Source organism: Bacillus sp. V5-8f (assembly GCF_002863565.1).
GTDB lineage: Bacteria > Bacillota > Bacilli > Bacillales > DSM-1321 > Peribacillus.
Genome location: NZ_PGUW01000006.1, coordinates 1 through 57671, shown reverse-complemented (window position 1 = coordinate 57671; position 57671 = coordinate 1). Strand labels below are relative to the sequence as shown.

Annotated in this window: 59 protein-coding genes and 3 riboswitches (1 of these 62 running past the window's edge); of the genes, 15 read left to right on the top strand and 44 right to left on the bottom strand. The window is 41.9% G+C overall.

What is annotated here, in order from left to right; genetic code table 11:
• On the bottom strand, positions 1-153 hold the start of the coding sequence (locus tag CUU64_RS10280; RefSeq protein ID WP_101633637.1) for a DUF86 domain-containing protein. It extends 285 nt beyond the left edge of the window; the window shows 153 of its 438 coding nt (coding positions 1-153); it begins with the start codon at positions 151-153; its stop codon lies off the left edge, out of view.
• A 221-nt stretch (positions 154-374) separates the two neighbouring features.
• Between CUU64_RS10280 and CUU64_RS10275 the strand changes: the two genes are divergently transcribed.
• On the top strand, positions 375-641 hold the full coding sequence (locus CUU64_RS10275; RefSeq protein WP_101633537.1) for a DUF3055 domain-containing protein: 267 nt from the start codon (positions 375-377) through the stop codon (positions 639-641).
• Positions 642-707: 66 nt separating this feature from the next.
• A complete protein-coding gene (locus CUU64_RS10270) occupies positions 708-1001 on the top strand; it encodes a cytosolic protein (protein ID WP_101633536.1) in 294 nt (97 codons plus the stop codon).
• A 33-nt stretch (positions 1002-1034) separates the two neighbouring features.
• Here CUU64_RS10270 and CUU64_RS10265 read toward each other — a convergent pair whose 3' ends face one another.
• The gene (locus CUU64_RS10265; protein WP_101633535.1) at positions 1035-1340 is read right to left on the bottom strand and encodes a YutD family protein; all 306 of its coding nucleotides are present in this window, start codon (positions 1338-1340) and stop codon (positions 1035-1037) included.
• A gap of 87 nt (positions 1341-1427) precedes the next feature.
• On the opposite strand from CUU64_RS10265, the gene CUU64_RS22555 reads away from it, so the two are divergent.
• Together CUU64_RS22555 and CUU64_RS23115 are read left to right on the top strand one after the other, a co-directional pair.
• On the top strand, positions 1428-1772 hold the full coding sequence (locus CUU64_RS22555; protein WP_142383614.1) for a YhcN/YlaJ family sporulation lipoprotein: 345 nt from the start codon (positions 1428-1430) through the stop codon (positions 1770-1772).
• The gene (locus CUU64_RS23115; protein WP_142383616.1) at positions 1762-2019 is read left to right on the top strand and encodes a YhcN/YlaJ family sporulation lipoprotein; all 258 of its coding nucleotides are present in this window, start codon (positions 1762-1764) and stop codon (positions 2017-2019) included. The genes CUU64_RS22555 and CUU64_RS23115 overlap by 11 nt, the downstream gene beginning before the upstream one ends.
• 117 nt (positions 2020-2136) lie before the next feature.
• Here the strand turns inward: CUU64_RS23115 and lipA are convergent, their stop codons facing one another.
• On the bottom strand, positions 2137-3054 hold the full coding sequence (gene lipA, locus CUU64_RS10255) for a lipoyl synthase (protein WP_101633534.1): 918 nt from the start codon (positions 3052-3054) through the stop codon (positions 2137-2139).
• Between the two features lie 210 nt (positions 3055-3264).
• Here lipA and CUU64_RS10250 point away from each other — a divergent pair, with 210 nt between their 5' ends.
• Positions 3265-4266, top strand: a complete 1002-nt coding sequence (locus CUU64_RS10250; RefSeq protein ID WP_101633636.1) for a M23 family metallopeptidase — start codon at positions 3265-3267, stop codon at positions 4264-4266.
• Positions 4267-4308: 42 nt separating this feature from the next.
• Here the strand turns inward: CUU64_RS10250 and yunB are convergent, their stop codons facing one another.
• The 23 genes from yunB to CUU64_RS10140 all read right to left on the bottom strand — a co-directional run bounded on the left by yunB (position 4309) and on the right by CUU64_RS10140 (position 28171).
• The gene (gene yunB / locus CUU64_RS10245) at positions 4309-5067 is read right to left on the bottom strand and encodes a sporulation protein YunB (protein ID WP_257985479.1); all 759 of its coding nucleotides are present in this window, start codon (positions 5065-5067) and stop codon (positions 4309-4311) included.
• 87 nt (positions 5068-5154) lie between these two features.
• Positions 5155-6258 (bottom strand): HD-GYP domain-containing protein, encoded by a 1104-nt coding sequence (locus CUU64_RS10240; protein ID WP_101633532.1) that lies wholly within the window; start codon positions 6256-6258, stop codon positions 5155-5157.
• Positions 6259-6430: 172 nt separating this feature from the next.
• Positions 6431-6733: a YunC family protein gene (locus CUU64_RS10235; RefSeq protein ID WP_101633531.1), complete on the bottom strand. Its 303-nt coding sequence runs from the start codon at positions 6731-6733 to the stop codon at positions 6431-6433.
• A gap of 63 nt (positions 6734-6796) precedes the next feature.
• Positions 6797-8176: a bifunctional metallophosphatase/5'-nucleotidase gene (locus CUU64_RS10230; RefSeq protein WP_101633530.1), complete on the bottom strand. Its 1380-nt coding sequence runs from the start codon at positions 8174-8176 to the stop codon at positions 6797-6799.
• Positions 8177-8242: 66 nt separating this feature from the next.
• Positions 8243-9088 (bottom strand): DUF72 domain-containing protein, encoded by an 846-nt coding sequence (locus tag CUU64_RS10225; RefSeq protein WP_101633529.1) that lies wholly within the window; start codon positions 9086-9088, stop codon positions 8243-8245.
• A gap of 290 nt (positions 9089-9378) precedes the next feature.
• Positions 9379-10776, bottom strand: coding sequence for a Fe-S cluster assembly protein SufB (sufB, locus tag CUU64_RS10220; protein ID WP_101633528.1), 1398 nt, complete (start codon positions 10774-10776; stop codon positions 9379-9381).
• Positions 10777-10830: 54 nt separating this feature from the next.
• Positions 10831-11268, bottom strand: coding sequence for a Fe-S cluster assembly sulfur transfer protein SufU (sufU, locus tag CUU64_RS10215; RefSeq protein ID WP_101633527.1), 438 nt, complete (start codon positions 11266-11268; stop codon positions 10831-10833).
• The gene (locus CUU64_RS10210) at positions 11258-12487 is read right to left on the bottom strand and encodes a cysteine desulfurase (RefSeq protein ID WP_101633526.1); all 1230 of its coding nucleotides are present in this window, start codon (positions 12485-12487) and stop codon (positions 11258-11260) included. The genes sufU and CUU64_RS10210 overlap by 11 nt, the downstream gene beginning before the upstream one ends.
• On the bottom strand, positions 12487-13794 hold the full coding sequence (gene sufD / locus CUU64_RS10205; RefSeq protein ID WP_101633525.1) for a Fe-S cluster assembly protein SufD: 1308 nt from the start codon (positions 13792-13794) through the stop codon (positions 12487-12489). The genes CUU64_RS10210 and sufD overlap by 1 nt, the downstream gene beginning before the upstream one ends.
• 15 nt (positions 13795-13809) lie before the next feature.
• On the bottom strand, positions 13810-14595 hold the full coding sequence (sufC, locus tag CUU64_RS10200; RefSeq protein WP_101633524.1) for a Fe-S cluster assembly ATPase SufC: 786 nt from the start codon (positions 14593-14595) through the stop codon (positions 13810-13812).
• 583 nt (positions 14596-15178) lie between these two features.
• Positions 15179-15319, bottom strand: coding sequence for a YuzK family famiily protein (locus tag CUU64_RS23340; RefSeq protein WP_483861835.1), 141 nt, complete (start codon positions 15317-15319; stop codon positions 15179-15181).
• Between the two features lie 347 nt (positions 15320-15666).
• Positions 15667-16029 (bottom strand): carboxymuconolactone decarboxylase family protein, encoded by a 363-nt coding sequence (locus CUU64_RS10195; RefSeq protein WP_257985478.1) that lies wholly within the window; start codon positions 16027-16029, stop codon positions 15667-15669.
• 171 nt (positions 16030-16200) lie between these two features.
• On the bottom strand, positions 16201-17040 hold the full coding sequence (locus tag CUU64_RS10190) for a MetQ/NlpA family ABC transporter substrate-binding protein (RefSeq protein WP_101633523.1): 840 nt from the start codon (positions 17038-17040) through the stop codon (positions 16201-16203).
• Between the two features lie 20 nt (positions 17041-17060).
• Positions 17061-17729, bottom strand: coding sequence for a methionine ABC transporter permease (locus CUU64_RS10185; protein WP_101633522.1), 669 nt, complete (start codon positions 17727-17729; stop codon positions 17061-17063).
• Positions 17722-18756, bottom strand: coding sequence for a methionine ABC transporter ATP-binding protein (locus CUU64_RS10180; RefSeq protein ID WP_101633521.1), 1035 nt, complete (start codon positions 18754-18756; stop codon positions 17722-17724). The genes CUU64_RS10185 and CUU64_RS10180 overlap by 8 nt, the downstream gene beginning before the upstream one ends.
• Before the next feature lie 141 nt (positions 18757-18897).
• A riboswitch (SAM riboswitch) is annotated at positions 18898-19010 on the bottom strand.
• Between the two features lie 147 nt (positions 19011-19157).
• Positions 19158-20477 carry an O-acetylhomoserine aminocarboxypropyltransferase/cysteine synthase family protein gene (locus CUU64_RS10175; protein WP_101633520.1) on the bottom strand — a complete coding sequence of 440 codons (1320 nt, stop codon included), beginning with the start codon at positions 20475-20477 and terminating at the stop codon, positions 19158-19160.
• Between the two features lie 108 nt (positions 20478-20585).
• Positions 20586-20689, bottom strand: a riboswitch (SAM riboswitch).
• Between the two features lie 104 nt (positions 20690-20793).
• Positions 20794-21102, bottom strand: coding sequence for a thioredoxin family protein (locus CUU64_RS10170; RefSeq protein WP_101633519.1), 309 nt, complete (start codon positions 21100-21102; stop codon positions 20794-20796).
• Between the two features lie 6 nt (positions 21103-21108).
• Positions 21109-21477: a toprim domain-containing protein gene (locus CUU64_RS10165; protein WP_483861834.1), complete on the bottom strand. Its 369-nt coding sequence runs from the start codon at positions 21475-21477 to the stop codon at positions 21109-21111.
• A gap of 189 nt (positions 21478-21666) precedes the next feature.
• Positions 21667-22050 (bottom strand): glycine cleavage system protein GcvH, encoded by a 384-nt coding sequence (gcvH, locus tag CUU64_RS10160; RefSeq protein ID WP_101633518.1) that lies wholly within the window; start codon positions 22048-22050, stop codon positions 21667-21669.
• Between the two features lie 73 nt (positions 22051-22123).
• On the bottom strand, positions 22124-22483 hold the full coding sequence (locus tag CUU64_RS10155) for an arsenate reductase family protein (RefSeq protein ID WP_101633517.1): 360 nt from the start codon (positions 22481-22483) through the stop codon (positions 22124-22126).
• Positions 22484-22656: 173 nt separating this feature from the next.
• Positions 22657-24441 (bottom strand): acyl-CoA dehydrogenase family protein, encoded by a 1785-nt coding sequence (locus tag CUU64_RS10150; protein ID WP_101633516.1) that lies wholly within the window; start codon positions 24439-24441, stop codon positions 22657-22659.
• A 96-nt stretch (positions 24442-24537) separates the two neighbouring features.
• Positions 24538-25716, bottom strand: coding sequence for an acetyl-CoA C-acetyltransferase (locus tag CUU64_RS10145; protein WP_101633515.1), 1179 nt, complete (start codon positions 25714-25716; stop codon positions 24538-24540).
• Between the two features lie 61 nt (positions 25717-25777).
• Positions 25778-28171 carry a 3-hydroxyacyl-CoA dehydrogenase/enoyl-CoA hydratase family protein gene (locus tag CUU64_RS10140; RefSeq protein ID WP_374702714.1) on the bottom strand — a complete coding sequence of 798 codons (2394 nt, stop codon included), beginning with the start codon at positions 28169-28171 and terminating at the stop codon, positions 25778-25780.
• 283 nt (positions 28172-28454) lie between these two features.
• On the opposite strand from CUU64_RS10140, the gene CUU64_RS10135 reads away from it, so the two are divergent.
• A complete protein-coding gene (locus CUU64_RS10135) occupies positions 28455-28586 on the top strand; it encodes a YuzL family protein (RefSeq protein WP_101633513.1) in 132 nt (43 codons plus the stop codon).
• Positions 28587-28731: 145 nt separating this feature from the next.
• Here the strand turns inward: CUU64_RS10135 and CUU64_RS10130 are convergent, their stop codons facing one another.
• The 7 genes from CUU64_RS10130 to CUU64_RS10100 form a co-directional block, all read right to left on the bottom strand.
• A complete protein-coding gene (locus CUU64_RS10130; RefSeq protein ID WP_101633512.1) occupies positions 28732-29646 on the bottom strand; it encodes a proline dehydrogenase family protein in 915 nt (304 codons plus the stop codon).
• 217 nt (positions 29647-29863) lie between these two features.
• On the bottom strand, positions 29864-30052 hold the full coding sequence (locus CUU64_RS10125; RefSeq protein WP_101633511.1) for a hypothetical protein: 189 nt from the start codon (positions 30050-30052) through the stop codon (positions 29864-29866).
• A gap of 128 nt (positions 30053-30180) precedes the next feature.
• Positions 30181-30435 carry a DUF2573 family protein gene (locus CUU64_RS10120; RefSeq protein ID WP_101633510.1) on the bottom strand — a complete coding sequence of 85 codons (255 nt, stop codon included), beginning with the start codon at positions 30433-30435 and terminating at the stop codon, positions 30181-30183.
• Positions 30432-31202, bottom strand: coding sequence for an IucA/IucC family C-terminal-domain containing protein (locus CUU64_RS10115; protein ID WP_101633509.1), 771 nt, complete (start codon positions 31200-31202; stop codon positions 30432-30434). The genes CUU64_RS10120 and CUU64_RS10115 overlap by 4 nt, the downstream gene beginning before the upstream one ends.
• Positions 31195-32013: an ABC transporter ATP-binding protein gene (locus CUU64_RS10110; RefSeq protein ID WP_101633508.1), complete on the bottom strand. Its 819-nt coding sequence runs from the start codon at positions 32011-32013 to the stop codon at positions 31195-31197. The genes CUU64_RS10115 and CUU64_RS10110 overlap by 8 nt, the downstream gene beginning before the upstream one ends.
• A gap of 33 nt (positions 32014-32046) precedes the next feature.
• Positions 32047-33102: a FecCD family ABC transporter permease gene (locus CUU64_RS10105; RefSeq protein ID WP_101633507.1), complete on the bottom strand. Its 1056-nt coding sequence runs from the start codon at positions 33100-33102 to the stop codon at positions 32047-32049.
• Positions 33099-34103: a FecCD family ABC transporter permease gene (locus CUU64_RS10100; protein WP_101633506.1), complete on the bottom strand. Its 1005-nt coding sequence runs from the start codon at positions 34101-34103 to the stop codon at positions 33099-33101. Before CUU64_RS10100 ends, CUU64_RS10105 begins: the two co-directional genes overlap by 4 nt.
• 257 nt (positions 34104-34360) lie before the next feature.
• Between CUU64_RS10100 and CUU64_RS10095 the strand changes: the two genes are divergently transcribed.
• Positions 34361-35350 (top strand): ABC transporter substrate-binding protein, encoded by a 990-nt coding sequence (locus CUU64_RS10095; protein ID WP_180954547.1) that lies wholly within the window; start codon positions 34361-34363, stop codon positions 35348-35350.
• Positions 35351-35558: 208 nt separating this feature from the next.
• Here CUU64_RS10095 and CUU64_RS10090 read toward each other — a convergent pair whose 3' ends face one another.
• Positions 35559-36731: an FtsW/RodA/SpoVE family cell cycle protein gene (locus tag CUU64_RS10090; RefSeq protein WP_101633505.1), complete on the bottom strand. Its 1173-nt coding sequence runs from the start codon at positions 36729-36731 to the stop codon at positions 35559-35561.
• 426 nt (positions 36732-37157) lie between these two features.
• On the opposite strand from CUU64_RS10090, the gene CUU64_RS10085 reads away from it, so the two are divergent.
• Both CUU64_RS10085 and CUU64_RS10080 read left to right on the top strand, forming a co-directional pair.
• Positions 37158-38120 (top strand): LacI family DNA-binding transcriptional regulator, encoded by a 963-nt coding sequence (locus tag CUU64_RS10085; RefSeq protein ID WP_101633504.1) that lies wholly within the window; start codon positions 37158-37160, stop codon positions 38118-38120.
• A gap of 162 nt (positions 38121-38282) precedes the next feature.
• Positions 38283-38470, top strand: a riboswitch (Lysine riboswitch).
• Between the two features lie 212 nt (positions 38471-38682).
• The gene (locus CUU64_RS10080) at positions 38683-40131 is read left to right on the top strand and encodes an amino acid permease (RefSeq protein WP_101633503.1); all 1449 of its coding nucleotides are present in this window, start codon (positions 38683-38685) and stop codon (positions 40129-40131) included.
• 242 nt (positions 40132-40373) lie between these two features.
• Here the strand turns inward: CUU64_RS10080 and CUU64_RS10075 are convergent, their stop codons facing one another.
• From CUU64_RS10075 to CUU64_RS10040, 9 genes are all read right to left on the bottom strand, one after another.
• Positions 40374-40721, bottom strand: coding sequence for a DUF948 domain-containing protein (locus CUU64_RS10075; protein ID WP_101633502.1), 348 nt, complete (start codon positions 40719-40721; stop codon positions 40374-40376).
• Between the two features lie 83 nt (positions 40722-40804).
• Positions 40805-40966 (bottom strand): hypothetical protein, encoded by a 162-nt coding sequence (locus CUU64_RS21975; protein WP_180954554.1) that lies wholly within the window; start codon positions 40964-40966, stop codon positions 40805-40807.
• Between the two features lie 162 nt (positions 40967-41128).
• A complete protein-coding gene (locus CUU64_RS10070) occupies positions 41129-41968 on the bottom strand; it encodes a manganese catalase (protein ID WP_101633501.1) in 840 nt (279 codons plus the stop codon).
• Between the two features lie 182 nt (positions 41969-42150).
• Complete coding sequence (gene ltaS / locus CUU64_RS10065; protein ID WP_101633632.1) at positions 42151-44112, bottom strand: lipoteichoic acid synthase; 1962 nt, start codon at positions 44110-44112, stop codon at positions 42151-42153.
• A 709-nt stretch (positions 44113-44821) separates the two neighbouring features.
• Positions 44822-45649, bottom strand: a complete 828-nt coding sequence (locus CUU64_RS10060; RefSeq protein WP_374702715.1) for a siderophore ABC transporter substrate-binding protein — start codon at positions 45647-45649, stop codon at positions 44822-44824.
• A gap of 326 nt (positions 45650-45975) precedes the next feature.
• Complete coding sequence (locus CUU64_RS10055) at positions 45976-46734, bottom strand: iron ABC transporter ATP-binding protein (RefSeq protein WP_101633499.1); 759 nt, start codon at positions 46732-46734, stop codon at positions 45976-45978.
• Positions 46728-47678 (bottom strand): iron chelate uptake ABC transporter family permease subunit, encoded by a 951-nt coding sequence (locus tag CUU64_RS10050; RefSeq protein WP_101633498.1) that lies wholly within the window; start codon positions 47676-47678, stop codon positions 46728-46730. The genes CUU64_RS10055 and CUU64_RS10050 overlap by 7 nt, the downstream gene beginning before the upstream one ends.
• Entirely contained in the window at positions 47671-48621 is a 951-nt protein-coding gene (locus CUU64_RS10045) for an ABC transporter permease (protein ID WP_101633497.1), read from the bottom strand. Before CUU64_RS10045 ends, CUU64_RS10050 begins: the two co-directional genes overlap by 8 nt.
• 380 nt (positions 48622-49001) lie before the next feature.
• A complete protein-coding gene (locus CUU64_RS10040) occupies positions 49002-49529 on the bottom strand; it encodes an NADPH-dependent FMN reductase (protein ID WP_308302366.1) in 528 nt (175 codons plus the stop codon).
• A 294-nt stretch (positions 49530-49823) separates the two neighbouring features.
• Between CUU64_RS10040 and CUU64_RS10035 the strand changes: the two genes are divergently transcribed.
• From CUU64_RS10035 to CUU64_RS10025, 3 genes are all read left to right on the top strand, one after another.
• Positions 49824-50108, top strand: coding sequence for a DUF1450 domain-containing protein (locus CUU64_RS10035; RefSeq protein WP_101633495.1), 285 nt, complete (start codon positions 49824-49826; stop codon positions 50106-50108).
• A 188-nt stretch (positions 50109-50296) separates the two neighbouring features.
• Positions 50297-50830 (top strand): YceI family protein, encoded by a 534-nt coding sequence (locus CUU64_RS10030; protein ID WP_101633494.1) that lies wholly within the window; start codon positions 50297-50299, stop codon positions 50828-50830.
• Positions 50831-51064: 234 nt separating this feature from the next.
• The gene (locus tag CUU64_RS10025; RefSeq protein WP_101633493.1) at positions 51065-51571 is read left to right on the top strand and encodes a cupin domain-containing protein; all 507 of its coding nucleotides are present in this window, start codon (positions 51065-51067) and stop codon (positions 51569-51571) included.
• Between the two features lie 105 nt (positions 51572-51676).
• Here CUU64_RS10025 and CUU64_RS10020 read toward each other — a convergent pair whose 3' ends face one another.
• Positions 51677-53824: an ATP-dependent Clp protease ATP-binding subunit gene (locus CUU64_RS10020; protein WP_101633492.1), complete on the bottom strand. Its 2148-nt coding sequence runs from the start codon at positions 53822-53824 to the stop codon at positions 51677-51679.
• Positions 53825-54293: 469 nt separating this feature from the next.
• Between CUU64_RS10020 and CUU64_RS10015 the strand changes: the two genes are divergently transcribed.
• The 3 genes from CUU64_RS10015 (at position 54294) to CUU64_RS10005 (ending at position 57647) form a co-directional block, all read left to right on the top strand.
• On the top strand, positions 54294-55745 hold the full coding sequence (locus tag CUU64_RS10015) for an alanine/glycine:cation symporter family protein (RefSeq protein WP_101633491.1): 1452 nt from the start codon (positions 54294-54296) through the stop codon (positions 55743-55745).
• A 156-nt stretch (positions 55746-55901) separates the two neighbouring features.
• Positions 55902-56519 (top strand): RraA family protein, encoded by a 618-nt coding sequence (locus CUU64_RS10010; RefSeq protein ID WP_101633490.1) that lies wholly within the window; start codon positions 55902-55904, stop codon positions 56517-56519.
• A gap of 228 nt (positions 56520-56747) precedes the next feature.
• Positions 56748-57647 carry a YitT family protein gene (locus tag CUU64_RS10005; protein WP_101633489.1) on the top strand — a complete coding sequence of 300 codons (900 nt, stop codon included), beginning with the start codon at positions 56748-56750 and terminating at the stop codon, positions 57645-57647.
• Positions 57648-57671 lie beyond the last annotated feature (24 nt).

Sequence of the window (57671 nt, the reverse complement as noted above, 5' to 3'; positions counted from 1 at the left end):
ATCAAGAACCGAGTCGATGGAAGTCTGGATGATTCTCTCCAAAGCTGCCTTGGCGATGTCTGTATCCCAAGTAGTTGTGCTTTCAAAGAGGCTAATTTGCTTTTCAAGAAAAAGTAGAATATGTTCTATCCTTTGTCGGTCTACAAAATACATGGTCCCCAGATCCTTTCTGTTTGACGCCATTTTAAAATAACTGAATTTATTTTCCCGTGTCATCACATATGTTAAAACACAATATAATTCGATCATAACATAGTTTCCCCTACATTCTCAATGACGCCCATGTTGAATTCTTTTTCCTCCGTTTTCTCTTTTTTGTTATGATTAGAACAGGTGATACGTTAATTCAGGGATTAAAGGAGAGGGGAATTAAGTTGGAAGAACGTTTTTTTTTATATAATGATATCGTCGATTCAAAAACACGTTTTGTAAGTTTTATGGGAGAAAAATCACGGTTCGATTTGGCAGTAGTTGCTACTGACCGATTTTACGGAAAAAAGCTGGTACTCGATATGCAGAGCAATCGTTTTGCCATCATTGGCCATGATGATCTGGAAGAGGAAGGATACATCGAGTATGCCTTTCAGCTTTCAGACGAGGAAGCGGATGAACTACGGTCTTTTTTGTATGAAGTAGTGTAATTTTACTGCGACCGGGTACCCTTTAAAAAAGGACGCTCTCACCGTTCAAACAAAAGGGTGATACCAATGGAAGGGAAAGAACATTATAACGATTTTGGGAATGTGGAAAAACAGAGGAATTATTTAATTCCGGAAGAGTTTCCGGAGGGGCCTTATGGTGCTCCTAGAGGAGAAACCCAGCCGGTGGAAAATAAAAGCGGGACTTGGAGAAAAGGACAGAGGCAATATAGTGCTTTTAATTATGAAAATAAATCCCTGCATGAAAATACGCCACGAATATACGTCGGGGCACATCCTGTACACGACGATCCCGCCTCTGATGAGCAGCCGCCCTATACGCAGACGGATAATCAAAGCTAAGACAACCAAGGGCCGGAAACCACCGGCTCTTGATTATTTTTTTACCTTTTTCACAACAAAATAAGGACACCCAAAATTACAGTATTCATACAAATACTCACTTAACGTGCTTATTTTTGTATCAAAGGTAGCTTTTTGGTTATTGTCGTCAAAAAAACCCCGCAGCCTTAGCTGGCCATATCCCCAATCACCAACTATATAATCGTATTTCGTTAATATCTCACTGTACCGCGCACGAAATGCATCTTCTTTAAAGCCGTCCCTGTAATCCTTTGATAGTTCATAGGAAATATTATTAATGTTTATCAATGTTTTCACCTCACAACATGCAATAGCCATTATCTTAAATTATAACTCATTCCCCATGAATTTCTAAGCCGGAAATTTTTATTATTGGTTCATCATAGATAATGGGGGTGTAATATATTGCAAAAATCATTATTGACACTAGCAGTTGCTTCTTTAGTGGTTCTAAGCGGGTGTGGTGCGGACGGCAAGGATCGGGGCAGCGGATTGAATAATAACACCAACCCCAGGATGAATGTTTCTACGCAGTATTATAATGAGGATGATCGCAGCGAACAGGATAGAGATGATTTTGGCTTTACCAGGGTAAATAATACGACAGGCGAAAATGACAATACAGACATTACTCCAAGCATTGACCGAGAGCAGTTGGCCGACATCATTTCACGACTGAGTCAGCAAATCCCGGATGTAAATGATGTTTCCACTCTTGTAACAGACGAAGAAGTTTTTAATTGTATATGATACAGACTCTAAAAACCGAAATTACACTGCAGAACAGGTAAAACGAACAGCCTTGTCCACCGTACCACGGTATTATCACGTATATGTCAGCGACAATATGGCGTTGAGACAAAACATTGAAAATTATGCCACCCTTGACACTCGCAGCCGCGACATCGAATATGCCCTTGATAAAACAATAAAGCAAATGCAAAAATCCCCTCAGGGAAACCAGGAAGACAGTTTCCAAAATGAAAGTCAAAGGTAACTCGGATGTTAGTTATGGAGCACAAGCCCTTCGAGCGGGTGCACCATAATAAATGAATACTAAGACAAAAAGAAAGTGCCGTAAATCGGCACTTTTTTGACTTCACCTAGTTTCCGGTTAATTGGCTTCCAGAACTTTTTCCCCTTGATGGTGCAATTGCTTTGCAGCTGCATTTACCTGCTCGTCAGCATGATAAGAAGAACGTACCAGAGGTCCAGCCTCGCAGTGGCTGAATCCTTTTGAAAGCGCAATCTCTTTCAGCTCTGCGAATTCCTCAGGGCTGTAATATTTCTGTACTTTCAAATGTTTTTTAGTGGGCTGTAGATACTGGCCAATTGTCATAATATCAACCTTATGGGTACGCAGATCTTCCATGGTTTCGATGATTTCTTCCTTTGTTTCCCCTAGGCCGATCATTAAGCTCGATTTTGTGGGAATTTCAGGATACATTTCTTTTGCACGCAATAATAACTCCAATGAACGGTTGTATTTTGCTCTAGCACGCACCCGGTCCGACAATCGCCTTACGGTCTCGATGTTATGGTTGAGAATATCCGGCTTTGCATCCATAAGCGTTTTCAGGTTTTCGTATACTCCACCCATATCAGATGGAAGCACTTCAATGGTAGTGAAAGGATTTTTCCTGCGAATGGCCCTGACTGTTTCAGCAAAGACTCCACTTCCGCCATCCTTTAAGTCATCTCGGGCTACCGCTGTAATAACCGCATGTTTCAGATTCATTGCAAATACAGAGTCAGCTACGCGTTCCGGCTCTGCCAAGTCTAATTCAGTTGGAAGGCCTGTCTTGACGGCACAAAAACGGCATGCACGCGTACAAATATCACCAAGAATCATGAAAGTGGCTGTTCTTCTCACAGCCCAGCATTCGTGAATGTTTGGGCATTTTGCTTCCTCACATACAGTATGTAAATTCTGCTCGCGCATCATTTTTTTTAAACCAGTATAATTTTCATTAGTATTTAATTTTATTTTTAACCATTCCGGTTTCCGAACATGCTCTTCTTTTGTACTCATGGAAGCAGTCACTCCATTTCTGTATTTTAAACTCAGGTATGTATTCGGTTTCTGTAGTCACTTTATCATAATAAATTATATCCAGACAAGTTTCAGGGCTTATTACCATTATTTAATTTCATTATTTTGTCTCTATCTTAGCAAACTAATTCCATCACAATACGCAAGAAAGGAGGACCTCACGTGTTATTAAAATGGATCCTCTCATTAATGATATTCTTTTTAATATGCGGATCCTGCCAAATCGCAGCAGCCGCCGTAAATGGCCAACCGGAAATGACGGAAGAAGCTCGTTTAGCCAAAAGGATGATCTTGTATAAAAATATAGAAACAGCCATGCAAATTCCTTGGTATTATATGGCTGCCATCGACCAGTATGAACATAGCCTCAGAAACTCCCGAAGAGATTTAGAAAAAGCCAAAGGCGCTATTGGAATTTATGTCCCGCCCGAATTATGGAGCGGAATCATGAATCCAAACAAAAGCGACAATAATCCTCTATCTATCAGCTTCTTCGAAGGAATTGGACAGGATGGGAACGGTGACGGCAAAGCAGATGTAAATAATGATGAAGATGTCCTTTACTCAGTGGCCAACCATATCTTAGCTTACGGGGCTGATGAAGATAATTTCCGGATTGCCTTATGGAAATATTATAAACGGGATAAAGCGGTCGGAATCATCATGGGAAATGCCGTGCTATTTAAAAAGTATGGCCGCATTGACCTCCAGGAAAAGGCCTTCCCTGTCCCGGTACGTACACATTACAGCTACCGAAGTACATGGGGTGCAGGCAGAGGCTGGGGTGGAAGACGCATCCACGAGGGCACAGATATTTTTGCTGATTACGGCTTGCCGGTCAGATCCACATGCTATGGAATCATTGAAATGAAAGGATGGAATAAATACGGTGGCTGGAGAGTCGGTATCCGTGATATCAACAATACGTACCATTATTTTGCCCATCTTAGCGGGTTTAAAGGCGGCCTGAAAGTTGGGCAGATTGTTGAGCCCGGTATGGTAATTGGCGGTGTGGGCAGTACAGGATACGGTCCACCCGGAACCTCGGGCAAATTCCCTCCTCATTTACATTATGGAATGTATAAAGATAACGGCTTCATAGAATGGAGCTTTGACCCTACCCCCCATTTACGGGTGTGGGAACGAAAAGATTTAGCCAAGAGAAGACAAGCAAATCATGCAAATCGGTAAATTGTATAGAAGGGGTTTGCCCCCCTTCTACACAATTCCTCCTTATTTTTTGCTTTTCGGAAGCTCAATGGCCGGAGTAGAATTTGCTCCGTTGTTATAATACTGCGGCACATCTCCCGGTATTAATGCCCCACCAAGAGGAATGTTGTGCTCCACGGTAGTTACCTTGGTTGCAATAGGAAGGATCACCTGGATATTAACTACCACATGGATATGGAAATCAACCGTTGTATTGTTAATTCCAGAAGGTACCGTTTTCCATTTCACCATGGCCTTTGCATCTCCCAATGCCTGAAATTTCACCGGTATCTTTGGCCCGACATTACCCAGCAAGGCAATGTTTGTTGCCTGCCCTAGTGGAACATGGAAGACCAAGCCTGAAGATGCCGCATTTTCATCCATTTCTACATCTATATCCGTCAGCGATTCTAACCCGGAAAAATTCCCCTTTTCTGCTTCTTTTAAATTCATAAGGATTAAATTTTGTGTTTCACCCTGAATACGGTTGATCAATGCCGTGTTCCAACCAAGAGAGGGCCGTCCGTTGCTTTCCCTTGTTGGTATCTCCTGAATTAATGCACTCGTATCTGTAGCATCTACAATTTTTTTATTAATCGCCTTATTAATAACAAGAACAGCTATCTTTCTTGATTGGGCTTCGGCATAACTCATTAATGCCGGCTCTATCCCTTTATTGATGAAGAAAATCCCGCCCGCTGTAGAAAAGATAAAGAACACAATTGATAGTAGAAACACATAACGACGCGGTAAAGGGCCTTTCTTTTTACGTCTGAAAGCCAAAAAAATCCCCCCTTACAAGCTATGTGTATGCTTGCTCGGGAGACCATCATGTCTGATTTTCCGGCTAATCCTCATTTTATTTGAGATTTAACTGTTTATTTTGGCCTGAGTCGTATCACAGCTAGTGATAACCATATGATTATGAGTATTTAAATCCAGTTCATATGGAGTTTCAAGATTTTGTCCCTTTTCTTCAAGAATCGAAATCACAGGCCTGTCACTGCAGCCCACATTCTGGCGGGATACAATACCCTTACGACCGTCATTTAGAGTCACACCCAAACCATTCGGGTAAACGGCGACAGCGCGTCTAAACGCCTCAACTATTTTCTTCTCGAATTGGATTCCCGAGCCAGCATATAATATCTCAAGTCCTTCATGCGGAAGCATGGCAGAACGGTACACCCTATTTGATGTAACAGCATCAAATACATCTGCAACAGCAATAATTTTGCCAAAGAAATGGATATCATCACCGATTAGCCCGCGTGGATACCCTGAGCCATCAAGCCTCTCATGGTGCTGATAAGCGCAGTGGGCCACAAGCAGAGGAATGGTCGGAACGTTTCTAAGAAGATGAAAGCCAGTCTCGGAATGCTTTTTTATTTCTTCAAATTCTTCCTTTGTGAGACGGCCGGGCTTCATTAGAATTTCAATCGGAATGAGCATTTTCCCGACATCATGGAGTATGGCCCCAAGCCCGAGTATTTCCATTTGCTTTGGTTTTAACTTTAACTCCATCCCGATCGCCAGGGAATATAGGGTTACATTCAATGAATGGGTGAAGATATAATTATCGTATATAAAGACGTCCGCAAGCAATGTTAACAATTCCTGGTTGCCGCGTATTTCATTCATAATATCGCGAATTAAGTTCGATAAATGCCTGTAGGCTTTTTCAATAACAAATGAACTAGATAGCGAATCGTGTTTCTGTAGGTCTACAAACGTATTTTCAATCGTACCGATTGCTTCTCTTCTTAACGTTTCAGAAATGCTCTTACCAGGCTTAATATGTTCTGTTCTCGGTTCTTGTATGTAGACAAAAGGGATACCAAGCTCCTTCAACCGCCGAATCAATTTCTCATTTAGTTGGATGCCTTCGTTTAATAGGATTTGACCGCGTTCATTTCTAATACTTTTTCCAAGCCTCATCCCTTGCGTGAGTGATTCAGTAGTTATTAATCTCATGTCCGGCACTCCTGTTTACCTTCAAATTGACTATGTCGGGCATCTGCTATTACGACAAAGCCTTTATTAGTTTTATCGGTCACAGTGTGTTAAGTATGAAGTTAATTTCTTAAAAACAAAAAAAGATGGAATACCAAACCTTAAAGCTCTGGCAGTCCATCCATTTACCGAATTAATGCATTTTTAATAAAGCTTTCTTTCCTTGCATTCCAATTGTTATCCCGAGTTTTACCGCTTCATGCGTGACAGATTCTAAAGGGGCATCCATCAATTCCTCCAGCGTTTTCACTCCCACGGCTCTTCCAGCAATGATCTTTCGGTCCTTTAACCGGTCGTTTAGGAGTCCAATATCTAACGCGCCGCACATGATGTACCCTTTTTCAGATGAGATCGCGATTAAGTTTGTTTTTGGCAGCAAAACGGAAATGCCCAGGAATGTTTTTCCTTCAATTACAATGGGGGTTACATTTATCATTTGCACCGCTCCCTCCCTCTTCATCTCTATTTTATGAAATGAATAAACGAAGGGTGCCAGATGTCAGGAATATGTCCTCTTAAGCTTCCACGCCATAATGTCCCTCAAGAATTCAGGCATGAAGTATTCCTTGTGCTTAGACCGCTGAATTTGCGGGAAGAACGAACCAAACGTATACATATCTGGAATGGCTAGTTTATAACGGCGATCCTGGGTGAGTTCCTTTCCATCTATCAGTACATCACGTATCTTTCCGTTTTCCGTTTTTATAAACTCAACGTGGTCATACACAATGATTCCCATAATCTTTCCCCTGAAACCAAATCCTTTCAACTGAATGTGCGGCCATTCTTCGTTTAATGACTGAATCAGAATTTCCTTCAACTCACTTCCACTTAACTCGACAACGCACGGATTAATAGGATGTGGGAGTATTTGATGAATATCCCCATTTGTTACTTCTCCTGCAGGAAGCCCTTCCAACAAAAGACCTGCATTTAAAAACGCACAATCAGCTCTACACCATTCCCTTACGGCTTCACAAAGCATTTTAGATAGGCGGGAAGGCTTAAACCATTCAGATTCCAGGTTTTCCGGAAGCGAGACGCATGTCTCCTGCAATTGTTCACGGCCTTTTACATATAGATTATCAATCCATGCTCTTTCGCCAGGAAGCTCCGGAAGTTCATTGGTATCATATAAGCGGGCAGTTTTCTGAACCACTCTGTTCCTATCATCAACCCTGATTTCAACATGCCCTACATACATCCCAAATTTCCCTGCACAGCATAGAAGAGAATTTCCCTCCTGCCTGCCGTTATGGAGGATATGGTGTGTATGGCCGCCCAGAATAATATCAATTTCCGGGAAATCTCTAGCCATCCTTTCATCGTTGGGCAGGCCAAGATGTGAGAGGACGACGATAAAATCGCACTGATCCTTTAATATATGCAACTGCCTGCTTAGCTCCTCAAAGGGCTCGGAAAGACTCCATCCTAAATTCTCATAGAACTTTTTGAAAAAAGCGGTCAAGCCTATCATACCAATCCTAGTTCCCTTTAGGGTTATATGTATTGTATAAGGAAGAGCCCACCCGGGCCTTTCCCCCCCAGGTTGATAGATATTGGCGGCAAGAACTTTAAATTCGGCAGCATTATATAAGGAATCCAAGTCTTCATGGGCCAGGGTGATCCCTTCATTATTTCCGATTGCGGCATAATGGTAGCCCGCTTCGTTTAACAGACCCACATTTACTTTTCCTAACGTTCCTTCGGTAAATGGGTGCCAGCGATCCACATGATCGCCGATGTCAAGGCATATCGTTTCTTCTCCAACTTCTTTGTGCAGCTCTTTCCTTTCAGAGAGTAGCTGTTTAATTCTTGGCCAATTTTCAAAATGGCTGTGAAGGTCATTAGTATGATATAAATGGATAGTTTCAGACATATTTACTCCCTCTATTCACTAAAACCCCATCTAAGACGACAGTCTTAGCCAGGGAATCCTTTTCAATTAAAACAAACCAAGCTGCCTTGGGGCTAGCCCTTCATATTTTATATCAAGAAGGCGGATCATTTCCTTTGCATTATCTGCCGCGTCTCCGCCTGAATTATTATTAAATAAAACATAGATATTTTTAGACTGTTTTTCAAGCTTTCTTAACATTTCTGCCCAATCTTCAAGTTCTTTTCTGTTATACCTATATAAATAACGCACATCGCGCCAGTTGCCTGCGGCTGGCGCTTTCCAGCCGCTCGTATTGCGTCCATGAAAGCGGACAAGTGTTTTTTCTTGATCTGTGGCTTTCAACACGATTGGTACAGAGCCTTCACCAATTTGCGGTTCATCACAAATTGTATGAATCCAGCCTTCTTCTTCAATAAATGTAAGTGTCTGATCATAGAACCTGGTTTGGTACCAAGTATTATTACGAAACTCGAGCGCAACTGGTATATCTCCCATCTCATGCTTACACCAGCGCAGATAATCAACGTTTTCTTTTTTGCAATCAAACCATGGAGGAAACTGGAACAGTACCATCGATAGTTTCCCAGCGTCTTTCAATGGTTGAAGAGAGTCGGTAAACGAAGAAAACATCTCCTGTTTATTCGAGAATGGTATTTCCCCACGCTCATGCCCAGTCATTCCTTGGTAAGCCTTAACAATGAACTGAAATGATTGAGGCGTGTCCAAAACCCACTTTTCAGTATTCCTTTTTGGCTGAATTGCGTAAAAAGAAGCATCAAGTTCGACAATTGGAAAGTGCACAGCATATTCCTTTAGTTTATCCCTCGGAGAAATCTTATCCGGATACAAGCTATCTTGGTCGCCCCATCCTGTAACCCCGATATATATCATCTCATATCACATCTGCTTTCAAAAATTTTACACCTTATCTTAACATAGGAAACTCTAGAGTCTGCTAATACAAGGTTTGGCCCACACGACAAGGAAGGCTTCGGCAGCTTTACATCACACAAGTCAAAGCGGAAGCTCTGTGAGGATGTTGCCAAAGAGGCATTTCCACAGGATGTAGCCCACTTAGCCAGCGTTCTGCCATATAAACAAACATTTATAGTTTCTATATCATACTACAATAAAACCCGCTGAAGGTACTCCAGCGGGTTTGTATAACGTAAATTATTTTATTAACCGATAGATCCTTCCATTTCAAACTTGATCAAGCGGTTCATTTCGACTGCATATTCCATTGGAAGCTCTTTAGTGAATGGTTCGATAAAGCCCATTACAATCATTTCCGTAGCTTCCTGCTCTGAAATTCCACGGCTCATTAGGTAGAACAATTGTTCCTCGGATACCTTGGAAACCTTCGCTTCATGCTCTAACGAAATGTTATCGTTCAGGATCTCATTATATGGAATTGTATCGGATGTAGACTGATTATCCATGATCAATGTGTCGCATTCGATATTGGCACGGGCGCCTTCAGCTTTGCGTCCGAAGTGGACAATACCGCGATACGTAACTTTACCACCTTGTTTGGAGATGGATTTAGATACAATCGTTGAAGATGTATTTGGTGCAAGGTGAGTCATTTTGGCACCCGCATCCTGGTGCTGGCCTTTACCTGCAATTGCAATGGATAATGTCATACCGCGAGCACCTTCACCTTTAAGGATAACCGCAGGATACTTCATTGTCAGCTTGGAACCGATATTGCCATCAATCCACTCCATTGTGGCATTTGCTTCACAAACTGCACGCTTAGTAACAAGATTGTAAACATTGTTTGCCCAGTTTTGGATTGTAGTGTAGCGGCAGTATGCATCTTTCTTGATGATGATTTCAACTACCGCACTATGAAGTGAGTTTGTTGTGTATACCGGTGCTGTACAGCCCTCTACATAATGCACGTGCGCGCCTTCATCAACGATGATCAGCGTCCGTTCGAATTGACCCATGTTTTCTGAATTGATACGGAAGTACGCTTGAAGAGGCGTATCAACCTTTACACCTTTTGGTACGTAGATGAAAGATCCGCCAGACCAAACAGCAGAATTCAGGGCAGCAAATTTGTTGTCAGTGGGAGGGATAACCTTTGCCCAGTGTTCGCGGAAGATGTCCTCATTTTCCTTCAATGCAGAATCAGTATCCTTAAACACGATCCCAAGTGCTTCAAGGTCTTCCTTCATGTTGTGATATACAACTTCGGACTCGTACTGTGCAGATACCCCTGCCAAATACTTTTGTTCAGCTTCTGGAATTCCAAGCTTATCAAATGTCTGCTTAATTTCTTCCGGAACCTCATCCCATGATTTTTCCGATTTCTCGGAAGGTTTTACATAGTAAGTGATTTCATCGAAGTTTAAGCTGGCTAAATCTCCGCCCCATTGCGGCATTGGCATGTTGTAGAAATGCTCTAATGATTTCAAACGGAAATCAAGCATCCATTGTGGTTCTTCTTTCATACGGGAAATTTCTTCAACGATTTCCCTGGTTAAGCCACGCTTTGAGCGGAAAATAGAAACATCTCTATCCGCAAAGCCATATTTATAATCACCGATCTCAGGCATTTTCTTTGCCATAGCTCGTTTCCTCCATTTCTCGAAAGCAGCCGCCTAATGCGACATGCTGCTTTCTTATTTATTCTCCTGCAGGCCTTTTTCCATTGCCTTCCATGCAAGTGTTGCACATTTAATGCGCGCAGGGAATTTAGAAACCCCTTGAAGGGCTTCAATATCTCCAAGGTCCAAACCATCGTTATCAAAATCTTTGCCCTGGATCATTTCAGAGAAAATCCTTGACAGTTTCAACGCTGTTTCCGTATCTTTCCCTTTTATCGCTTGTGTCATCATCGAAGCTGAGCTCATGGAGATTGAACAGCCTTCGCCATCGAACTTCGTGTCGGCCACTTTTCCGTCTTCCACTTTCATCGTTAACCGTATCCTATCGCCGCATGTAGGGTTGTTCATATCGACTACAAGGCTTCCATCCTGTAATGCACCCTTGTTACGGGGATTCTTGTAATGGTCCATGATGACTTGACGGTATAGGGCATCCAGATTATTAAAAGACATTGCTGAAATACTCCTTTGTTTTGACAAGCCCTTCGACAAGCTTATCAATGTCTTCTTCCGTATTGTACAGATAAAAGCTCGCTCTTGCCGTTGCTGAAACATCAAGCCATTTCATAAGAGGCTGCGCACAATGATGGCCTGCCCGCACAGCTATTCCTTCAGCATCCAATACGGTTGCCACATCATGCGGATGGACATCTTCTATATTAAATGTCACAACCCCTGCACGCTGGCTCGCATCGTTAGGTCCATAAATCGTTAGGCCTTCGATTGCTGACATCTTTTCCAGTGCGTATGCTGCCAGTTTATGCTCATGGGCTTCGATGTTATCCAAACCAACCTCTTCCAGGAAGTCAATCGCTGCTCCGAGCCCGATTGCACCTGCAATGATTGGTGTACCACCTTCGAATTTCCACGGCAGCTCTTTCCAAGTAGATTCGTACAAACCTACAAAATCAATCATTTCTCCGCCGAATTCGATCGGCTCCATTTTTTCAAGATGTTCTTTCTTTCCATATAATACCCCTATGCCTGTAGGGCCAACCATCTTATGGCCTGAGAAGGCATAGAAATCACAATTCAAATCACGCACATCAATTTTAAGATGCGGAGCACTTTGCGCACCGTCAACAACCATTATAGCCCCATTTCGATGGGCGATCGCCGCAATTTCTTTAATGGGATTAATCACACCAAGAACATTGGAAACATGCATGATTGATACAATTTTGGTACGTTCCGTAACGGTTTGTTCCATATTGTCAAGAGAAATCGTGCCATCCTCCTGAAGAGGCACATACTTCAGGCTGGCACCTGTTTCCTTGGCAATCTGCTGCCAAGGGATAATATTGCTGTGGTGCTCCATGTAGGAGATGACAATTTCATCCCCTTCTGAGAGATTGGCCCCGCCATAGCTTCTTGCTACTGTGTTGAGGGAGGTGGTTGTTCCTCTAGTAAAAATAATTTCTTCCGTAGAAGCTGCGTTGATGAATTTCCTGGCCTTTTCACGTGATCCTTCATACGCATCCGTAGCTTTCGTGCCAAGTGTATGCACCCCACGATGCACGTTTGAATTGTAAGTGCGGTAATATTCCTCGACTGCCTTAATGACAGATACAGGCTTTTGCGATGTTGCGGCGCTATCAAGATAAACTAGCGGCTGGCCATTCACTTCCTGATCCAATATAGGGAAAAGCTTACGAATTTCGTATGGGTTCATTATCTGACTTTCCTTTCAATTACCTCTGTCAGCTGCTTTTTAACTCCTTCGATAGGAAGTTGATTAACAACCGGTGCAAGGAAACCATGGATGACAAGCCTTTCAGCCTCTTGCTTTGGTATTCCACGGCTCATTAAATAATAAAGCTGGACTGGGTCCACTCGGCCGACAGAAGCGGCATGTCCCGCTGTTACATCGTCTTCATCAATAAGAAGGATTGGGTTAGCATCCCCTCGTGCTTTTTCGCTTAACATCAGGACACGTGATTCCTGTTCAGCATTTGATTTAGACGCGCCATGCTCAATTTTGCCAATTCCGTTAAAAATAGAGGATGCACTGTCCTTCATTACACCGTGCTTCAAAATATATCCCTCTGAACGCTTGCCGAAGTGAATTACTTTTGTTGTAAAGTTTTGCTTTTGTTCTCCACGTCCGACAACTACGGTTTTCGTGTCACCGAATGAACCGTCTCCGATCAGATAGGTTGTATTGTCAGAAATGGTATCGCCGTCATTCATTAGGCCAAGCGCCCATTCAATGCGAGCGTCGCGGCCGGCAACACCACGGCGGTTTACATAAGTGGTATATCCTTTGGATAAGGTATCCACCGCACCGTATGCAACCTTTGCATTATCGCCAGCGATTACTTCAGTGATGATATTGGCTACACCGTTCTCTGCTTCAACTGTAGAGATATAGTTCTCTACATAAGTTACAGAGCTATTGGTATCTGCCACTACCAGTACGTGATTAAACAATGCAGCATCTGCATTATCCGCAATAAATACAGATTGGATTGGCTCGCTTACTTCCACGTTTTTAGGAACATAAAGGAAAGCTCCGCCATTCATCAAGGCAGCATGGAGCGCAGCAAGACGATGCTCATTTACTTTTACTCCGTCCTTCATGAAATACTTTTGGACAAGGTCACTATGTTCACGTGCTGCCGTTAAAATATCAGTGAAAATTACACCTTGATTCTTTAAATCTTCATTCAGGCTGATGAAGGCTGCTGTATTATTACGTTGAATGTAAAGGTTGCCCGCTTCTTCTATATTAATCAATGACTTCACTTCTTCCGGAAGCTCTTCCAATGAAGAGAACGTCTGGCTCTCGACTGTATGGGATTTAAAAGAAGTGAAATTCCATTTGTCTATTTTTGTTTTATCCGGTTTTGGCATCGGAAGATTTTCAAATTCAGCCAGTGACTGAACTCGAAGCTCCGTAAGCCAGGATGGTTCATTGTTTTGCTGTGAATAGGAGCTGATAGTCTCCTGTTCGATCGGTAGTTTCGTTTCCGTAGTCATTTCTGGTCCTCCTGTTTACGCTTCTTGGCCAACTGTTTCGTCTTCGATCCCTAATTCTTGTTTAATCCAATCGTACCCTTCCGCTTCCAGGCGTTGCGCAAGCTCAGGTCCGCCGGATTTTACTACTCGGCCTTGCATCATTACGTGTACGTAATCAGGAGTAATATAATTTAATAGACGCTGATAGTGAGTAATAATCAAGCAACCGAAATCTTCCCCACGCATTTCATTGATCCCTTTTGAAACTACTTTAAGGGCATCGATGTCCAGACCTGAATCAATTTCGTCCAGAATTGCAATTTTCGGCTCGATCATCATAAGCTGCAGGATTTCATTCCGTTTCTTTTCACCGCCGGAAAAACCTTCATTTAGGTAGCGCTGCGCCATATCTTCGCTCATTTCAAGGAATTCCATCTTTTCGTCCATTTTACGGATGAACTTCATTAATGAAATTTCATCGCCTTCCTCACGGCGGCTGTTAATCGCTGAACGAAGGAAATCTGCATTGGTAACACCATTAATTTCGCTTGGGTATTGCATTGCAAGGAAGAGACCTACACGAGCGCGCTCATCAACTTCCATTTCAAGCACATCTTCACCGTCGAAAGTAATGCTTCCGCTTGTTACTTCATATTTTGGGTGTCCCATGATTGCAGAAGACAACGTGGATTTCCCCGTTCCGTTCGGTCCCATGATTGCGTGGATTTCCCCACCTTTTACCTCAAGGTTAACCCCTTTCAGGATTTCCTTGCCTTCGATTGAAACATGTAGATCTTTGATAGTTAATGTAGAACCTGCCATTTTAATACCTCCGTGGACTAATTCCTTATTTATAGCATGGACAGCCGTATGCTCTCCTTCTATTGCTAATGTTTGGTGATCATTCTCATTTTATTCTCATTACAATCTTATAACAAATGAAAATTGGAAGCAACTAATAAAAGCTGATTTTCCCCTACAGACGTAGTAGTAAAAAATAAAACCGTCGTTCGATTGCTCCTTTACCTGCAGAAACTTCTATTTACTGTTAATTCGCATGTCATAGCTTTTGTAATTGCAAGGGTCTTCATTCTAAACTTTTAAAGAAAACTCCCCGATTGGCAAGCCTTAAAAAGGCGAAGACAGAGGGGGACTTAGGCACACTGGACAAGGGAAGGCTTCAGCAGCGACACATCCCACGGAACAAAGCGGCAGCTTTGAGAGCATGCGGGTAACACAGGCATTGTCACAGGACGTGGTGTCATCACCCTGTGTTCTACCTTCACTCTGAAACTTTGCCGCTACAATCTTGAACATAGGTGCTGACAAGTTATACATACTTAGTTTGCAAGGAAAATAAAGAAAACCCGCCATTTGGCGAGCCTTCTTGTTTACTTAAGCAAACTTACGGGTGAAGCCTGCGCTGGAGATTGTTTACCATTCGATTGCATTGTTCATACTCTCTTTGTCTACGTTTTTCTACCTGGATACGGAGATCTAATTTCCTGCTGTATTCGCTGTATCCAAATCCATGGGACTGCTGCATCGCCTTTTCCATTTCGCTAGTAACGTTTAAATCTAGAGAGTTGATAATGAATCAATCCTTTCCATAGTTCAATCTTTGTTTATTCTATCATTGCATATTTTTGCACACAAAGTCCTTATACCCCAATGATCTATCAATAAACATAAAAAATGCCGCCGCACTAACCTAAAAACCTGGAAAACATATAATTACTCCAAAATCCTCTAATTTCCGCAATTTTACTATTTGATTCTTTTTAAGGACCTATAAACCTAGGAGGAATGTTCAAAATATACTATGGTTTGCATCAATAAAAAAACTAAGTGGAATAACTGTAGTTTGGAACACAGCATTCCACTTAGTTTTTGTCAATGAAGCCCGGACAATTCCTGGATAGCATCCTGGACTAGAGTCACTGCCTGGCTCATGACAGCTCCTCCTCCAAATGCAGCAGAAACACCAATCGCTTCCATAATCTCTTGTTCGCTGGCTCCGTGATCAAGACATCCTTTCACATGGTACAAAATACAATATTCATCTTGGGAGTAGACACTTATGCCTAGTGCGATTAGTTGTTTCTCTTTATAACTAAGAGTCCCTTCCCTAAAGCAAGCTTCTGTAAAGGCATTATAATGCTGCGCAAGATCCGGCATTTTCTGCATAAATACTCCAAGGCCCTCTTTATATTCATGGATGGCAGCCTCGGAAGGATTTGTCGGTTCATTACTCAATTTAAATCAGCTCCTTGGAGTGAATGTCGTGTATAGTATTTCCAGAGGGGCTATATATATTCTTGAGTTCCTGCATGAAAGAAATAAAAAAGCCGTTCCGGAGAACCGCAAGGTAAAAAACGCATATTTTAACTATAGAAAACTCGCCTTTTGGCGAGTTTTCTATATCTTTTATTCACTTACAGGAAGCACTGCACCTTTATATTCTTTTTTAATGAATTCCTGGATCTTCTCAGAGCGTAAAACTTCTACAAGTGATTTGATTGCTTCTTTATTTTCGTCCCCTGCTCTCACGGCAATGACGTTAACATACGGTGACTTTGAATCTTCAATTGCGATTGAATCTTTTACAGGATTCAAGCCTGCATCAATTGCATAGTTAGAGTTGATTAATACAGCATCACCTTCATTGTTTTCATAAACCTGTGGTAAAAGGGATGCTTCGATATCAGTCTTAAATTTTAGGCCCTTTTCATTTTTCACGATGTCTTTAGTAGTAGCAGTTGTTTTATCAATGCCTTCTTTAAGCGTGATCACGCCTTTTGCTTCAAGCATAGAAAGCGCACGGCCATGGTCAGCCACAGAACTGCTCATGATGATTGTTGCACCTTTTGGAAGGTCTTCTAGTTTTTTGTACTTCTTAGAATAGATTCCAATAGGTTCGATATGGATGCCGCCAGCATTAGCAAATTTATAGCCATGTTCTTTCATTTGTGCTTCAAGGTAAGGAATGTGCTGGAAGTAGTTAGCGTCAAGCTCCTTTTCATCCAAAGCTTTATTTGGCAAAATATAATCCTGGAACGGCTTGATTTCAAGCTCAATTCCCTTTTCCTTAAGCAACGGCTGAGCTTCTTCAAGGATTTCAGCATGAGGCACGTTTGATGCACCAACAACCAATTTGGTTGTTTCGCTTTCTTTACTGCCTCCTCCGCTTGACTCATTACCTGAGCCGCATGCAGCCAGAACAATTGACAATACTAGAATGAATGCAAGGCTTAACAATTTCTTCATGTGAATCATCTCCTATTTTTTTATCTTTTATCAAGCTTTGAAGTAATAAAGTCTCCTACAAATTGAAGGATGAAGACTAGTATTAAAATGATAATAGTAGCTACCACTGTTACATCATTATGATTACGCTGGTAGCCATCCAGGTATGCCAGGTTGCCAAGGCCTCCTGCTCCAATAACACCCGCCATAGCTGTATAACCTACTAATGCTATAGCAGTTACGGTAATGCCTGATACCAATGCTGGCATTGATTCTGGAAGCAAAACCTTCCAGATAATAGTTCCTGTTTTGGCACCCATTGATTTAGCCGCTTCAATTACCCCTTTATCGATTTCCCGAAGCCCAATTTCAACCAAACGGGCATAAAACGGTGCCGCGCCGATAATCAATGCAGGCAATGCCGCATTTTCCCCAATCATTGTTTGCATGATCGCCTTAGTAAATGGGATAAGCAATACGATTAATATAATAAAGGGAATCGATCTGAAGATATTAACGAATGCACTGATGATGACATTGACAAACCGATTTTCCCAAATATTGTCCTTTGAGGTCAAAAACAGGATCAAACCAAGTAAAATTCCTAAAACAAAGGTTGCAACAACTGATATGGCAGTCATATACAATGTTTGATTTGTAGCTTCGATAATTCGGTCCCATTCCACGTTAGGCAGTAATTCCTCAGTCATTTGAAATCACCTCCACGCCAACTTGCTGAGCTTTAATATATTCCAGTGCGCGGGCGATTTCTTCGCTCTTACCATCTACATGTACAAATAATGTCCCGTATGCCCCATTTTGTGTTTGTGAAATTTTCCCTTGAACGATATTCACATCAAGCTGAAATTTACGGATCAAGTTGGTTATTAGGGGACTCTCGGCGTTTTCCCCAACAAAGCTAAGCTGGATGACTTTCCCTTTAGGGTAGCGTTGTAATAAATGGGAAATTGTTTCCTTTGTTTCTTCAGGTTCCGTAACTTGCTGTACAAATCGTTTCGTAATCTGTTCAACCGGATTTCTGAATACATCCAAAACCGGTCCGATTTCTACAATACGTCCACTTTCCATGACTGCAACGCGATGGCAGATTTTCCTGATAACATGCATTTCATGAGTGATTAGAACAATAGTTAGACCGAGTCGTTTATTAATATCGACAAGCAGTTCCAGGATTGAATCCGTTGTTTGGGGATCCAATGCTGAAGTCGCTTCATCGCAAAGCAAAACTTTTGGATTATTAGCAAGCGCCCTGGCTATGCCTACCCGCTGTTTTTGACCCCCGCTCAACTGGGAAGGGTATGCATCTCCTCTTCCCTCGAGGCCGACCAATTGAATAAGCTCCTTTACCCTGGCGTCGCGTTCTTCTTTTGGTACTCCGGCGATTTCCAAAGGGAATGAAATATTTTCATGGACAGTCCGGGACCAAAGCAAATTGAAGTGCTGGAAAATCATCGAGATTTCCTGCCTTGCACGTCTCAGCTGTGCCCCTTTTATTTTGGATACTTCATTTTCCGCTACAACGACTGTACCTTCAGTGGGGGTCTCCAAGCCATTAAGCATCCGGATCAGCGTGCTTTTTCCGGCCCCGCTATACCCGATAATTCCAAAGATTTCTCCCTGGTTGATTGTCAAATTGACATTATCAACCGCTTTAATTGTTTCCCCTGAGCCAAAACCGGAACGAAATATTTTACTCACTTTTGAAAGTGTAATCACCTGAACTCACCTCTTCTCCAATGAAAGCTATGAACTTAGTATATAGTAATCTCTTCGTCTAGCGACCTTTGAAAGGTGAAGGCACGACAATGAAAAAGGCCTTTCTGCATGAGCAGAAAGGCATATTAATCGTAAGCCTTTCTCTCATCTTCCAAAGCGTCCGCTTTGTGTGAATTGGCACCTTTTCAAAGTTATCACACTTTGCCGGTTGCCGGGCTTCATCGGGCACATCCCTCCACCTCTCTTGATAAGAGCAGTAACTATATGAATTTTTTAATAAGTTCATTTTTTATTATGGTAGTGATTTTATCATGGTAAAAGAGAGAGTGTCAATGCATATGGCTGTATTCATATATTTAGCAAAATTTCTTTGTTTTAACTATTATGCGTCTATGGTCGTTTTATGTTGACCTCGCTACAAGCGATACCTGGCCTGTCGCCTTTTGGAGGCCCTGCTCCAGGTCCTCAATTAAGTCTTCTGCGTTTTCAATGCCTACCGACAATCGGACCAAATCTTCACTCACTCCAGATTTGATAAGGTCGCCGGCATTCAACTGCTGATGGGTTGTACTTGCGGGATGGATGATCAGGCTTTTCGCATCTCCCACATTGGCCACATGAGACCATAGTCTAATAGCGTTGATTAATTTGGCGCCGGCTTCTTTTCCGCCTTCAATGCCAAAAACAACGACAGAACCCGCGCCTTTTGGCAAATATTTATCCGCCAGTTCTTTATCAGGGTGGTCAACATTTCCCGGATAGGTGACCCATTTGACACCAGGGTGATTTTCCAAATAATCAATGACCTTTATTGTATTGGCAATATGTTCTTTCATTCTCACATGGAGGGTCTCAAGCCCCAGTGTAAATTGGAACGCATTCTGAGGACTGATTGCCGGGCCGAGGTCACGGAGCAGCTGGACACGCGCCTTGGTAATATAAGCAGCGGCTCCAACTGCCTCTGTATATACAATTCCTCCATAGCTTTGATCTGGATCAGTAAATCCCGGAAATTTAGGGGAATTCCAATCAAACTTCCCACCATCAACAATAATCCCCCCCAGTGTCGTCCCATTTCCAAGAAGCCACTTAGTTGCAGAATGAATAACGATATCGGCCCCAAACTCGATCGGGCGGCATAAATAAGGAGTGGCAAAGGTATTGTCTATGATTAACGGAATGCCTGCTTCGTGAGCAATGGCTGCAACCTTTTCAATATCTAGTATTTGAAGGCTCGGATTGCCTATCGTTTCCCCAAAAATCGCTTTCGTGTTCGGTGTGATGGCAGTCCTAAAATTTTCAGGGTCGGAAGGGTCGACAAAATGGACCTTAATTCCATACCTTGGAAGAGTAGTCGCAAAAAGATTGTACGTTCCGCCGTATAAAGTTGAAGCGGCGACAATATCATCACCCGCACCTGCAATGTTCAGGATGGACATAGTGATCGCAGCCATACCGCTTGCAACTGCAAGGGCACCGATCCCGCCTTCAAGCAGCGAGACCCGTTCTTCAAATGTCGTCACAGTCGGATTATGGATCCGGGTATAAATGTAACCTGGCTCTTTTAACCCGAATAAGTTTGCGGCATGTTCGGTATCTTTAAAGAGGTACGCATTGCTCATATATATAGGCAACGCCCTTGCTCCCGTAACTGGGTCCGCTTCCAGACCGCCGTGGATGCTTAGTGTTTCGAAACGGTAGTTTTTTTGCTGATCAGACATTTTGTTGCACACTCCTTCTTTATTCATTTTTAGAGATTCCTTCGGCTATGTACACGCAGTACGGGAGTAACAAAAAATCCCCTTCTATAAGAAGAGGACTTTTATCTCTCCTTATCTGCCAGAGCCATTACTCTGCTGGAATTAGCACCGTGTATGTCATTACCGGTTGCCGGGCTTCAAAGGGCCAGTCCCTCCGCCTCTCTTGATAAGTTAAATTGAATATTCAATTAATTGTATTTACTGGAAAATATACCATACTTCCATTTAGCAGTCAATTGATTTTATTTTGGGAGGCACACCCCCGGCGACCTGCTTTTTAAACCAATTCCTTCAGAGTCTCATATAGGAATGGGACTGATTGGAAGGCATATATTTTCCTTTCCAATTGGCCTTCTTTAAAAATCAGTAGACAGGGTACGCTTTCAATCTCATATTTGGCCGGGATGGTTCTTGCAAAGTTAATATTCATTTGGCCACATGTGAGATCCGGCAGCATTTCCAGCACGATGGAAAGCATCCGGGACGCTACCTGGCAGGTGCCGCACATCGGTGTATATAAATAAAGGCAAAAGGTTCTTTTCCATTGTATCGCAACTTGCAATTCCTGATCTGTCCATTCCTGCATAAGGTGTTAACTCATCCTTTGTTCTACGAATTCCATATTCACATCAATATTGGCACCTAATAATACAGTTGCTATATGATACGCGGGTGCTGAGGCAACTTCCCTGTACATTTTATCTATGTATAGATGTGAAGCCTCCGGAAGTTCCCGCTTGAATTGTTTTCTTAATTTTTCACCTGATTCATCTGAATCCACAAGGATATATACATCCTTATCAAATAACTCGTCAACAAGTTCATCTAGCCTGGCCAATGATATTGTACCATTGGTACAGATGATCTCGATTTGTTCCCTTAGCACGCTTTTCACTTTCTTCTTGTCAGAGGTACCTTCAACAATGATCACTTTTTCCAATAGTCCGCTTTCCATTGCCATCACCTTGTTTCAACCCCCATCAAACAGAGGCAGAATGAAATAAACTTACATTGTTTTTATTATGATTTCCTAACAATCAAGCGCCTTCATCAAGAAACGATTTCCTTTTTTCCCTGGGATGCCATTTAGAAAACATGGAAGGGTATGATAAAAATGGAGAAGGCATATAACAGCCTTCTCCATTGTTGTTTATCCTTCGTTCGTCATTTGTTCATACTTTTCAGCACTCATCAAGTTATCAAGCTCGCTTCTGTCGGAAGGCTCAATAACAATCATCCATGCTTTTTCATACGGAGATTCGTTTACAAACTCTGGATTGTCATTAAGGTCTTCATTCACCTCAACAACCTTTCCGCTAACAGGGGCATAAAGCTCTGATACAGTTTTTACGGATTCTACGCTGCCAAACGGCTGGTCCGCAGTAACTTCATCGCCTACTTCAGGAAGTTCCACAAACACAATATCTCCTAATTCCGACTGTGCGAAGTGTGTAATCCCTACACGGACATTATCACCTTCCGTTTTTACCCACTCATGCTCTTCAGAATAAAGAAGTTCCTTTGGTGTTGTCATGATTAGTACCTCCATGCATATGTAATAAAGTATATCTATTTATGAAAATAGATTATGATATATTTGGCAATGATTAGGATTGCCAAGTTTTTTCGTACTCTTCCTCTTTAAACCCAACCGTTACCTTTTGTCCGTCAGTGGCAATCGGTCTTTTGAGCAGCATGCCGTCGCTTGCCAATAAATCGAGCATTTCCTCTTCAGTTGCAGTCTTTAATTTGTCCTTCAAACCAAGTTCCCTGTACTTTTGTCCGCTTGTATTAAAAAACTTTTTTAATTCCAAACCACTGTTGTGGTATAAATCTTCCACTACAGATCGGGAAGGGGGATTTTCGGCAATATGGACTTCAGTATATTGAATATCATGGCTGTTTAACCAATTTTTTGCCTTTCTGCATGTTCCGCATTTTGGATACCAATAAAATGTTAAGGCCATTCTTTCACCACCTACTCCTAGAATACCCGTTTTCTTTTCCCAATACAAAGTATATGCTGTAATTATTTTCTTTTTTTCATAAAAAACTCATAAATCAAACGTTTATGAAAAAAACGGGAATACCCATCAAAAGGATATTCCCGCATGGCAGCTATCTATAGTGTAAAGCCAAATTACAAAGCGTATTTTTCTGTATCGATGATTTTCGCAGCAGCTTCACGCTTCTTCGCAATCACATTGATTGGGTTGTATCTTGTCAATTTACGAAGTGCGGATAACATGATGCGTAAAGTATCTCCGCTTTCTGAAGCAATAAGGGTTTCTTTGGCATGTTGTTCAATTTGGTTGAATGCTTCCTGACAGAAAATTTCTGTATAAAGCACTTTTTGCTGGTTCTTTTCAAGCCCTGTTGCTGCGATTGCTTTTTCTGTACGCAACACAACAGATTCCATCGCATAAGCAAATGATGCGATATCAGCGATATTCACGAGGATTTCCTGTTCTTGCTCAAGCTTTGTGCCAAATTTCTGTGCAGCAAGGCCAGCTGCCAACAAGCCGATTTTCTTTGCATTTCTCACAAGCATTTTTTCTTGTGCCAATGGCTCATCGCCAGGTTCTTCAGGCATCATCATCATTAATTCTTCCTGGAGTGCTTGGGCTTTTTGAAGAAGAGGCAGTTCTCCTTTTATTGCTTTCTTCAAGAATGTACCAGGTACCAGCAAGCGATTGATTTCGTTCGTACCTTCAAAAATACGGTTAATGCGTGAATCACGGTATGCGCGTTCAATTTCATATTCCTGCATGAAGCCATATCCGCCGTGAAGCTGAACGCCTTCGTCCACAACATAATCCAATACTTCAGATGCAAAGAATTTGTTAAGTGAGCATTCAATGGCATATTCAGCAATGGAGTTCGCCACTTCTTTCCCGTTTTTCACTTCTTCATCAGTAAGCTTGCTCATGCGTTGTTCGAAAAGCCCAACTGTACGCCATACAGAGCTTTCAGAAGCATAGATTTTCGATGCCATTGTAGCAAGTTTTTCTTTTGTAAGGTTAAAGGAAGAAAGTGGAGTCTTGAATTGCTGGCGCTGGTTTGTATAAGCCGCAGCCAATGCAAAAGCATTTTTCGCTCCACCGACGCCACCTACGCCTAATTTATAACGGCCGATATTCAAGATATTGAAAGCAATGACATGGCCTTTACCAACTTCTCCAAGAAGATTTTCTACAGGAACCTGTGCATCCTCCAATATCAGTGTACGGGTAGATGAGCTTTTGATACCCATTTTCTTTTCTTCAGCACCGGTAGAAACCCCTGGGTATTCACGTTCCACGATGAATGCAGTGAATTTCTCCCCATCAATTTTCGCATAAACCACGAATACATCAGCAAACCCTGCATTAGTGATCCATTGCTTTTCACCATTTAATACATAATGTGTTCCTTCAGCGTTTAATTTTGCAGTTGTTTTGGCACCAAGCGCATCAGAACCGGAACCCGGCTCAGTCAGGGCATAAGCGGCAATCTTTTCACCAGTAGCCAGCGCTGGGAGGTATTTATGTTTTTGTTCTTCGTTACCAAAAAGGACGATAGGCAGAGACCCAATCCCTACATGTGCACCATGCGTGATAGAGAAACCGCCAACACGTGCCATTTTTTCCGTAATAAGAGCTGAACTGATCTTGTCAAGGCCAAGGCCGCCGTATTCTTCTGGAACATCCGCACCAAGCAATCCAAGCTCGCCAGCCTGCTTAAGCAATTTGACGGAACGATCGAATTCATGGTTCTCAAGGTGCTCAACCTGAGGAAGAACCTCATTCGTTACATAATCCTCGGTTGTTTTTGCAATCATGATCTGTTCATCTGTAAAATCTTCTGGTGTGAACACTTGCTCATGCGAAATTTCTTCAATTAAAAAGGCGCCGCCTTTGATTAATGTTTCTGTTTGATTAGACATTTTTTTTACCTCCTGAAAGTATCATAATTAGGTTTGAAATGTATATGCTCCGCTCCGGCGGTTTTCCTTCCAGAGCGGATACAATGCAAATTAATCTTAAGCCATCAATTCAAATACACCGGCCGCACCCATTCCGCCGCCGATACACATAGTAACGACACCAAACTGCTGGTTCCTGCGCTTCATTTCATGTAGAAGCGTAAGAGTCAATTTAGCACCTGTACAGCCAAGCGGATGCCCAAGTGCAATCGCTCCGCCATTGACATTGACCTTTTCTTCATCAAGGCCAAGCTCACGAATGATCTGTATGGATTGTGATGCAAAAGCTTCATTCAATTCAAATAACCCAATATCGGATAGCTCTAATCCAGCCAGCTTCAATGCTTTTGGAATGGCAGCAACCGGTCCGATTCCCATGATTTCAGGCGGTACGCCCGCTACTGCAAATGAACGGAATTTACCCATTGGGGCAAGACCTAGAGATGAGGCTTTCTCAGAATCCATAATCATAACAGCCGCAGCACCATCGCTCGTTTGTGAAGCATTTCCTGCTGTAACAGAACCCGTCACGGAGAATGCAGGGCGCAATTTCCCAAGAACATCAGTGGTCGTACCCGCACGCACGCCTTCATCCTGAGTAAACTGGAAGGTTTTTTCCTTCAGCTTGTTATCCGCGCCTACAGACCGTAACGTTACATCAACAGGAACAATTTCATCTACAAACTTACCTTCTGCTATGGCCCTTGCTGCCTTTTCGTGACTGCGCACAGCAAACTCATCTTGGTCTTGACGGGAAATTCCGAATCTCCTTGCTACCTCTTCAGCCGTATGGCCCATTCCCATATAATATTCAGGAGCTGTTTCTGCTAGCTTTGCATTCGGGCGTACGACATGGCCCATCATTGGCACCAGGCTCATCGACTCTGCCCCGCCCGCGATGATCGTATCACTTGAGCCGAGCATAATTCGCTCAGCGCCGTAAGCAATAGCTTGGAGGCCGCTTGAACAATAACGGTTTATCGTGATGGCCGGAACATCGTGAGGCAGACCTGCAAGCGCACCGATGTTTCTGGCCATGTTCAACCCCTGCTCAGCTTCAGGCATCGCACAGCCAATGATTAAATCATCAATATTTCCTTCATAATTCCCAGCACGCTTTAATGTCTCTTGAACAACTAGAGCACCTAAATCATCCGGGCGTACTGCAGCAAGAGAACCCTTTTTTGATTTCCCTACCGGAGTACGCGCCCCGGCTACAATTACCGCTTCTCTCATGAAGATCCCCCTTACCTTTTTTTGAAGCAATTTATCAAACTTTCGAAATGTCATATATAAATTAGTTACGCAATGGTTTTCCTTTAACGAGCATGTGCTGCATTCTGGCTTGGGATTTTGGCTGGGCGATTAAGCTTAAAAAAGCTTCCCTTTCCAAATCAAGCAAGTATTGTTCATCCACTTCAGTACCGTACGGAACTTTTCCGCCTGCAATCACGTAAGCAAGCTTCTTTGCAATATAAATGTCATGATCAGAAATATATCCGCTTAAGCGTAGTGATTCCGCACCAAGAAGCAGTGCAGCGTAGCCTGGCTCTCCCACTACAGGAATCTTGACTCTAGCAGGAGCTGTATATCCTTGCTCATAAAGGGCAAGTACAGCTTGTTTAGCATCATATAGAAGGTGGTCAGGATTCACGGAAATGCCATCTGCGAAGTTTAGGAAATTATTTTCACGCGCTTCTTCTCCTGAGGTGGAAACTTTCGCCGTTGCGATGGATTCAAACACTTTGTTGGCTACCTTTTGCAAGTCGAACTCGACACCTTTAGGCATGCTCTTCAAATGCTTGATATAAAATTCCTTGTTTCCGCCTCCGCCTGGAATCAGTCCAACACCAACCTCTACAAGCCCCATATACGTTTCGCTGGAAGCCTGGATGTGTGCTGCAGGAAGGCATACTTCAGCTCCGCCGCCAAGGGCCATGTTAAATGGTGCGGCAACAACTGGTTTAGAGCTATATTTGATTTTCATCATTGCCTGCTGGAAGTGGCGTATTACCATATCCAATTCAGAAACATTGTCATCCTGAGCTTCCATCAACATCATGGCAAGGTTTGCACCAACACAGAAGTTCTTGGCCTGGTTGCCGATTACAAGTCCCTTGTAGTTCGCTTCCACTTCTTCGACCGCAAAGTTGATCATTTGAACAATATCAAGGCCAATCGCATTATTTGGTGAAGTGAACTCTAATAACGCTACACCGTCACCAATATCAATTAAGCTTGCACCGCTATTTTTCTTGATGACTTTCCCTTGCTTTTTTAGCCTTTTAAGATTGATAACTTTTGGATTTTCGATTAGCTGCTTGTATTCCCCATTCGCATAATAAGAGATTTGTCCCTCTTCCGTTTCTTTATAGAATGAAGTAAAACCTGATGCAAGCATGTCTTTAATCCACTGTGGCACCGCAGTTCCTTCTTCTTCCATGCGTGCTACCGATTTTTCAAGTCCTATTGCATCCCACGTTTCAAATGGACCGGCATTCCAGCCAAAACCCCATTTCATTGCATTGTCAATGGCTACAATATCGTCGGCAATAGCGCCTAGGAGCTCAGCCGAATAAACAAGCACTGGGCTGAATATGTTCCAGAGCAGCTCTCCTGCACGGTCTTCACCATATACAAGCGCTTTCATTTTGTTGGCATGCCCTTTTTGTTGTTTGCTTGCTTCAATGGAGGCCGCCTTCAGCTTCTTTCTTTCTACATACTCTAACGTTTCAGGATCCAATTCGAAGATTTCCTTACCCTTCTTCAGGAAGAAACCCTGTCCCGATTTGCTTCCAAGCCAGCCGTTTTCAATCATTTTTTGCATGAAGCCCGGAATTTCAAAAACTTCCTTCTCCGCGCCTTCCACCTGGTCGTATACGTTTCTTGCAACATGTGCGAATGTGTCCAAACCTACTACATCAAGTGTGCGGAAAGTAGCACTCTTTGCTCTTCCAATCAGCGGCCCCGTAACGGAATCAACTTCTCCGACACTATAACCGCCTTTTAGCATTTCACGGACCGTTACGAGGAGGCCGTATGTGCCAATTCGGTTTGCAATGAAATTCGGTGTGTCCTTGGCAACCACTACTCCTTTGCCCAATACATCTTCACCGAAGAGCTTCATGAATGAAAGGACTTCAGGGTCTGTATCCTTAGTAGGAATCACTTCCAAAAGCTTCAAATACCGTGGCGGGTTGAAAAAGTGAGTGCCAAGAAAGTTCTTTTTAAAGTCTTCTGAACGTCCTTCTGCCATCGCCTCAATTGAGATTCCCGAAGTATTTGAACTAATGATGCTTCCTGGCTTACGATTTTGGTCCACTTTTTCAAAAACTTGTTGTTTCACATCAAGTCTTTCAACAACGACTTCGATCACCCAATCCACTTCACCTAGCCGCCTCATGTCGTCCTCAAGATTCCCCGCTTCGATCAACGCAAGGTTTCTCTTCGACGTCAGAGGTGCCGGTTTTTGCTTCAAAAGCTTTTGGATAGCAGTCTGGCTGATCCGGTTTCTTACTTGTTTATCTTCTAATGTCAATCCTTTTTTCTGTTCAGCCTCGGTTAATTCACGAGGAACAATGTCTAATAATAAAGTTGGTATGCCGATGTTCGCAAGGTGTGCAGCAATCCCTGATCCCATAACTCCTGACCCTAGAACCGCAGCCTTTCGTATTTGTCGAACCAAGTTCATATCCCCCTTACATAGTGTATTGAATGAATGCTCATTCATTTTACCTTCAAAAAAATATATTCATATTTTTCCTGTTGATACTAATATAAAATATTTTGGAAAATTCCGCAATTATAAATGCTTAAAAAATTTCACTTTTCTTAATTTATATTATTCCAAAATCATGATTACCTGTATGGCAAACGTAAAATTCCACAAAAAAAGAACATGCTATTTCCTCGTCCTGTGTTATTTCCCCCTAAGTTTGCGAAAAATAATGTCGAAAAACAGGAGGTGAGGAAATATGGCAAAGGTAGAAAAAAACCCGTCAAAGCGCGGGGTAAGTGCAGCCAGTGTTAAAGGAAATGCCGGTCCCGGCGGTGAGCCAAGCAGAATCAATAAGGTAAACAGCCAAAATAACCAGTATCCTCGTTAAATAAACAGGATTTAAGCGGAAATATTGATAATTAAGGAAAAAAATTAGCTTCGAGCGAAAAAGCATACTATTGAGCGATTCCACCGAAATCGACTGAAATCCATATAGGGTTCCCGCACAATTCTGCGGGAATCTCTTACTTAACTTACTTAAATATCCCTTTCAAAACAAAGGCCACATTCGCCGGCCTTTCTGCTAAACGGCGCATGAAATAACCATACCAGTCTGTTCCATATGGAACATACACACGCATTTTATAGCCTTCCTTTACTAAATCAAGCTGGCGTTCATTACGGATACCGTATAGCATTTGAAACTCAAATTGGTCTTTGGGAATATTATATTCTTTCACCAGTTGTTTGGTATATTCGAGGATCTTATCATCATGGGTTGCCACTGCTGTATAGTTTCCATTTAAAAGGTGAGTCTTGATGATTTTTTTAAAATTATTATCTACATCCTTTTTTTCAGGGAAAGCCACCTCCGCGGATTCTTTATAGGCCCCTTTTACAAGGCGGAGATTCGGATGGAGGCTGTTTAAGTCGTCCATATCTTTTTCGGTTCTGTAAAGGTAAGCCTGTATGACTGTCCCTACATTTTCATACTCTTTCCTTAGCTCCTTGAAAATTTCGATAGTCTTTTGGCAGCGGGAATAGTCTTCCATGTCGATTGTTACAAATACCTTGTTGGATAATGCAGCATCTAGGATCCTTCTCATATTTTTCATGACGACACCAGGGGAGATATCCATTCCCATTGAAGTAAGCTTCAAAGAAAGCTGGGAATTAAGGTTATGCTTGTGGATAGCTTCGATAGCCAGTATTGCATTGTCAGCCATTTGATTAGCCTCCACTTCATTATCGATAAACTCCCCTAAATAATCGATTGTTACCTCAAGCCCCGATTTGTTTAGCTCTTTTATTTTTTTCACAGCCATTTCAATCGTTTCCCCCGCAACAAACTTAGATGCCCCAAAGCGAAGACCCCATTTTTTGGCCAATTTAGTCAAGCTTCTATTTTTAGAAAGAAAGAGAAAAAAGTTCCTCATTACCTGCTCCATGACAGTTGCCCCCTAAAAAATATGTAGGTTGAAAAAATAACCAAATTTTTACTATTCCGTTTTATCATCTCAGAACTTTCTGTTGATATCAAAATCTCAGAAAACCATTCATGTAATACGAAGCAGGAACACTTTATGAATGGCTATCTTGGGAATTAAAGGGCTACCAGAAGAATGAAGCCCCTCTATTTGTTATGAAGCACGGTTTTTATTTAGACTATTTTCTATATCCGTACGGATATCCATATTGGCCGTACGGTTGATAAGGATAACCATAGTGATGGCCGTAATGTGGATAGTGGTGGCCATAATGGTGGTAATGATGATAAGGCGGGCGGCCATGGTGATAACCCGGCCCATATCCTGGCTGGTATTGTGGAGGACCATACATTTGTTGGCGCTTCATATCTTCACCTCCCTTGTATAGTTGTCCTTATACTATATGAAAGGAAGGTGGACATGGAGCCTGTCCTAATAAAATTAGGCAGACAAGCACACAATATTGAAAAATTAATAAGGGATTTGCCGACTGGACTATTCCTCACTTTTTGAAGAACGGTAGGCTTCATTAAGCTGTTTGATTTCTTTAATGATTTCCATTATATCGTTTTTAGCTTCCGGATATGTTTCATTCCAATGTTTCGCTAGAGCAGGCATGGATTTGGCTATATAGGTATAAAGCGCCCAATATTTTACCTTTTCCTGTAGTTCAGGCCCGATTTCTCCTGTTAACAGTTCTGTATACTTTTCTACAAGTGCAGCAAACTTGGAATCGAATTCATTATTCATGGAATCTTCCTTTCCTTTTTGAGCGAAGACCTGGGGCACCCTCCGCACATCTTTTTTGTTCCTGCTTTATAAGAGAAACAGCATGTTTGACGAATTCTAATCATTTTTTCCCTTTCAGGAAGCAAAACCTTTTCAGTATAATAACGTTTTAACGGATTTTCATGGAGATTCCCGAAAATGCTTCCTGGTGCATCATGAACCAAGTAAAAGAAATCAGATTCTAGCCTTGCAGTTACTTCCTGGTCCATGGCTTTTTCTAAGAGGGTTTCATAGAGCCAAAAGATATAAATAGCAACATTTTCCCATAGAATCAGTTCTGGTAACGCTGTTTCTTTTGAAAGCATAACAATAATGGGGTAAATATGCTCGGCAAAGGTCTGCTGGCACACTTCTTGACGTCCCTTTGAACGTTCTGTCCCCAAAGAATCGGCTGATATATCGCGATATACGATATCCGGGGTAAAACCTGGGATTCCGTTATCGTGAAGAGAAACATTCTCTATAGTTCCATTGATCCTTTTATTGAAGACTGACATGGCAAACAAATTGATGACCGCATAAAAGCCGTACCGTTTCGTTAAAATTGAGACCGTCACCTTGAGGTCCGGTGCATTCAGCCTTTCTTGAATTGCAGGGAGGATTCGATTTAACTGATCTTTACTAAGCAAATCGGCAGCACGGAAAGAAAACGAAGAGGATTCTGCATTATAAACAAACCGATAATCTGCTAAAATGGCTATTTCCTGTTCCGTCAGTTTGCTATTCATTTACCGGAGTCTCCTTCAAAATACATCTTCCCTTTCCGTAGGGGATACAAAGCGGTGTTCCGAAAAGCGGATCGACGGTGACCTCACAGTCCATTTGAAAAACTTCCTTCACCAAGGAGCAATTAATAATATATTCGGGTTTTCCCTGGGCAAATACATTTTTATTTTTTAAGGCGACAATATGGTGGGCATAACGGCTCGCCAAATTCAGGTCATGCAGTACCATGATGATTGTCCGGTTTTCCGTTTCATTCAATTCGAACAATAAATCCAGAATTTCAATTTGGTGGGTCATGTCCAGATAGGTCGTCGGTTCATCCAAAAGCAGGATGTCGGTATCCTGGGCTAAAGTCATTGCAATCCAGGCACGTTGCCGCTGCCCTCCTGACAGGGCATCTACGGGTCGGTATTTCAGTTCTGCAAGTCCTGTGGCACGAAGGGCGGCTTCCACCTTTTGTTCATCTTCTTCCGTCCATTGCTTAAGCCACGTTTGGTAAGGATACCTGCCTTGCTTTACGAGCTGCAGGACTGTTAGCCCTTCAGGAGCTGCAGGTGCCTGGGGGAGAATCGACATCTTTTTTGCCACTTCTTTAGTCGGCATTTTCGCTATGGCTTCACCATCCAACAATACGGAACCCGAAACCGGCTTTAACAAGCGGGCGATTGACCGCAGTAGGGTGGATTTCCCACATCCATTGCTTCCAATGAATACCGTTATTTCCCCTTTGGGTATGGCTAGGTCCAGCTGGTCTATAATGGTTTGTTCACCGTAAGATAGTGTTAAAGCTTCGGTTTTTATCGAACTTTCCATTTCCCTTTCTCCTTTTCTTCTAAAATAATATATTTATGTGTTCCTTGTTTTATATAATAAATAGATAAAATAGGGTGCGCCTATACTGGCAGTGAACACGCCTGCAGGAATTTCCAGGGGGGCGAACAGTGTCCTGCCTATTAAGTCGGCCACAAGAACCAACACAGCTCCTATTAAGGCAGCTATCGGCAACAAAGCGCCAAAAGCGCCCCCGACAAGACGCCTTGCCATATGAGGAGCCATCAATCCCACGAACCCGATTCCTCCACCAAATGCCACGGCACCTCCAGTCAAGGCAGTAGCAATGACCAATAAAAACAGCCTTTGTTTTTCAACTTTATTTCCAACACCTAGAGCAATGTCCTCCCCAAGCTCTTGAACATTTAAATTACGGCTTAGTGCAAATGCGATAGACAAAATTAGCAACACCAAGGGTACGAGGATATAAACGTCTGTCCATTTCGCTCCATTAACAGAACCCGTTATCCAAATATTCGCTTGGGAAGCCCTGTAAATAGGCCCCAAAATCATCATCATCGTTGTGCCAGCCTGCATCAGGGCTGAGATTCCTATTCCAACTAAGACCAACCTGGTCGGTGCTACTCCATTTTTCCATGAAAAGGAATAGACTAAGAAAGCAGTGATTGAAGCTCCGGCAAACGCCGCGAGTGGAAGCCAGGCAATGCTGACCGTCAATGAATTGTTCGTGTCGCTAAAAAAGGCCAGGAAGGAAACCACCGCAAATGAAGCACCGCCTGTTAATCCGATTATGTCAGGTGAAGCAAGCGGATTGCGGATCATCCCCTGCAGGATTCCGCCAGCCACAGCAAGCGCCATTCCAACCATAATAGCAACCACTATACGGGGAAGCCTGAATGAAGTAACAACCATCGTTTCCATTTCATTTCCGGCACCAAATAAAATTTTGGCCACACGTAAAGGTGAAATAAACATTTGCCCGGTACTCGCGCTTAGTAAAAATAACGAAAACAGCAAAAGAAGCAAAATTACAAAAACAGTCACAGCCCTTTGATCTAATAAAAAAGAGATGAAACCATTGAACAAACGAATACTTTTGTACTTATTCATTTTGCATTTAACCCCTTTCTTGCAATGTATATAAAGAAAGGGGTTCCGATTATTGCAGTCATGACTCCGACTGGAACTTCCCGTGGCATAATTACATACCGGGCCAGGATATCCGCTGCGACCAACAGAATCGCGCCAAGCAGTGCACTGTAAGGAATTACCCACCTATGGTCAATGCCCACAGCAGCCCGGGTGACATGCGGTATCACAATGCCGATAAAGCCAACAGGACCAGCAATCGCCACAGCACCGCCTGCGAGCAATATAACGCACAGTGCGGCAATAATTTTAATTAATCCAACTCTTAGGCCAAGGCCTTTCGCGACATCATCACCCATTGAAAGAAGGTTCATCCTGGATGCAAGTAAACAGGAGGTAATCCAGCCAATCGCTAAATAAGGCAGTATACTAGTCAATGTTTCGAGTTTGCGCCCCTGGACAGAACCTGCCAGCCAGAATAAAACCTGTTCAAGAGCTGTCTCATTTATAACTAAAAGCCCCTGAGTCAATGATGAAAACAACGCCGCAATCGCCGCCCCTGCCAGTGTCAATTTCATTGGGGTAAGGCCTTCACGCCCAAAAGAACCAGCTCCATAGACCCCAACCGCAGCAACGGCCGCCCCTAAGAAGGATATCCATGTATAGGCTTGCAAACTGCTAACTGAAAAAAATGTAACCGAAGCAACCACAGCCAAACCAGCGCCCGCATTAATACCAAAAGTCCCTGGGGATGCAAGTGGGTTCTTAGTCAATGTCTGCATCAACACACCGGCCATTGCTAAACTCGCCCCTACACATGCTGCGATCAAAGATCTTGGGAGCCTTACAGTTTGTATGATAATATGTTCATTCGAGCCATTAAAATCGTTGAAAGCTTCCTTAGCTGTACCCCACGAAGTATCGGTATACCCGTAGACTACACTGGCACACATTATAAAAAATAAGATTACTACTAATAAGAAAAAGCCCATTTTTTTTTGAGATACGGTTTTTAAAAGCATATACGCTTTTCCTCTCTTAAATAACCTGTTTCTTGTTAATGATTAATATGAAGACTGTGTAAAACCCACAGCTTTTACATCCGGGAAATCTCACTTACCATTTAAGTGTATTTAAATTGAATTCACCTGTCAATGATAATGAAAATCGTTTTCAATTTGATTATTGACATATCCGCCATTTGATTTTAATATCAAAATGAAGGTGATGATAATGATTATCATTAATAATTATATTACATATTTATAGGAGGAGTATTATGTCAAGGAAACATGCCATGTTATTGGCAATGCTATCTGTCATTTTTGCCATCATCCTTTCCGCATGCGGCTCTAAGGAACAAAATGCAGAAACACAAGAAGAATCAGGTTCCAAGGAAAAAGGCTATACAGTGGAACATGCCATGGGCACTACCGACATCCCGGCAACGCCTAAAAGAATAGTAATTTTAACAAACGAAGGAACTGAAGCCCTGTTATCGATGGGTGTTACACCGGTTGGGGCTGTACAATCCTGGACTGGGGATCCTTGGTACAACCATATTAAAGACGACATGAAGGACGTCCAGGTCGTGGGAACAGAAAGTGAAGTAAACTTGGAGGAGATTGCAGCGCTGCAGCCCGATCTAATCATCGGAAACAAGATGCGTCAGGAGGCTTTCTATGAGAAACTGAACCAAATTGCCCCTACTGTGTTTTCAGAGACTTTAAGAGGAGATTGGAAAGAGAATTTTAGCTTATATGCAAAAGCCTTGAATAGGGAGGAAAAAGGAAAAGAAATCTTAGGCCAGTATGATCAAAAAGTGGCAAGCCTGAAAGAAAAACTGGGTGATAAAGTGAATCAGGAGGTGTCTGTTGTCCGTTTTATGGCCGGAGTTACCCGTATTTATTACACCGATTCCTTTTCAGGCGTTATTTTCAATGAACTAGGCTTTAAACGTGCCAAACAACAAGAAAAACTGTTTACCGCCGAGAACAAACTTGGGAATCTTGCGATTGAGGTAGGAAAGGAAGCTATCCCTGAAATGGATGCAGACCGCCTCTTTTATTTTACCTATGCTCCACAGGGGGACAATAAAGCACTGGCTACAGAAAAAGAATGGCTTAATGGCCCATTATGGAAAAATTTGAATGCCGTCAAGAATGGACAGGTACATCAGGTAGATGACGCCATTTGGAATACAGCCGGTGGTGTAAAAGCAGCAAATTTAATGCTGGATGATATCGAGAAAATATTCTTTGAAAAATAAGCTTTAAAAAGGGAAACACTGCGCCCGTGTTTCCCTTTTTTTGTTGTATCATTTATGCACAAAATCGGTTTGCCGGGTTGTAACCGGCAACTTTGGCATTCGGCTATTTAATAAAATGCTAACAAAAATAAATAAAAAACAAAAAGCACCCCAATTGTTAATCGTGATTTAACAATGGAAGGTGCAGTTCACAGCAGCATTTTCCTTTTTAGGTGTCAGTCGAAAACATATACTTCTTATAGTGGTACCTAATGCTAAAAATAATCCCAATAGCAAGCATGTTCCCCATTAAAGAACTCCCCCCATAGCTTATGAACGGAAGCGGAATTCCAGTGATCGGAAGCACACCGATTGTCATTCCGATATTCTGGAAAACATGGAAGGTTATCATACTGATCACACCTACACATATATAGGTATAAAAATTATTTTTTGTTTCCATTCCGATTTTGGTGATGTGGTAAATTAACAGGAAGAATAAACTTATGACGATACTTGCACCAATAAATCCAAATTCTTCGCCAATGACGCTGAAAATGAAGTCGGTTTGGCTCTCGGGAAGATAAACTTCGCGGGATCCAATGCCTTTTCCATCCGTCTGTCCAGAACCAATCGCAAGCAGTGATCTTGTTAAGTGATACCCGGTACTGCTCTGATAGTTATATGGGTCAATCCAGGAATAAATCCGCCCAAATTGATACTGTTGCACACCTAAGTATTTCTCCAGAATTTCAGGATGCCAAATCACAAAAAACATAATGGTGCCAGCAAAGGCTGCTCCACCGGCAAAAATAGGGAGCAAAATTTTCCATGAAATGCCCGATATAAAAACCATTCCAAGCAAGATCGCCAATAAGACAAGTGATGTTCCCAAATCCGGCTGCTGCATGACCAGAGCCAGGGGCAACAGCGTTACAAGCCCGAGCTTGCCCAAAAGCCACAAATCGGTTTGTGTAGTTTTGACAGGAGTTTTTATATGGTGGCTCGATATAACATTAGCAAGGGATAGAACCAAGAATACCTTCATGATTTCCGATGGTTGGAAAGAACCCATAAAAGGGACCTGGAACCAGCTTTTTGCTCCATTGACCGGTTTTGCGATACTATCAGGGGCGATAATCAGGAAGGCAAGCAGCAAACAGCCAAACCCGTAAGTGTACCAAGAAATCTTTTTTAATTGGTCAGAGTCAAAGGTGATGACTCCGATAATTATTCCTATTCCTACGATATACCATACAATTTGCTTCAGCAGAAAGTTCTGTCCATACTGGCCCGTGGACTGGGCACTGTAAATGGCAATCGAGCTTGCGATGAACAAAAGAAATATGATAAATGCCAATCCGAAATCGACACGGGACGATATATTTTTATCTGACTGCATGGTAACTCTCCCTTTTTAAAAAGGATCAAGCAAATGATCAAACTAATTTACCTTATCATTATACTTGATAGAGATAAAATCACAACAATATTGTCAGTTGGGATATTTTCCCCTAGAGTTACCAACAGATTCGAAAATTGATTGTAATCAGTTATTTTACTTTTCCTTACTTTAACTCAGTGGCCAAATAAGCGGTAGCCAGTTCAGTGGCACACAGGAATACAATGCTCAGGCAACCAAGGATCATTTCATGTCCCCCTCTCCTGATATATCACCTTGATGATAGGGCATGAAACGGTGACCATGGCAATACCCGCAAAACGGTTTATTACGTTGTTAACATCGTGAATATTGTAGCTAATATGGTGTGAAACGGGTTTCATCATATACAATAGTGTAAAAACAAACAAGTGGTGAGTGATACCAATGGCAAACATTAAAGACATTGCTCAAATAGCTGGTGTCTCCGTTTCCACTGTTTCAAGGGTATTAAACAACCACCCTTATGTAAGCAGTGAAAAAAAACAAGCAGTTTTGCAGGCAATCGACCAACTGCAATATACAAGGAACATTAATGCTGTGCATTTATCAAGGGGGAACACAAACCTTATAGGTGTCGTGATTCCATATACGAATCATCGTTATTTTGGTCGAATCATGGAAGGCATTTCCCGCCAGGCAAATGTTTTTGGATATCATCTTGTCATTTTCCAAACAAATTATGATAAAGAAAAAGAGAGACAAGCACTTGAAATGCTGAAAATGAAGCAGCTGGACGGGCTTATCATTTGCTCCAAGATCAACGAGTTAAAAACCATACATGAATATAAACAGTATGGGCCGATTATATTTTGTGAAGATTTAGCACAAACAACTTTTCCCTCGGTAAGCATTGATCATTATGCCGCCTTTTCTTGCGCAATTGAATTCCTTCATAAGAAGGGATATCGGAAAATTGGGTACAGCCTTGGCAGAAAAACCGGCCGAAATAGTCATTTACGCGCCAAAGCTTATGAAGATGCCACAAAAAAATATGGATTGGAAACAAAACCCGAATGGATCTTTGAAGGCTGCTACAATATGGGCGATGGTTCCGATATATTTCGTAAATGGATAGATTTCGAAAATCGGCCTGAAGCCTTAATTATTACAAGCGATCAGGCTGCGGCTGGCTGCATTTTATCTGCAAAACAAGCTGGCATCGATATTCCCGGGAATCTGGCTGTTATCGGTTTTGATAATGATGATATTGCGAAACTTATAGGGATTACAACGGTGTCGTTACCGCTGGGAGCCATCGGGAAAACGGCTTTTGATCTATTTATGGAAAATAAAGACCCACAAAAAATCAAATTGGAATTTGAATTAATCGAACGCCAATCCTGTTAAACCCTTTGCATATTGTTTTTGTAGAATAATAAACACTTAAAAGTTAACCAAATTCCGTTTTGGAAAATAGATAATATTTACTAGATTTATGAAAAATATATTGCGGGATTCACGATATTAAATTATACTTCTATAGTATGAATTGAATATTTCCTCATTAACCGATGAGGTAGAGGCTGCGGCTTATATAAGTATGGCGGACGAGGTACAGCGAATATCGTTGACTCCGGCAGAAAGGATAAGTCGCCGAAGCTTGGATATATTCACTGTATATCCAGGCTGGCGGTGTTTTCGAACAGGAACACCACTGTCATGTTTTCTTACTGGAAACGTGGAGAGCTACTTTCGGAAGGGATTAAACGGGTTATTCAAACAGCCGTCGATCTTCTTCGACGGCTGTTTTTTATTTGCCTCTCTTCAGAAAAGCGACAATCGCCCCGTTGTAAGGAACGTCGACTAACATCTGCCATGTCCTGTGCGTCGGGGCCGGGCGCTGGAGCTAAACTTCAATACAGGTTGATAATCTTAGACTTTCTTACCTTTCAAAAAAGGAGTGTAACAGATGAGAAATACAACAGCATCAAACAATCCTACACAATTAAAAAGAGGATTGAAAGCAAGGCATCTAACGATGATCTCTCTCGGGGGAACAATTGGCACCGGGTTATTCCTGGCTAGTGGCGGTGCCATCCATTCTGCGGGTCCTGGAGGTGCCCTAGTTGCCTATGCTGCCATTGGTATAATGGTTTACTTCTTGATGACAGGACTTGCTGAAATGGCTGCCTTCATGCCGGTAGCGGGTTCTTTCCGGGTATATGCATCTAAATTCGTGGATCCGGCCTTCGGTTTTGCCCTAGGCTGGAATTATTGGTACAACTGGGCGATTACTATTGCAGCTGAATTAGCTGCAGTTGTATTAATCATGAAATTTTGGTTCCCGGATAGCCCGTCAGTACTATGGAGCGCACTATGCCTTGCGATCATGTTCCTGTTAAACTACATGTCTGTCAAGGGATTTGGTGAAGCTGAATACTGGTTCTCACTTATCAAAGTCGTGACAGTCATTGTGTTTTTAATCACCGGATTTATGATGATCCTCGGTATAATGGGCGGTGAAGCAATCGGCTTTAAGAACTTCACAATGGATGATGCACCGTTTAATGGTGGTTTCATGACCATTATGGGAATCTTTATGGCTGCCGGGTTCTCCTTTCAGGGAACTGAATTACTAGGGGTAGCTGCCGGAGAAAGCGAAGACCCAAGAAAAAATATTCCAAAAGCAATCCGCCAAGTATTTTGGCGCATCCTATTATTCTATATTCTTGCTATTTTCGTTATCGGATTAATCATTCCTTATACTACGGAAAGCTTGTTAAGCTCGGACATTGCTGTAAGTCCCTTTACACTTGTTTTTGAAAAAGCTGGGCTCGCTTTTGCGGCTTCTGTCATGAATGCAGTTATTCTTTCGGCCATTTTATCTGCCGGAAACTCAGGGATGTACGCTTCAACCAGGATGCTTTGGGATTTGGCGCGTGATGGAAAAGCTCCTAAGTTCTTAGGCAAGCTAGATAAAAGAGGAATTCCGGTGAATGCGTTAATCGTGACATCGCTGGTAGGTACCCTTGCATTTTTAACAACATTCTTTGGTGACGGAGTTGTGTATGTATGGCTATTAAATGCCTCAGGAATGTCAGGCTTCATTGCCTGGGTTGGAATTGCAATCAGCCATTATCGTTTCCGTAAAGCTTATGTAGCCCAAGGACGTGATTTAAAAGATCTGCCGTACCGCGCAAAATGGTACCCGTTTGGGCCATTGTTCGCTTTGGTTGTATGCATGATTGTTATCCTTGGTCAAAATTATAGTGCATTTACTGGTGGGAAAATTGATTGGGAAGGGGCCATGGTATCGTATATCGGCTTGCCATTATTCCTGATTCTCTGGATTGGCTACAAGCTTATAAACAAAACCAAAGTGGTTTCTCCAAAAGAAGCCAAATTTGATGTAGAATAATCCAAGGCAACGGCCTGGCAAGTTTTGCATACAGAACCTGTACGTCAGGAACTGTTGTGTAAAATTGCCAGGCCTTTTATTATTGAAGTTGGGCGAGAAAATTTCTTTTCATTAGTTCATGACTGATCAGACTAGTTCGATAAGTGATTGATGCTAATTTAGTTACGTAAGCCTCTTTGCGAGATTTTATTAATTCATAAAAAACTACAGCATTCCTTAAAATTGGAATGCTGATTGTTTGTTTACAATATATTTCCCATGCGACGTCTAGTTGAGAACTTTCTACTGGGTTTTCTTCCTTTTAAGCTATGCCATACATCTGTGAAAGCTTTAGGTGTTTGTTTCGCATTGCTAATGGTTTGCTGAATTGCCTCTTTTTTGTACTGGACATCTGAAGTAATTTCCTTTTGAGTCAATGCCAGTTTATCGGTTTCAGTTTTTACCTGCTCCGTCTTAGCCTGTATCATGGCAGTGGTTCGTGTAATCCGATCCATTACTGGCTTTGTATCTTTGAAGGTTTTTACCGCTGATATGGCTAAGTAAATCAGCGAGCCGACTACCACAGCAATGCTTAAGTAAACAATAATCATAGGATGCCTCCTCCATTTCTTGTTTACATTTCTTTTCCCCAATACCCTTCATTAAAAACGGAAAATCCAGTATCAGTTCGCAACTAGTTTTCTGTATCGCTACCCGATATGCTTGTCTCTAGATTCCTTGGTTCAATGGAAGGAGCCTCTTTTAAACTTTCCCGATCCCATTTTCGCATATCCCGACCTGCACTAGGTGCAGTGTTCGCCATCGGGAGCTGTTCTAATTCTTTTCCTCTTGGCATATCCCTCACCACCTCCCTATTTATAATACACATTCCTTAAGAAAATAATAAAACCGGCCTATACACCGGAAGTTTGAGGTTACCAAAGCTAAAAAGGCCAGACGCCACAACTTTATCTAAAAGTCTCGGTGGGTCTGGCCCCATATGTGTTCGGTTAGATTGTTACATCATGGTTTTATTCTTATCCATTGGCAAAGTGTTATGGAGTTTAGGCGGTGCCGGTTCTAATAATGGTTTTTCTGCCTCTGGCTGCGGGCTTTGGACATATTTGTACTCACCTTGTCCATCTAGGCTTTCACCGTTAGCCCAGCGTCCGGTACTGCTTTCCTCTCCTTGGGAGAAATTATACAGTGTGTAAGCAATGTCTAGCCGTTCTTTCTCCCTCGGGAACGTGCTTGGGACAAGCAGCCCTTCTTTTTCCTCCAGTTCAGCGATTGCTGCCGCCCATTGATTCTGGTGGTACGCATCTCGGGCAATCAATACGGATAGCAAATCCTTGACTCCCCTGTCAGTGGACATTTCATATAACCTCACTGCCTGCAGTCTGCCTTGCGATTCCGCATTCAAATTGGCCCGGAAGTCAGCAAGCAAATTCCCGCTTGAAACTATATAGCTCCCCATCCACGGATTTCCGACACTATCACTAGGCCGTGCCCCCAAACCTGATACGATGGCATGCTGTGGATTCATTCCACCCAAGACAGCCCCGATTACTGGGTCTTTAGCAGCTTCTTCCTGAGCTTCCACTGGGGCATTATCCAACAGGCGTGCGACCATCGTTGCCAGCATTTCAATATGGCCGATCTCTTCAGTCCCTATATCGAGGAGTAGATCTCGGTATTTTTCATTTCCACGTGTGCTCCAGCCCTGAAACAAATATTGCATGGCGACACTCATTTCACCATACTGGCCTCCAATTAATTCCTGCATTTTCTTTGCAAATAACGGATCCGGCCTTTCGGGTTTCGCTTCGAATTGAAGTTCCTTTACATGATAAAACAAAATATCCCCTCCAATAAAGTATTTGGCGTGGAGCCTTTACGAAACCCTGATACCCGTTTAGACAAGCAAAAAACGATTTTTCTCGAAAAAATTGAATAAAATTCTTTTCTCACACAATTGTTTGAAACAGCGGTATTAAAAAAAACAGGCAAGAAGAGTAAGTTTCTTCTTGCCTGTTTCCTTTATTGTGGAGAAGTTGCTGACTTTGAGTCGGCGTGACCGATCGGATATTCAAAATCATGTGGATCAATTGGAGTGAATCCCTGAGGTGTATAAAAACGCAGCAGGTCTCCATTTACTACTTCATCGGAAAGTCTCAGCATCGTTTCCGCGGCTTTTTGATCCTGGGCAATTTTCTCATTCTTCTCAATGAGTTCACCCGTTGCATTATCATAGTATTTGCCTTTCAAGGCAGTAACCTTCGGAGTTATGAAGTCACCGTTCCGGAATGGCACGATTTCAGCATGCTCTTTAGACAAAAGGTCGGAACCAAATTGTACATAGTCTTTGGTGTCTATTCCTAGTAAGTGAAGCAATGTCGGCATTAAGTCTATCTGACCGCCGAATTCATGCTTAACCCCGCCTTTCACACCCGGTACGTGTATGAATAACGGTACACGCTGTAATTGTGCATTCTCGAATTTGCCTACTTCTTTCCCTAAAACTTGGGACATCGCTTTATTATGGTTTGCTGAAATGCCATAATGGTCGCCGTACATGATGATCACTGAATTATCATAGAGCCCGGACGACTTTAAATAATCAAAGAATTCCCTGAGCGCTTCATCTGCGTAGCGAGCTGTCTGGAAGTAATTATCCACTGAAGGGTCGCCTGTCGTATGCTTGGCGATGGTAGCTTCCTTCTGGTCCAATGGGAACGGGAAGTGGTTTGACAACATTATGAACTTTGAATAAAACGGCTGCGGAAGCTTGTCAAGCATTGGGATAGACTCCCTAAAGAAAGGCTTATCCTTTAATCCATAGTTCATGACGTCTTCCGGCTTCATACTGTAATAGCTTGCATCGTAGAACTTGTCAAAGCCAAGGGACTTATAAATCTTGTCACGGTTCCAAAATGACTTGTAGTTTCCATGGAAAACCGCCGATGTATACCCTTTTTGCCCTAAAATCGCAGGAGCTGCCTGATACGTATTCTGGCCCTGGGTCGTGAAAGCTGCCCCCTGAGGCAAGCCGAACAATGAATTTTCAAGGAGGAACTCTGCATCCGCCGTCTTGCCCTGGCCTGTCTGGTGGAAGAAGTTATCAAAGTACATAAAGTCTTTACTGCGCGCCAAAGAGTTAAGGAACGGAGTAACTTCCTGGCCATTTAGCTTATAATCGATGATGAATTCCTGCATAGATTCAAGGTGCAGGTAAATGACGTTCTTCCCTTTTGCTTTTCCAAAATAAGCCGGGTTGGGTTCTGCTTTTGTGGCCCTTGTATAGTTGACAACCTCTGCGATATCCGTACTGTTGGCAGTCGCGCGCTGGGCGTAAGTTTTGGTATTTTGAATGGCATCATACACCGTGTAATTATACATCCCAAGATATTTCACGATATAGTTACGGTCAAACGTACGGGACAAAAGCTGCGGACGATCCTTTTCTGCCAGCCCAAGGTTAATGGTAAAGAACATAAAAGCACCGACAAACACAGACGCAACCGTCCGGCGCTGAAGCTTCTCTGCCTGTGGTTTCACGATTTTAAATGCCAAAAGGGCAATTAAGATAATGGTATCCAGGAAGTAGAAGATGTCGTAAGGACGGAACAACGCATTAACGCTTTGCCCCAGATCCCCTGCATTCTTCACCTGTGTCAGTGTCGGCAAGGTAATAAAGTCACTGAAGAAACGGTAATACATAATATTCGCATATAAAAGGAAAGAGAGGATAACATTCAGTCCGATAATCCATTTATAGGCTTTCTTTCCTTTAGCGAACAAAGCCAGACCAAAGACAAAAACCGCTGAACTGACCGGGTTGATAAATAACAGAAATTCCTGCATAAGATTGTCTATACCCAAGCTGAACTCAGCTCTGTATGCACTGTATGTTTTAATCCAGAATAAAATAACAGCGATAGCTAAAAACCCGACTAATTTATTTTTTAATAAGTGCTCACTCTTTTTTAAGAAGTTTTTCATTCCATCACCTTCTATCAATCTATTGGTAAAGAATTTAAACTTTCCATTTTCAATAAAAAACTCCCTTACAACATAAGAGAGAATGGACATAAAGTAAATAGTAACACCGGGGATTGAACTTTACAAGATGTTTAGGCCTTTTCCCTGCAATTTACTGTATTCCCTTCTCTATGCCACATACAGATGATTCGAAGCTTGGTTTTGGACAAGCTGAAGCCACCAACATTCATAAGCATATGTTCGTTGTTGTTAAGAAATGACAAGCATTCTTTACATAAAGAAAATATGTACTTTACAAGCATACACGATTGTAATTATTTTCGCCAAAAAAAATAACCAAATGAAATGTCCGATAAGAGGCAAGTGTTCCCTAATTTTAGGGAAGACAACCCCTTAACACTTTTACCATTATATAACAGTGTTAATCTTTTTTCCACTACAGTTATACAATTTGTTTACAATTCTCCGCTTTCCGTAATATAAATCGCTTTTGCTCGGTTCCTGGTATGCTCAACGGATTCCAGCTACACCAAGCCTTCTCTTTTCCATTCTCTTCAATGCGTGGCAACGGACCCTGGCAGAATTCAAGCCTGCTTGTCTGTTTGGGCTTGTTTGCTTAATTTGTTAATTGCTAATGCGAAAGAGCTTCATTCGTATAGGATAAAAAAACTGCCCAGCACCGTGTACATGGACAGTCTAACGATTTAATTTATTTAATTCCTTCTTCCGCTTCTTTTACCATCTCCGCGACTGAAATCAATCCTCCACCCGATAAGTACCAGTAACCAGGATCAAGGTAAACAATTTTATCATTTTTATAGGCATTCGTTTTCTTCACTAAATCATTTTCAATGACCTGTTTCGCATTATTGCCTTCTCCTACAGCAGCATCACGGTCGATTACATATAGGATGTCGGGATTTTGCTCAGCAATAAATTCAAATGAAATATTTTGGCCATGCCTTGGGTCGGTTTCAAGGTCTTGGGCAGCCGGTTTAATTCCAAATACATCATGGATAAGGCCGAAGCGTGAAGCAGGACCGAACGCTGTTACCTTACCTCCTGATGTCAGCGTAATCAAAGCTTTGTCTTCCTTGCCTGCTGTTTTTTCTTTGATACTGGCAATAGACTCGTCGATTTTAGCAAGCTCATCCTTAGCTTCAGCTTCTTTCCCGAAAATTTTGCCGAGCGTTGTCACGTTTTCTTTAAAGGAATCCATATAATTATTATAGTCGATGCCCATGAATACAGTTGGGGCTATTTCATTAAATTTATCATAGGAATCCTGCTGTCTTGCTGAGATAATGATTAAATCTGGCTGAAGTTCATTAATTTTTTCAAAATCAGGTTCCATTAATCCCCCAACGTTTTCTGCATTCTTGTATTTATCCAAATAGGCAGGAAGATTATCTACTGGCACACCTGTGACATCAACCCCAAGCTTATCCAAAGTATCCAGCGAACCAAAGTCAAAAGTCACAACTTTTTCTGGGTTTTTCTTTACTTTTGCTTCTCCTAATTGATGCTTGATCGTCATTGTTTCAGATTCTTTATTTGCCTCAGAACCACCTTTATTGTCTTCGGATTCTTGCGGGCCGCAAGCTGTTGCGAATATGGCCAAAACGGCAATTATTAAAAATAAGGATAATTTTTTCTTCATCTAATTGCACCTCGTATATTTTTTTATATGTAAAGTTATCGACAGATAAGCTATTAATCATTGCCTGCTCTAATCTTAGAAGGCGACGCGGATAGCACCAAAATAATTTGGGCGCCCAGCCACCCGCTGCATCCTCCATACTGACTTTCACAGGCTACAAGTTTCACAGCAATCTGTCTTACCTTTATACCAAATGGCAGGGTTTAAGCATAGTACACACAAATCCTGTTACAATTGATGTTTTGAATGCTGATATCCATATCATAAATATCTTTTAGTGCTGGCTGGCTGATGATTGCTTCTGTTGGGCCCTCATGGACTACCTTGCCATCCTTAAGCGCAACGATGTAATCAGAATACACAGAGGCAAAATTGATATCGTGGATTACAACGACCACGGTTTTTCCTAATTCCTCCGTAAGCCTTCTTAAAACCTTCATAATTTGAACGGAATGTTTCATATCAAGATTATTTAATGGTTCATCCAGCAGGATATATTCAGTATCCTGGGCAATGACCATTGCAATATAGGCACGCTGCTGCTGCCCTCCACTTAGCTGGTCAAGAAACTTATCCTGGATATCGCCTAGCTCCATATAATCAATTGCTTCATCTACAAATCTCCAATCTTCCTTCGTCAATCTCCCTTGGGAATATGGAAAGCGGCCAAAGGAAACCAATTCACGGACTGTTAGCCGGATATTAATATGGTTCGATTGTTTCAAGATTGAGATTTTTTTGGACAACTCGCTGCTTTTGCATTTTCCAACTTCCATTCCGTCAATCAGGATCTCCCCGGAATCTGTACCGTTAAGCCTTGCGATCATGGATAAAAGCGTACTTTTCCCCGCTCCGTTTGGTCCGATAAAAGAAGTGATTTTTCCTTTCGGGATCTCCAAGGACACATTTTCAACAACATATTTATTGCCATATCGTTTCGAGACATTTCTAACTTCTACCATGATTTATTCTCCTTTAATAAAAGATAAATAAAATACGCTCCACCAATGAAATTGATAATAACACTGAGCGTTGTCGAAAAGGTGAATACTCTTTCGACGATCAAAAGGCCTCCGACTAGTGCAATAATACTGATGAATATAGAACTTAAAATTAAGTAGGTATGCTGGTATGTCTTAATAAACTGATAGGCTACGTTCACCACAAGCAGGCCGAGGAAAGTAATCGGGCCAACAAGGGCAGTCGCAATGGAGATTAAAATCGCTACAACGATTAATAGCCTTTTAACAACATAGTTATAATCAACACCAAGATTGATCGCCTGTTCTTTACCGAGTGACAAGACATCCAAGAATTTCACAAATTTCCAAAAATAGATGAACACCGCAACCATCAAAACAAATGAAAGTATAAGCAAATCCGTATTGATATTATTGAAGCTTGCGAACATCCTGTCCTGGATGATTTGGAACTCATTCGGATCAATGATTACCTGCATGAATGATGAAAAGCTTTGGAACAGTGTTCCCATGACCAAGCCGACTAATAAAAGAAAGTAAATATTCTGGCCTTCACGCTTGAAAAGGAACTTATACAATACCCCGGCAAATAGAACCATCAAGCCTACAGATACTAAAAAGTTGATGCTTTTATTCATCACACTAAGGTCGCTTGCGCCAAAAGCAAATATTAAGAATGTTTGGATCAGCATATAAAGGGAATCGAGGCCGATAATGCCCGGCGTAAGAATCCGGTTGTTGGTAATTGTTTGGAACACAACTGTCGAGAATGCAATCGCGGCACCGGTCAGGACAAGCGCCAATATTTTAATGCTTCTGTTAGGAAGGACATATCCCCAGTAGTTTCCCATGTCCGTAAAAAGAAAGATGATAATCAGGATTACGGCAATGGCTGCAAGTATTCCCATTTTGGTTTTTTTATGCATATGCCTTTCTCCCCATCAATAAGTAAAGAAAAATTCCACTTCCAATTACCCCGACCGTAAGCCCGATTGGAATTTCATATGGATAGATGATAATCCTGCCGAGAATATCGCAGAAAATGAGGAAGACTGCTCCCAATAATGCGGTATGTGACAGATTTTTTTTTAAATTGTCTCCGTGATAGATGGAAACAATATTTGGAACAACTAACCCAAGGAATGGAATCGTCCCTACGGTCAGCATCACCGAAGTTGTCGAAATGGCTACAATAACCAGGCCTGTGTTCACAACGAAACGGTAATTTAGGCCAAGGTTTGTCGAAAATTCCTCCCCCATTCCGGCGACAGTAAATTTATGTGCAAACATATAAGAAATGATAAGAAGCGGAACGCTTATATAAATCATTTCATACCTTCCGGACATAATCATCGAGAAATCTCCATGAAGCCAAGCAGATATGCTTTGGATCAAATCATGCTTATAAGCAAAAAAGGTAGTGATTGAACTTAAGATGCTGCCAAACATCAGCCCAACCAGCGGGATAAAAATCGCATCTTTGAATTTTATTTTCTCAAGCAGCCTCATGAACAGGAAAGTCCCTGCAAGGGCAAACAAGGATGCAATCAACATCTTCTCCATCATTGTTGCAGAAGAGAAGAGAATGAGTGAAACCAGGATTCCGAGCCTCGCTGCGTCCATTGTGCCTGCAGTAGTCGGCGAAACGAATTTGTTTCGGCTCAGCTGCTGCATGATCAATCCGCATATACTCATGCTCGCTCCGGCCAATATCAGGCTTACCAATCTTGGCACCCGGCTGATCATCATGATCTCCAACTGGTCATTGCTGAGACTAAATAAATCTAGTGGCGTGATATCTTTAACACCGACAAACAAGGATGTAATTGACAGTATTATGAAAGCTGCAAACAAATATCTCTTCTTCATAGCGTTTCCTGCTCTTCCTAGATAACTCAGCTCTTTTCGTTATCCTGAGAGATAACGAGATTCATTATCAATTAATCTTAAAAAAATAATAATCAATGAGATTCATTATCAATTATTCTCATAAAAAAAGGCGTAAATCAAGTGTTCAATTTTAACAATGATATTCATTATCAATTACATGAATATTTTAATAATTTAATTGGCATGTGTCAATGATTTTAGAGGAGTTTACTGGAGATAAAAAAAGGAAGATGGAGTTGTAATCATTCTTAATCAAATCATAACCTTCTATGTCTTAAACCTTTTTGTCGGATTTCTTATTTAAAGATACGCAAACGGCCTTAAAAAGAGGGAGGAAATTTCCCTACCCCTCCCCTTCTTTATCCTTTTAGTTTTCCTTGGAGGAACAATAGTTCTTCTGCCAACTCGCTCAGCCTGCGATCCACATCTTCATTGGTGATTTCATTTTCACGGTCGAAGCTATCATTTGATACAAAAACATTCTTGCTCGCAACCAATGCCTTGAAAAATGAAAGAATCGGACGCAATTGATTTTCAGCAACAAGAGAATGATGGTTTGAACCTGCCGTGGAAACAAAACCGACGACTTTGGTCTCAAATACGGTTGTTGGCAAATGGTCAAACAGGTTTTTCAAGGCCCCAGTAATGGAAGCTTGATAAACCGGTGTACCGATAACAAAAAAGTCTGCTTTTAAGATTTTTTCAACAACATTTTTCGTGTCATCATTATAAGATTCAAGCGGTCTTCCATCCACAAATTCTATTTGATAATCACGTAAATCAATAAGCTCTGTTTCAAGACTGGGATTTTTTTCTTTTGCCCGATTCAGGACTTCTTCAACAATCTTCGCTGTCTTGGCGCCGATCAAGGCCCCGGAAATTCCCACTAATTTCAATGTGCTTCCTCCTCGGTGATAAACAACTGCAGTAAACTTTTTCGATGTACTCATTATAAACGGTGTCATGCTGATTTATGTACTTTTCTGCTCTAAGATACCGGAAGACGATACGGTAAATGGATAAATGTCTTATTCGGACGAGTTACAGCATACCTACTTTTGGGGACCGGCCCCCAATGCGTGAAGCGTCAAAACATTGGTGGATGCTTAATTAGAAACTTTCTGGTTTACCTGAAGGAATAAAAAGCTGTACACTGAATACAGATTAATGCAGAAATATTGATGAAGGAAGAAGATATTGTGAAGTCATTTTTTACAAAACTTTTTTCAAAGGAAAAGAAGATCATGGTTGAATTTTGCCAGAATAACCTGGATAGGTTTGTAACGGATGAAACCTTCCCTCTTTTCCAGGAGTTTTTGTCACAGCCTTCAATAGATTACAAGGAATTTGAATGTTTAAGCCACTGTAAGCTTTGCAAACAATCGCCTTATGCCCAGGTGGATGGCCAAAGGATCATCGGGGAAAAACCGGAAGATCTATTAGAAAAATTAAATAGACTGGAATAATCAATGAAGATGGCAAAATACACTAAGCCGTCTTTTTTTTATGACTAAATTAGCATTTGATTAATTTTTCCAAGTATAAATAAAATAAGTTTGACTTTTTTCATTCTACTTCATATAATTATTTCAGATTCACATATCTTGAATTTGAGATAAATGATTTAAAACTTTTCTATCTAGGAGGAATTTATATGGCAAACCAAAAATGGGTAGTAGATCCCGCTCACAGCAGCATCGACTTTTCAGTAAAACACATGATGGTGGCTAAAACGAAAGGAACATTCCATAAATTTGATGCTTCCGTTGAAGCTGATCCAGCTGATTTGACAACTGCTACCATCGAATTCACCATCGATGTAAATAGCATCGATACACGGAACACTGACCGTGACAATCATTTACGTTCAGCGGACTTTTTCGATGTTGAAAAAAATCCGACTATTACATTTAAAACAACTACAATCGAGAAAACGGATGAAGATGAATATAACGTTACCGGAGATCTAACGATTAATAATGTAACCCGTCCAGAAACCTTCGCTGTAGTATTCGAAGGCCAAGGGAAAAATCCATGGGGGCAAGAAGTAGCTGGATTCAGCGGAAAAGGCGCAATTAACCGCAGTGACTACGGCCTCACTTATAATGCTGCTCTTGAAACGGGCGGCGTCCTTATCGGTGATAAAATCACGATTACATTAGAAATTGAAGCATCCAAAGAAGCATAACAGAACGGAAGGAGCAGGCGTTTTTGACGCCTGCTTCCTGTTGTTTGAACACCTGTAAATACCGACTATAAAAAAAGAATTACACATTAAACGCCATACATATGATCCCTTCTATGTTTTACCTATCAAAATATGTCGTCCCACAAAAGTTTCAACTATACCCTTAAAGAAATAAAACACAGTTTATATTAGAATCTTGAAGGGAAAAAGATGAGAAACAGGGAGGGTGTATTCATGTCAAAGGTTAACTTCTTTTATTTTGAGGATGATGGGGTAATTCCTAATAACCCCAATTTGCCGGTTTTATTTTATCCGGCAGCACTAGAAGGCAAGGCCGCCCAGGCAGAAGAGATCTTCAATCAAAATAACTGGGGAAATAGCTGGGTGAACGGTATATTTGATTTCCATCATTACCACAGCAACTCGCACGAAGCTCTTGCTATAGTGAAAGGAACGGCAACAGTACGAATCGGCGGCGATAAAGGGATGGAGCTTCAGTTAAGTGAAGGAGATGTAGTGGTGCTTCCCGCCGGAACCGGACATAAAAGAATAGATTCCAGTCCAGACTTTAAAGTGGCGGGAGCATACCCTGATGGAATGGAATACAACACGAAAACGGCACATGGTGAGGATCGGCTGCTGGCATTGGATGATATAAAACAAGTCCCACTTCCAGACCATGATCCTATATATGGAACTGAGGGCCCGTTATTAAATTACTGGAAAAAGAACGAGTCCTAATTCTCAGCAAAGAAAACGGTTGGATCTCCAATCGTTTTTTTTATATTGATTTATATGTATATAAATGCCCCCCAACTTGCATGCGGGAGGCATTTAAACAGTTTATTAGGCTGCAGTAATTTTTAATTTGCCTTCTTCAACAACCGCTTTAAAGCTTTTTATTTCGGGTTGTTCAAAGATGAAGTCGGCAATTCCATCTTCTAATTGCTCCTGGATGATACGGCGGAGCGGTCTTGCACCAAATGAAGGATGGTATCCCAGTTCAGCCAATTTTTCTTTTGCTTCCACAGTCACTTCTAGGGCCATTCCCTGTTCAGCGATTGTTTCGTCAAGATCACGCAGCATAATATCAACGATTTGAAGCAGATCTTCTTTCTTCAATGATGAAAATTCGATAATGCTGTCAAAACGGTTCAAAAATTCAGGTTTAAAGTAATTGCCTAATGATTGCAGGATTGTTGCCTCTTCCACCGCAGATTCAGTGCCGAAGCCCATTACTTTCCGTTTTTCGCCGACACCTGCGTTACTTGTCATGATAATGACGGTGTCCTTGAAATTCACAGTGCGGCCTTGGCTGTCTGTTAAGCGGCCATCTTCAAGAATTTGAAGGAACATATGCATAACATCCGGATGAGCCTTTTCAATTTCGTCCAAGAGAATGATGCTATATGGTTTACGGCGCACTTTTTCAGTGAGCTGTCCAGCTTCCTCATGGCCTACATAACCTGGAGGGGAACCAATCAGCTTAGAAACGCTGTGTTTTTCCATATACTCACTCATATCAAGGCGGATCATCGCATCTTTAGAACCGAATAGTTCTTCAGCGAGTGTTTTGGATAGTTCTGTTTTACCGACACCTGTTGGACCCACGAATAGGAATGATCCGATCGGGCGGTTTTTGGATTTCAAACCAGCGCGGCTTCTGCGGATTGCTTTAGCCACTTTTCGTACTGCTTCTTCCTGGCCGATTACCTTTTTTGTAAGCTCTTCTTGCAGATGAAGCATTTTTGCCTGTTCATTTTCTTGCAGCTTACCGACAGGAATACCTGTCTTCTGTTCGATAATTTCGTGGATATGCTCAGCCATAACAACTGGGCGTTCAAATGCCTCGTTTGATTCAAGCATTTTTTCAAGCTTAGCTTCTTCGTCTCTTAGCTTGGCAGCTTCTTCATATGCTTCTTTTTCAAGGGCTTTCTCTTTTTGCTTATCTATTTCAGCTAGGCGTGCCTTTATATCTTCTTCCTGGCCGCCCTCAATTGTTAGGTTCAATTTAGAACCAGCTTCATCCATAAGGTCGATCGCTTTGTCTGGAAGGAAGCGATCCTGGATATAGCGGTGTGAAAGTTCCACGGCCGCTTTTAGTGCCTCTTCACTATAAGTTACTTCATGGAATGTTTCATAACGGTCTTTTAAGCCGTTTAAAATCTCCAACGCTTCAGTAGGAGTAGGTTCATCAACAGTTACAGGCTGGAAGCGGCGTTCAAGTGCTGCATCCTTCTCAATTTTCCGGTATTCAGCTAATGTTGTGGCACCTACCAGTTGAAGTTCACCACGGGCCAATGCAGGTTTTAGAATATTTCCTGCGTCCATGGATCCTTCCGCTGATCCTGCCCCAACAATTTGATGAATTTCATCAATAAATAAGACAATATTCTTTCTTTCCTGTAATTCTGAAATCAGCTGTTTCATCCGCTCTTCAAATTGGCCACGGATACCTGTATTGGAAACGAGAGAAGCGACGTCTAGAAGGTACACTTCTTTTGAACGGAGTTTTGTTGGTACTTCACCTTCCGCAATTTTCAATGCAAGGCCTTCTGCGATAGCTGTTTTACCTACCCCTGGTTCCCCAATCAATACCGGGTTGTTTTTATTTCGTCTATTAAGAATTTCGATGACACGCTTGACTTCTTCATCACGTCCGATAACTGGATCAATTAGGCCAGCCTTTGCGTGCTGTGTAAGATTTCGCCCGAACTGGTCAAGGAAGCCATTTCCTCCTCGTCCCCCTTGGGCAGGTTTTGCTTTTTTATTTTCAACGCCTGATTCCATGTTGTTAGGCATTTGGCCGAATGACTTAAAGAACTCATCTAAAGGAAATCCGTTCCCCATATTCATTCCTCCCATTGCTGCTCCCATTTTTTTGCGTTCCTCTTTATAGCAAGCGGAGCACAAATTAACATTATGGTGATGGCCATTAACACTTACATGCAACGAAATTGCCGCCGGGTTAGATTGACACTTTTCACAATTCATACATGTACTCCTCCTATGTTTAAATTTTGTTTTCATTATTTTTTAGTTTTAGTTTGACTTTGACTATCTTTGACTTTTATTATATATTGATCTTCTTTGACTTTCAAGATTCTTGCCTATGACAGTTAGTTGGCGTCGAAATATGGCTGCAAATTCATGTTTGATGCATGTTTCTGAATATTTGACCATCACTGACCTTATTATACTCTGACCTTCTTTGACTTTCAACCCCTTTCGCCTAAAAAATTACACCCTCGGTGAATCCGTCTGTAAATTGCTATTAATAATGCCAAAATATTTTTATATGAAGTTATTCTTTCTATTCTTTTCGAAAGTGATTTTTCACTTCTATTATTTCGCAATACTGCTTCACGCTGAATGAAAGGGATCCTCACAAGCTTATTGTTAAATCTTGATTTCTGAATTATAATTATAAAATATCAAATTTTCAGAAAAAGAGAGGGATTTTATGGAGGGTTTTGTGAGTGGATTAAATGGCATCCTCTGGAGTACACCTGTGATTTACACTTTACTCGGAGTTGGGCTATTATTTTCAATTTTAACTCGTTTTCTTCAGGTAAGACACATTAAAGATATGATTATGCTAATGTTCCAGGGCAAAAGCTCGGAGGCTGGGGTATCGTCTTTCCAGGCGCTGTCTATTGCACTATCAGGGCGTGTTGGAACCGGTAATATTGCCGGGGTGGCAACAGCCATTGCATTTGGTGGTCCTGGAGCTGTGTTCTGGATGTGGGCAATCGCGTTTATTGGCGCTGCCAGTGCCTTTGTTGAATCAACATTGGCTCAAATCTACAAGGTAAAACATGACGGCCAATACCGAGGCGGCCCTGCCTTCTATATAGAAAAAGGCATTGGCTGGAAATGGTTTGCTGTATTATTTGCTTTAGCTGCCGTTTTGGCAATGGCAATTCTTATGCCGGGCGTTCAATCGAATTCCATTGCAGTAGGCGTTGAAAATGCATTTGGGATTCATCCTGCTATAACAGGAGCGGGCATCGTTATCCTCTTAGGTTTTATTATTTTCGGCGGGGTAAAAAGAATTGCTAATGCCGCTCAACTAATTGTTCCTTTCATGGCTTTAGGTTATATCCTATTATCTGTCATTATCATTATTATGAATATCACCGAATTGCCTGCAGTCATTTCCCTTATTTTCAGAAGTGCATTTGGCCTTGATTCTGCGTTTGGCGGAATCATTGGAATGGCAATTTCTTGGGGAGTAAAACGTGGTATTTATTCGAATGAAGCAGGACAGGGTACGGGTGCACACCCAGCAGCGGCTGCTGAAGTATCCCATCCTGCAAAACAGGGGTTGGTACAGGCATTTTCTGTTTATATTGATACTTTGTTTGTATGCTCCGCCACCGCATTTATGATTCTCTTTACTGGAATGTACAATACGCAGGCGGAAGATGGTTCTTTCATTGTCCAAAATTTAGAAGGTGTTAAGGAAGGACCGGCGTACACACAAGCCGCGATCGATAGTGTGATCCCTGGATTTGGGGCAGGTTTTGTAGCAATCGCCCTATTCTTCTTTGCATTCACGACCATCATGGCCTACTATTACATTGCAGAAACGAATATCACTTATTTAACCCGCCAAGGTAATAAGTTTGCAATATTGGCATTAAAGATTGTGATCATGGCTACTTCTTTCTATGGCGCAGTAAAAGAATCGGAATTAGCATGGGCTTTAGGTGATGCAGGACTGGGGATTATGGTATGGCTGAATGTCATTGCAATTTTGATTCTTGCGAAGCCTGCGCTCATTGCGTTAAAGGACTATGAGAGACAAAAAAAGCAAGGACTGGATCCGGTATTTAACCCTAAAGCACTAGGGATTAAAAATGCGGATTATTGGGAATCCGAACATAAACATGCGGATGAAAGGATATCTTAATCGATTACAAGGTAAAAAATTTGAATTAAAATTAACAGCACTTGCTACCATAAAGTGCTGTTTTTCTTTTGTGCATTTCCGACTTTTTTTCCTGATTACAAACAAAAATATGTATAATATTAATTGACTAAATTTTTAGAAAAAGGAGTTGTTTTTATGGAATCGATCATTAATCAATTTCAAAGCATTCCAACTACATGTATTTCAGATGCGATGCAGGGGCTTAACAACCTTGATCCTGCCATTAAACCCTTAAAGGAAGATTATCGTTTTGCCGGGAGGGCCCTTACCGTAAAAACGGCTGTTGGAGATAATCTGGCAGTACTTAAAGCTATCAGAGAGTCAAAGCCAGGCGATGTAATCGTAGTGGATGTTAAAGGTAACCGGTACCGAGCAATTGCAGGCGATTTTGTAGTAGGGATGGCTCAAACAATGGGAGCCAGCGCTTTAGTAGTAGACGGTGTGATCAGGGATATCGCAGGTATCAAGGCATTGAATTTCCCTGTCTTTAGCAAAGGGACCACTGTGGCAGCAAGCAGCAAAGCGGGACCTGGAGAAATCAATGTTCCTATTTCTTGCGGCGGCGTATCGATTGAGCCAGGAGATATCATCGTCGGGGACGCAGACGGTGTTGTATCCATTCCGCAATCCATCGAAAAAGAAGTCCTCGAAAAGGCACTTGATAAAATGGCAAAAGATGAAGAACGGGAGAGTAACATTGCCGGAAATATCGAAGGAATAAAAAAATACTTAGACGGAATGTTGGCAAAGTGATGATTACATAATGCACATTTCATCGGAAATGTTACTTATTGTGGTAAAATACAATTTAAGTAACATGAACTAAGGTTTTAGCTTTCTGAATGCAACAATACCTCATTCATTTTCTTTTTATCATATTTGATGGTGAATGAACGACAAGTAGAATATAGCGGATGATAACAAAAGTATTGTAGAAACTATAAACCTCGTTCAAATAACGGTTTGAATTAGAGGTGGCTCATGACAATTAATGATATTCAACACGAGAACTTGCTTAAAAAGCAGCACCGCCGGCGATCTACGCCCCAGCTTTTGCAAAGGCTGGCCTTCATTACATTTGGCGCTGTCCTAATGGCAGTGGGCCTCGAGATCTTTCTTGTACCCAATCGAGTAATTGATGGTGGCATTACAGGCATATCCATTATGCTTTCCTCTGTTACCGGTTGGGGAATCGGTGCATTCTTATTCATTCTTAACCTGCCTTTTATCTTAATTGGCTACAAACAAATTGGAAAAACTTTTGCCTTTTCCACCTTGTACGGAATCATCATCCTTTCGATTGCCACAACCCTGTTTCACCCGGTACCTGCTTTTACCGATGACTTGCTTCTTGCTACTGTGTTTGGCGGGATTGCGATCGGTGTCGGAATTGGGATTGTGATCAGGAACGGCGGTTCTTTAGACGGTACCGAGGTTTTAGCCATACTGGCCAATAATAAACTCCCTTTTTCAGTCGGCGAAATCATCATGTTCCTCAATATTTTTATACTTGGCAGCGCAGGGTTTGTCTTTTCCTGGGACCGGGCCATGTATTCGCTTATCGCTTATTTCATCGCCTTCAAGGCTATTGATATAACAATTACCGGACTGGAAGAGTCCAAATCCGTTTGGATCATTAGCGACCAATATCGAGAAATCGGCGATGCAATCCTGAGCCGTCTTGGCCGGGGTGTCACCTATTTAAACGGCGAAGGAGCCTTTTCGGGAGACGACAAAAAGGTCATTTTTTGCATCATTACCCGCCTGGAGGAAGCCAAATTAAAGGATATTGTCGATGAAGCAGATCCCACTGCCTTCCTTTCAATAGCCGACATTGCAGAAGTAAAAGGCGGACGTTTTAAAAAGAAAGGAATCCATTAATTTGGGGGTCAGTCCCCCGTTGCT

Coding starts and splice junctions, on each gene's coding strand:
- CUU64_RS10270 (WP_101633536.1), top strand. CDS start 708: ATGGAAGGGAAAGAACATTATAACGATTTTGGGAATGTGGAAAAACAG.
- CUU64_RS10265 (WP_101633535.1), bottom strand. CDS start 1,340: ATGGCTATTGCATGTTGTGAGGTGAAAACATTGATAAACATTAATAAT.
- lipA (WP_101633534.1), bottom strand. CDS start 3,054: ATGAGTACAAAAGAAGAGCATGTTCGGAAACCGGAATGGTTAAAAATA.
- CUU64_RS10250 (WP_101633636.1), top strand. CDS start 3,265: ATGATATTCTTTTTAATATGCGGATCCTGCCAAATCGCAGCAGCCGCC.
- CUU64_RS10240 (WP_101633532.1), bottom strand. CDS start 6,258: ATGAGATTAATAACTACTGAATCACTCACGCAAGGGATGAGGCTTGGA.
- CUU64_RS10235 (WP_101633531.1), bottom strand. CDS start 6,733: ATGATAAATGTAACCCCCATTGTAATTGAAGGAAAAACATTCCTGGGC.
- CUU64_RS10230 (WP_101633530.1), bottom strand. CDS start 8,176: ATGTCTGAAACTATCCATTTATATCATACTAATGACCTTCACAGCCAT.
- CUU64_RS10225 (WP_101633529.1), bottom strand. CDS start 9,088: ATGATATATATCGGGGTTACAGGATGGGGCGACCAAGATAGCTTGTAT.
- sufB (WP_101633528.1), bottom strand. CDS start 10,776: ATGGCAAAGAAAATGCCTGAGATCGGTGATTATAAATATGGCTTTGCG.
- sufU (WP_101633527.1), bottom strand. CDS start 11,268: ATGTCTTTTAATAATCTGGATGCCCTATACCGTCAAGTCATCATGGAC.
- CUU64_RS10210 (WP_101633526.1), bottom strand. CDS start 12,487: ATGAACCCATACGAAATTCGTAAGCTTTTCCCTATATTGGATCAGGAA.
- sufD (WP_101633525.1), bottom strand. CDS start 13,794: ATGACTACGGAAACGAAACTACCGATCGAACAGGAGACTATCAGCTCC.
- sufC (WP_101633524.1), bottom strand. CDS start 14,595: ATGGCAGGTTCTACATTAACTATCAAAGATCTACATGTTTCAATCGAA.
- CUU64_RS23340 (WP_483861835.1), bottom strand. CDS start 15,319: ATGCAGCAGTCCCATGGATTTGGATACAGCGAATACAGCAGGAAATTA.
- CUU64_RS10190 (WP_101633523.1), bottom strand. CDS start 17,040: ATGAAGAAATTGTTAAGCCTTGCATTCATTCTAGTATTGTCAATTGTT.
- CUU64_RS10185 (WP_101633522.1), bottom strand. CDS start 17,729: ATGACTGAGGAATTACTGCCTAACGTGGAATGGGACCGAATTATCGAA.
- CUU64_RS10175 (WP_101633520.1), bottom strand. CDS start 20,477: ATGTCTGATCAGCAAAAAAACTACCGTTTCGAAACACTAAGCATCCAC.
- CUU64_RS10170 (WP_101633519.1), bottom strand. CDS start 21,102: ATGCAGGAATGGACAGATCAGGAATTGCAAGTTGCGATACAATGGAAA.
- CUU64_RS10165 (WP_483861834.1), bottom strand. CDS start 21,477: ATGGCAATGGAAAGCGGACTATTGGAAAAAGTGATCATTGTTGAAGGT.
- gcvH (WP_101633518.1), bottom strand. CDS start 22,050: ATGACAACACCAAAGGAACTTCTTTATTCTGAAGAGCATGAGTGGGTA.
- CUU64_RS10155 (WP_101633517.1), bottom strand. CDS start 22,483: ATGGCCTTAACATTTTATTGGTATCCAAAATGCGGAACATGCAGAAAG.
- CUU64_RS10150 (WP_101633516.1), bottom strand. CDS start 24,441: ATGTCTAATCAAACAGAAACATTAATCAAAGGCGGCGCCTTTTTAATT.
- CUU64_RS10145 (WP_101633515.1), bottom strand. CDS start 25,716: ATGAGAGAAGCGGTAATTGTAGCCGGGGCGCGTACTCCGGTAGGGAAA.
- CUU64_RS10140 (WP_374702714.1), bottom strand. CDS start 28,171: ATGAACTTGGTTCGACAAATACGAAAGGCTGCGGTTCTAGGGTCAGGA.
- CUU64_RS10135 (WP_101633513.1), top strand. CDS start 28,455: ATGGCAAAGGTAGAAAAAAACCCGTCAAAGCGCGGGGTAAGTGCAGCC.
- CUU64_RS10130 (WP_101633512.1), bottom strand. CDS start 29,646: ATGGAGCAGGTAATGAGGAACTTTTTTCTCTTTCTTTCTAAAAATAGA.
- CUU64_RS10125 (WP_101633511.1), bottom strand. CDS start 30,052: ATGAAGCGCCAACAAATGTATGGTCCTCCACAATACCAGCCAGGATAT.
- CUU64_RS10120 (WP_101633510.1), bottom strand. CDS start 30,435: ATGAATAATGAATTCGATTCCAAGTTTGCTGCACTTGTAGAAAAGTAT.
- CUU64_RS10115 (WP_101633509.1), bottom strand. CDS start 31,202: ATGAATAGCAAACTGACGGAACAGGAAATAGCCATTTTAGCAGATTAT.
- CUU64_RS10110 (WP_101633508.1), bottom strand. CDS start 32,013: ATGGAAAGTTCGATAAAAACCGAAGCTTTAACACTATCTTACGGTGAA.
- CUU64_RS10105 (WP_101633507.1), bottom strand. CDS start 33,102: ATGAATAAGTACAAAAGTATTCGTTTGTTCAATGGTTTCATCTCTTTT.
- CUU64_RS10100 (WP_101633506.1), bottom strand. CDS start 34,103: ATGCTTTTAAAAACCGTATCTCAAAAAAAAATGGGCTTTTTCTTATTA.
- CUU64_RS10095 (WP_180954547.1), top strand. CDS start 34,361: ATGTCAAGGAAACATGCCATGTTATTGGCAATGCTATCTGTCATTTTT.
- CUU64_RS10090 (WP_101633505.1), bottom strand. CDS start 36,731: ATGCAGTCAGATAAAAATATATCGTCCCGTGTCGATTTCGGATTGGCA.
- CUU64_RS10085 (WP_101633504.1), top strand. CDS start 37,158: ATGGCAAACATTAAAGACATTGCTCAAATAGCTGGTGTCTCCGTTTCC.
- CUU64_RS10080 (WP_101633503.1), top strand. CDS start 38,683: ATGAGAAATACAACAGCATCAAACAATCCTACACAATTAAAAAGAGGA.
- CUU64_RS10075 (WP_101633502.1), bottom strand. CDS start 40,721: ATGATTATTGTTTACTTAAGCATTGCTGTGGTAGTCGGCTCGCTGATT.
- CUU64_RS21975 (WP_180954554.1), bottom strand. CDS start 40,966: ATGCCAAGAGGAAAAGAATTAGAACAGCTCCCGATGGCGAACACTGCA.
- ltaS (WP_101633632.1), bottom strand. CDS start 44,112: ATGAAAAACTTCTTAAAAAAGAGTGAGCACTTATTAAAAAATAAATTA.
- CUU64_RS10060 (WP_374702715.1), bottom strand. CDS start 45,649: ATGACGATCAAGCATCAATTAGGAGAAGCAAAAGTAAAGAAAAACCCA.
- CUU64_RS10055 (WP_101633499.1), bottom strand. CDS start 46,734: ATGGTAGAAGTTAGAAATGTCTCGAAACGATATGGCAATAAATATGTT.
- CUU64_RS10050 (WP_101633498.1), bottom strand. CDS start 47,678: ATGCATAAAAAAACCAAAATGGGAATACTTGCAGCCATTGCCGTAATC.
- CUU64_RS10045 (WP_101633497.1), bottom strand. CDS start 48,621: ATGAAGAAGAGATATTTGTTTGCAGCTTTCATAATACTGTCAATTACA.
- CUU64_RS10035 (WP_101633495.1), top strand. CDS start 49,824: ATGAAGGAAGAAGATATTGTGAAGTCATTTTTTACAAAACTTTTTTCA.
- CUU64_RS10030 (WP_101633494.1), top strand. CDS start 50,297: ATGGCAAACCAAAAATGGGTAGTAGATCCCGCTCACAGCAGCATCGAC.
- CUU64_RS10025 (WP_101633493.1), top strand. CDS start 51,065: ATGTCAAAGGTTAACTTCTTTTATTTTGAGGATGATGGGGTAATTCCT.
- CUU64_RS10020 (WP_101633492.1), bottom strand. CDS start 53,824: ATGAATTGTGAAAAGTGTCAATCTAACCCGGCGGCAATTTCGTTGCAT.
- CUU64_RS10015 (WP_101633491.1), top strand. CDS start 54,294: ATGGAGGGTTTTGTGAGTGGATTAAATGGCATCCTCTGGAGTACACCT.
- CUU64_RS10010 (WP_101633490.1), top strand. CDS start 55,902: ATGGAATCGATCATTAATCAATTTCAAAGCATTCCAACTACATGTATT.
- CUU64_RS10005 (WP_101633489.1), top strand. CDS start 56,748: ATGACAATTAATGATATTCAACACGAGAACTTGCTTAAAAAGCAGCAC.